Annotated in this window: 39 protein-coding genes; 28 read left to right on the forward strand and 11 right to left on the reverse strand. The window is 45.5% G+C overall.

The genetic code is table 11. The features are described 5' to 3' along the window. The 11 genes from trpD to hisIE form a co-directional block, all read left to right on the forward strand. Nucleotides 1–979, forward strand: a 979-nt coding sequence (trpD, locus tag B0E43_RS16995) for an anthranilate phosphoribosyltransferase (protein WP_139352806.1), incomplete at its 5' end; no start/stop codon positions are given. A gap of 8 nt (nt 980–987) precedes the next feature. Then, nucleotides 988–1,806 (forward strand): indole-3-glycerol phosphate synthase TrpC, encoded by an 819-nt coding sequence (trpC, locus tag B0E43_RS17000; protein WP_077351969.1) that lies wholly within the window; start codon nt 988–990, stop codon nt 1,804–1,806. After that, nucleotides 1,806–2,447, forward strand: coding sequence for a phosphoribosylanthranilate isomerase (locus tag B0E43_RS17005; RefSeq protein ID WP_077351971.1), 642 nt, complete (start codon nt 1,806–1,808; stop codon nt 2,445–2,447). Before trpC ends, B0E43_RS17005 begins: the two co-directional genes overlap by 1 nt. Nucleotides 2,448–2,468: 21 nt before the next feature. Continuing rightward, a complete protein-coding gene (gene trpB, locus B0E43_RS17010) occupies nt 2,469–3,647 on the forward strand; it encodes a tryptophan synthase subunit beta (RefSeq protein WP_077351973.1) in 1,179 nt (392 codons plus the stop codon). 172 nt (nt 3,648–3,819) lie between these two features. After that, nucleotides 3,820–4,593: a tryptophan synthase subunit alpha gene (gene trpA, locus B0E43_RS17015; protein WP_077351975.1), complete on the forward strand. Its 774-nt coding sequence runs from the start codon at nt 3,820–3,822 to the stop codon at nt 4,591–4,593. Nucleotides 4,594–4,690: 97 nt separating this feature from the next. Then, a complete protein-coding gene (locus B0E43_RS17020; protein WP_077351977.1) occupies nt 4,691–5,710 on the forward strand; it encodes a bifunctional 3-deoxy-7-phosphoheptulonate synthase/chorismate mutase in 1,020 nt (339 codons plus the stop codon). A gap of 299 nt (nt 5,711–6,009) precedes the next feature. After that, nucleotides 6,010–6,795 (forward strand): phenylalanine 4-monooxygenase, encoded by a 786-nt coding sequence (locus B0E43_RS17025; RefSeq protein ID WP_077351979.1) that lies wholly within the window; start codon nt 6,010–6,012, stop codon nt 6,793–6,795. Between the two features lie 61 nt (nt 6,796–6,856). Beyond that, nucleotides 6,857–7,453, forward strand: coding sequence for an imidazole glycerol phosphate synthase subunit HisH (hisH, locus tag B0E43_RS17030; RefSeq protein ID WP_077351981.1), 597 nt, complete (start codon nt 6,857–6,859; stop codon nt 7,451–7,453). Between the two features lie 160 nt (nt 7,454–7,613). Next, a complete protein-coding gene (hisA, locus tag B0E43_RS17035) occupies nt 7,614–8,330 on the forward strand; it encodes a 1-(5-phosphoribosyl)-5-[(5-phosphoribosylamino)methylideneamino]imidazole-4-carboxamide isomerase (RefSeq protein ID WP_077351983.1) in 717 nt (238 codons plus the stop codon). A gap of 188 nt (nt 8,331–8,518) precedes the next feature. Continuing rightward, nucleotides 8,519–9,274 (forward strand): imidazole glycerol phosphate synthase subunit HisF, encoded by a 756-nt coding sequence (gene hisF / locus B0E43_RS17040; protein WP_077351985.1) that lies wholly within the window; start codon nt 8,519–8,521, stop codon nt 9,272–9,274. Nucleotides 9,275–9,276: 2 nt separating this feature from the next. Beyond that, on the forward strand, nt 9,277–9,882 hold the full coding sequence (gene hisIE, locus B0E43_RS17045; protein WP_077351987.1) for a bifunctional phosphoribosyl-AMP cyclohydrolase/phosphoribosyl-ATP diphosphatase HisIE: 606 nt from the start codon (nt 9,277–9,279) through the stop codon (nt 9,880–9,882). Between the two features lie 32 nt (nt 9,883–9,914). On the opposite strand, the gene B0E43_RS17050 is transcribed toward hisIE, so the two are convergent. From B0E43_RS17050 to typA, 3 genes are all read right to left on the reverse strand, one after another. Continuing rightward, nucleotides 9,915–11,234 (reverse strand): S41 family peptidase, encoded by a 1,320-nt coding sequence (locus tag B0E43_RS17050; RefSeq protein ID WP_077351989.1) that lies wholly within the window; start codon nt 11,232–11,234, stop codon nt 9,915–9,917. Between the two features lie 46 nt (nt 11,235–11,280). Further along, nucleotides 11,281–11,673, reverse strand: coding sequence for a Dabb family protein (locus B0E43_RS17055; RefSeq protein ID WP_077351991.1), 393 nt, complete (start codon nt 11,671–11,673; stop codon nt 11,281–11,283). Between the two features lie 189 nt (nt 11,674–11,862). Continuing rightward, a complete protein-coding gene (gene typA / locus B0E43_RS17060; protein WP_077352037.1) occupies nt 11,863–13,668 on the reverse strand; it encodes a translational GTPase TypA in 1,806 nt (601 codons plus the stop codon). A 279-nt stretch (nt 13,669–13,947) separates the two neighbouring features. Between typA and B0E43_RS17065 the strand changes: the two genes are divergently transcribed. From B0E43_RS17065 to B0E43_RS17110, 10 genes are all read left to right on the forward strand, one after another. Beyond that, a complete protein-coding gene (locus B0E43_RS17065) occupies nt 13,948–14,502 on the forward strand; it encodes an RNA polymerase sigma factor (RefSeq protein WP_168171966.1) in 555 nt (184 codons plus the stop codon). 127 nt (nt 14,503–14,629) lie between these two features. Beyond that, nucleotides 14,630–15,646, forward strand: a complete 1,017-nt coding sequence (locus B0E43_RS17070; protein ID WP_077351995.1) for a FecR family protein — start codon at nt 14,630–14,632, stop codon at nt 15,644–15,646. Between the two features lie 35 nt (nt 15,647–15,681). Next, the gene (locus B0E43_RS17075) at nt 15,682–19,212 is read left to right on the forward strand and encodes a SusC/RagA family TonB-linked outer membrane protein (RefSeq protein WP_077351997.1); all 3,531 of its coding nucleotides are present in this window, start codon (nt 15,682–15,684) and stop codon (nt 19,210–19,212) included. Nucleotides 19,213–19,223: 11 nt separating this feature from the next. Further along, the gene (locus tag B0E43_RS17080) at nt 19,224–20,738 is read left to right on the forward strand and encodes a SusD/RagB family nutrient-binding outer membrane lipoprotein (RefSeq protein ID WP_077351999.1); all 1,515 of its coding nucleotides are present in this window, start codon (nt 19,224–19,226) and stop codon (nt 20,736–20,738) included. 56 nt (nt 20,739–20,794) lie between these two features. Further along, the gene (locus tag B0E43_RS17085; RefSeq protein WP_077352001.1) at nt 20,795–21,727 is read left to right on the forward strand and encodes an RraA family protein; all 933 of its coding nucleotides are present in this window, start codon (nt 20,795–20,797) and stop codon (nt 21,725–21,727) included. A gap of 19 nt (nt 21,728–21,746) precedes the next feature. Further along, complete coding sequence (locus tag B0E43_RS17090) at nt 21,747–23,021, forward strand: mandelate racemase/muconate lactonizing enzyme family protein (RefSeq protein WP_174567133.1); 1,275 nt, start codon at nt 21,747–21,749, stop codon at nt 23,019–23,021. A gap of 93 nt (nt 23,022–23,114) precedes the next feature. After that, nucleotides 23,115–24,065 (forward strand): RraA family protein, encoded by a 951-nt coding sequence (locus tag B0E43_RS17095; RefSeq protein WP_077352003.1) that lies wholly within the window; start codon nt 23,115–23,117, stop codon nt 24,063–24,065. Nucleotides 24,066–24,111: 46 nt separating this feature from the next. Beyond that, on the forward strand, nt 24,112–25,599 hold the full coding sequence (locus B0E43_RS17100) for a mandelate racemase/muconate lactonizing enzyme family protein (RefSeq protein ID WP_077352005.1): 1,488 nt from the start codon (nt 24,112–24,114) through the stop codon (nt 25,597–25,599). Nucleotides 25,600–25,673: 74 nt separating this feature from the next. Then, complete coding sequence (locus tag B0E43_RS17105; protein WP_077352007.1) at nt 25,674–26,750, forward strand: bile acid:sodium symporter family protein; 1,077 nt, start codon at nt 25,674–25,676, stop codon at nt 26,748–26,750. Between the two features lie 83 nt (nt 26,751–26,833). Continuing rightward, nucleotides 26,834–27,610, forward strand: coding sequence for a hypothetical protein (locus B0E43_RS17110; RefSeq protein ID WP_077352009.1), 777 nt, complete (start codon nt 26,834–26,836; stop codon nt 27,608–27,610). A gap of 116 nt (nt 27,611–27,726) precedes the next feature. On the opposite strand, the gene B0E43_RS17115 is transcribed toward B0E43_RS17110, so the two are convergent. Further along, the gene (locus tag B0E43_RS17115; RefSeq protein ID WP_077352011.1) at nt 27,727–28,383 is read right to left on the reverse strand and encodes a GDSL-type esterase/lipase family protein; all 657 of its coding nucleotides are present in this window, start codon (nt 28,381–28,383) and stop codon (nt 27,727–27,729) included. Nucleotides 28,384–28,386: 3 nt separating this feature from the next. Beyond that, a complete protein-coding gene (gene cax, locus B0E43_RS17120; RefSeq protein WP_139352807.1) occupies nt 28,387–29,496 on the reverse strand; it encodes a calcium/proton exchanger in 1,110 nt (369 codons plus the stop codon). A gap of 291 nt (nt 29,497–29,787) precedes the next feature. Here cax and B0E43_RS17125 point away from each other — a divergent pair, with 291 nt between their 5' ends. The 3 genes from B0E43_RS17125 to B0E43_RS17135 all read left to right on the forward strand — a co-directional run bounded on the left by B0E43_RS17125 (nt 29,788) and on the right by B0E43_RS17135 (nt 31,647). Beyond that, nucleotides 29,788–30,900 (forward strand): DUF4407 domain-containing protein, encoded by a 1,113-nt coding sequence (locus B0E43_RS17125; RefSeq protein WP_077352043.1) that lies wholly within the window; start codon nt 29,788–29,790, stop codon nt 30,898–30,900. A gap of 79 nt (nt 30,901–30,979) precedes the next feature. Further along, nucleotides 30,980–31,234: a DUF6364 family protein gene (locus tag B0E43_RS17130; protein ID WP_077352013.1), complete on the forward strand. Its 255-nt coding sequence runs from the start codon at nt 30,980–30,982 to the stop codon at nt 31,232–31,234. After that, a complete protein-coding gene (locus B0E43_RS17135) occupies nt 31,231–31,647 on the forward strand; it encodes a PIN domain-containing protein (protein WP_077352015.1) in 417 nt (138 codons plus the stop codon). The genes B0E43_RS17130 and B0E43_RS17135 overlap by 4 nt, the downstream gene beginning before the upstream one ends. Here B0E43_RS17135 and B0E43_RS17140 read toward each other — a convergent pair. From B0E43_RS17140 to leuS, 6 genes are all read right to left on the reverse strand, one after another. Beyond that, nucleotides 31,641–32,402, reverse strand: coding sequence for a DUF5995 family protein (locus tag B0E43_RS17140; RefSeq protein WP_077352017.1), 762 nt, complete (start codon nt 32,400–32,402; stop codon nt 31,641–31,643). The two genes, B0E43_RS17135 and B0E43_RS17140, sit on opposite strands and share 7 nt — an antisense overlap. Before the next feature lie 8 nt (nt 32,403–32,410). Further along, the gene (locus B0E43_RS17145) at nt 32,411–33,130 is read right to left on the reverse strand and encodes a VIT1/CCC1 transporter family protein (protein ID WP_077352019.1); all 720 of its coding nucleotides are present in this window, start codon (nt 33,128–33,130) and stop codon (nt 32,411–32,413) included. Nucleotides 33,131–33,133: 3 nt separating this feature from the next. Further along, nucleotides 33,134–34,297, reverse strand: a complete 1,164-nt coding sequence (locus B0E43_RS17150) for a dipeptidase (protein WP_077352021.1) — start codon at nt 34,295–34,297, stop codon at nt 33,134–33,136. 585 nt (nt 34,298–34,882) lie between these two features. Further along, the gene (locus B0E43_RS17160) at nt 34,883–35,905 is read right to left on the reverse strand and encodes a glycosyltransferase family 4 protein (protein ID WP_077352025.1); all 1,023 of its coding nucleotides are present in this window, start codon (nt 35,903–35,905) and stop codon (nt 34,883–34,885) included. A gap of 89 nt (nt 35,906–35,994) precedes the next feature. Further along, entirely contained in the window at nt 35,995–37,110 is a 1,116-nt protein-coding gene (locus B0E43_RS17165) for a sulfatase-like hydrolase/transferase (RefSeq protein WP_139352808.1), read from the reverse strand. Nucleotides 37,111–37,312: 202 nt separating this feature from the next. Continuing rightward, entirely contained in the window at nt 37,313–40,087 is a 2,775-nt protein-coding gene (gene leuS / locus B0E43_RS17170; RefSeq protein WP_077352027.1) for a leucine--tRNA ligase, read from the reverse strand. 171 nt (nt 40,088–40,258) lie between these two features. Here leuS and B0E43_RS17175 point away from each other — a divergent pair, with 171 nt between their 5' ends. The 4 genes from B0E43_RS17175 (at nt 40,259) to B0E43_RS17190 (ending at nt 45,230) form a co-directional block, all read left to right on the forward strand. Beyond that, nucleotides 40,259–41,848, forward strand: coding sequence for a peptidase dimerization domain-containing protein (locus B0E43_RS17175; RefSeq protein WP_077352029.1), 1,590 nt, complete (start codon nt 40,259–40,261; stop codon nt 41,846–41,848). Between the two features lie 140 nt (nt 41,849–41,988). Further along, on the forward strand, nt 41,989–42,438 hold the full coding sequence (locus tag B0E43_RS17180) for a GNAT family N-acetyltransferase (protein WP_077352031.1): 450 nt from the start codon (nt 41,989–41,991) through the stop codon (nt 42,436–42,438). Nucleotides 42,439–42,652: 214 nt separating this feature from the next. Further along, the gene (locus B0E43_RS17185) at nt 42,653–43,303 is read left to right on the forward strand and encodes a 7-carboxy-7-deazaguanine synthase QueE (RefSeq protein ID WP_077352047.1); all 651 of its coding nucleotides are present in this window, start codon (nt 42,653–42,655) and stop codon (nt 43,301–43,303) included. Between the two features lie 4 nt (nt 43,304–43,307). Further along, on the forward strand, nt 43,308–45,230 hold the full coding sequence (locus tag B0E43_RS17190; RefSeq protein ID WP_077352033.1) for an OmpA family protein: 1,923 nt from the start codon (nt 43,308–43,310) through the stop codon (nt 45,228–45,230). Nucleotides 45,231–45,321: the final 91 nt, after the last annotated feature.

Below are 45,321 nucleotides of genomic sequence, written 5' to 3' on the forward strand. Positions count from 1 at the left end.
TAAGACACTCTCCCAGGACCATGCCCGGGAAGTGCTCAAAAACCTGGCGACAGGATCCTACAACCAAAGTCAGATTGCATCATTTATGACCGTATATCTGATGCGCTCCATTACTGTGGAGGAGCTTCGTGGATTTAGGGAAGCAATGCTGGAACTTTGTATTCCGGTTGAGATCGATGAATACGATGCCATGGATCTTTGCGGTACGGGCGGAGATGGAAAGGACACTTTCAACATTTCCACTTTGGCTTCCTTCATTGTGGCAGGTGCTGGGCAAAATGTGGCCAAACATGGAAATACCGGTGTTTCCTCTATCTGTGGTTCTTCGAATTTGTTGTCTTATTTCGGCTATGAATTCACCAATGAACTGAGTGAAATTCGCCGCTCCTTGGACGAGGCGGGACTTTGCTTTTTGCACGCCCCACTTTTCCACCCTGCGATGAAAAATGTCGCTCCAATCCGCAAGGAACTTGGCGTAAAAACTTTCTTCAATATGCTGGGTCCGATGGTGAATCCAAGTTTTCCCAAAAAGCAGTTGGTCGGAGTATTCAGTCTGGAACTTTCGCGCTTGTATGGCTATCTCTACCAGGAAATGGAAGGCAAGTTCTCCATCCTTCACTCTATCGACGGGTATGATGAGATCTCCCTGACAGGTCCTTTCAAAATGATTTCCAATCAGGGGGAAAAGTTACTGGGACCTGAAAATCTCGGGCTTTCCAGACTTGCTCCTGAAAGTATAGCCGGTGGAAATACCGTTCAGGAATCCGCCAAAATTTTTGAAAATGTACTCAAAGGGAATGGGACCGAAAGCCAAAACGCTGTAGTGACCGCCAATGCAGCCGCAGCTTTGGTGACTGCCAGAGAAGGCTTGAGTTTCCCGGATGCAGTGGCACTCGCAGAGGAAGTCTTGCTTAGTGGTAAGGCACTCAGGGTATTTAACGGTCTGGTTAATCCCAAAACCTCAGTATCGCTAGCCTAAGTATTACCATGAATATTTTAGAAAAAATCATCGCAGATAAGTACAGGGAAGTTTCCGAAAGAAGCAGTCTTCTCCCCATTAAACTTCTGGAGCAAAGCATTTATTTCGAAGGGAAAGTAGTCTCGATGAAAAAATACGTTACTAATCCTGAGAAGTCAGGGATCATTGCCGAGTTCAAGCGGAAGTCTCCTTCCAAGGGCATGATTAATGGTTCGGCTTCTGTGGAGAAAGTCAGCATCGGGTACATGCAGGCAGGAGCTTCGGCTTTGTCGATTTTAACTGACAAAGAGTACTTCGGAGGTACCAGCGAGGATCTGAAAGCAGCCCGAAGATTCAATTTTTGTCCCATTATCCGAAAGGATTTTATCGTGGACGAATACCAGATCATCGAAGCCAAATCCATCGGAGCAGACTGCATTTTGTTGATCGCTGCCGCATTGGAGCCTGCCAAGCTGAAGTCTTTGGCGGCTTTTGCAAAAAGCTTGGGGCTCGAAGTCCTGATGGAAGTCCATGACGGAGAGGAGCTGGAGCGCAGTCTCTGCGAAAACCTGGACCTCGTCGGAGTCAACAACCGAAACCTGAAGACCTTTGAAGTCTCGGTGGATACCTCTATTGCATTGGTAGACAAGATTCCTGCTTCTTTCGTCAAAGTCTCCGAAAGTGGGATTTCCGATCCGAATACCATGGTTGAATTGAAAAAAGCAGGTTTTGATGGATTTCTGATTGGAGAGAATTTCATGAAATCCAGCCGTCCAGAGCAGGCCGCTTATAATTTTATCAAAGAATACCGAAAGCTCCTGGCAGCTTCCGAACTGACCAAAGCCTGATGGAACTCAAAGTCTGTGGCATGCGGGAACCGAAAAATATCCGGAGTCTGATTTCTGAAGTGAAACCGGACTGGATGGGTTTGATCTTTTATCCCAAGTCTCCACGCTATGTTTCGGATGACCTTGCTACAGAGTTTAAAGAACTTCAGGTGAAAAAAGTTGGTGTTTTTGTCAATGAAACCGAGGAGAAAATCCTGAGAAAAGCGTCAGATTTTGGTCTTTCAGCGATCCAGCTTCACGGAAGCGAGACGCCGGAGTTTGTGAAAAATCTGTCCGAAAAGACCAATTGCGAACTCTGGAAAGTGATTTCGGTGGTAGAGGAGATTGACTGGAAAAGCCTGGAAGGCTACTTGCCATATGTGACTAAGTTCTTGTTTGATACCTCGACTTCAGCTCATGGAGGCTCAGGAAGAAAGTTTGACTGGAAAGTTTTGGAAACCTATCCCTTCGACAAAGGCTTTTTGCTGAGTGGAGGATTGGATGAAGAGAGTGGTGATGAAGTTTTGGCTTTGCGCCAGCAAATCCCACAACTCCAAGGCGTGGATCTCAACTCTAAATTCGAGGATGCTCCCGGCCTGAAAAACATCGAAAAACTCAAGAATTTTAAACGTCGCCTGTCTCATTCAGGCACCAATAACTAATAACCTTATAACTATTGAATCATGATTAAGGTGGATGAAAAGGGCTTTTACGGCAGATTTGGCGGGGCTTATATTCCCGAAATGCTGTATCCCAACGTGGAGGAACTGAGAGAAAACTATGAAGCCATCATGGCTTCCAAAGAATTTCAGGACGAATTCAGAGGCTTGCTGAAGGATTATGTAGGCCGTCCGACTCCCCTGTATTTTGCCAATCGGATGTCTGAGAAATATGGGGTAAAAATCTACCTCAAGCGGGAAGACCTCTGCCATACCGGAGCACACAAGGTCAACAACACCATCGGCCAGATCATTTTGGCCAAAAGACTGGGCAAAAAACGCATCATCGCCGAGACCGGTGCCGGTCAGCATGGCGTGGCCACCGCTACAGTCTGTGCGCTGATGGGCATGGAATGTACGGTCTATATGGGCGAAATCGACATTGCCCGGCAGCGACCCAACGTGGAGCGGATGAAGATCCTCGGAGCTCAGGTGATTCCAGCTGTTTCGGGTTCCAAAACCCTCAAAGATGCCACCAACGAAGCCATGCGTGCCTGGATCAACAATCCGGTGGATACGCACTACATCATTGGTTCGGTTGTCGGTCCGCATCCTTATCCTGAGATGGTCGCTAGGTTTCAGTCGGTGATTTCAGAGGAAATCAAGTGGCAACTCATGGAAAAGGAAGGCCGGGAAAATCCGGATATCGTGATTGCCTGTGTAGGCGGAGGCTCCAATGCTGCAGGAGCATTTTACCATTATTACAACTCCCCAGAAGTAAGATTGGTCGCTGCGGAAGCGGGTGGCTTGGGTGTCAATTCGGGAAAGACTGCAGCTACCACGGCCAAAGGAACTCCGGGGATTCTGCACGGATCCAAGACGATCCTAATGCAGACCGAAGACGGGCAGGTCGTCGAGCCGCACTCCATTTCTGCAGGATTGGATTACCCAGGCATCGGGCCGGTTCATGCACATTTGTTTGATGTGGGAAGAGGCGAATTTGTGGCAGTGGATGACAAAGACGCTATGAAAGCTGGGATAGAACTTAGCCGCTTGGAGGGAATTATCCCGGCCATCGAGTCAGCCCATGCGCTCTATGCGCTGAACATGATCGAGTACAGCAAAGACGACGTGATTGTGATCAACCTCTCCGGTAGGGGAGACAAGGATCTGGAGACGTATATTAAGTGGGGAGGATATTGATTTCGGAATTGGGATTTCGGATATATAATTTTTGAATTTTGATTTACGATTTATGAGGTAAAAATGAACCTGAAACGACAATTTCTTTAGAATTCTCCATGGTTTGAATTTAGAAAAGTCTTCAACTCGACCCACCACCTCGTAAATCGTAAATCGTAAATCGTACTTAAAAATGAATCGCATACACTACTTATTCAATACCCAAAAAGAGCGGGTGCTCTCCATCTATTTTACCGCAGGTTTTCCTGATCTGGAAGACACGTTGCCGATTATGGAGGCGATCCAGGCCGGGGGAGCGGACATTATTGAGATTGGAGTTCCCTATTCCGATCCGGTTGCTGATGGCCCGACGATCCAAGACAGCAACAAGATCGCACTGGATAATGGCATGAGCATGAAAAAACTGTTCGAGCAATTGAAGGGTTTCCGCGCCAAAATCCATATTCCTGTTGTCTTGATGGGCTATCTTAATCCGGTCATGCAGTACGGAATGGAGGACTTTTGCAAGAAATGCAAGGAAGTCGGAATCGACGGATTGATTGTGCCGGATTTGCCGATGCAGCAATATCTGGAGGATTACAAAGGATTATTCGAACAATATGGTTTGGTGAATACCTTCCTGATTTCTCCCCAAACCTCAGAAAAACGAATCCATGAGATTGACGAAAACACGAGCGGATTTATCTACATGGTATCTTCACACTCGATCACCGGAGCAAAGTCGGGAATCACCGAGGAGCAGATTGCCTATTTTGAGCGGGTGAAAGCCATGAATTTGAAAAATCCCCGCTTGATCGGCTTTGGGATTTCGGATGCCGAGACTTTTACGACCGCATCTAATTACAGTAATGGAGCCATCATCGGATCGGCTTTTATCAAGAAAATCAAAGACGCACAAAATCTCAGTCAAGACATTCAGGAATATTTAAGAGGAGTGAAAAATTGAAAGATTAAAAAGTCTCCGTTCATAAAGGATTGGCACTTGTAAAGCTTCAACTCTAGAAAACTCCTCGTAAATCAAAAATCGTAATTCGTAAATCGAAATGATAATTCAACTTCAACCCGACATTTCCGACAGCCAAAAAGAAAAACTCATCTCCAAAGTCAATGAGATCGGCTACAAGACCACCGAGGTCAAAACCCAATTGGGAGACTACCTCATAGGGATCGGAAAGAATGAATTCGATATCCGCAAAATCGGTCAGATGGATGGAATCAAAGACATCCACATCGTATCAGACGAGTACAAGTTGGTTTCCAAAAAGTGGAAGGCCAAGCCTACCTCTGTGGATCTGGGAGACGGTGTTTTTATCAAGGATGGGGAAATGGCCATCATTACCGGACCTTGTTCGATTGAGACGGAAGAACAAATCCGAGCCGTGGTGGCGCACTGCGTGGAAAATGACATTACCATGATGCGCGGTGGCGTGTTCAAACCCCGAAGCAGTCCGTATGCCTTTCGTGGCCTAGGGTTCGAAGGTCTCAAGCTCTGGCATGACATCGCCTCAGCTGCCGGCATCAAGATCGTGACCGAGGTAATGCAAACCTCCCAAATTGAGGAAATGTATCCGTACGTGGATATCTACCAAGTCGGAGCTCGCAATTCACAAAACTTTAACCTCTTGGATGAACTCGGCAAAGTCGACAAAGCGGTGATGATCAAGCGGGGGATTTCAGGTACCATTGAGGAACTGCTTCAATCTGCGGAATACGTCTTTTCCGGAGGAAATGAAAAACTGATCCTCTGCGAGCGGGGTATTCGAACCTACGAACGCGCTTCCAGAAATACCTTGGATCTCAATGCAATTCCGATCCTGAAGGCCAAATCCCACCTACCTGTGATCGTCGATCCATCTCACGGAATTGGTATCCGGGCTTATGTGCCTCAGATGGCCTTAGCCGGAGTAATGGCCGGAGCGGACGGCATCATCTACGAATCCCACGAAGTGCCGGAAAAAGCTTACTCTGACGGACAACAGACTTTGGATTTTGCTCAGAGTGCGAGACTGGCGGCCTGGATTCGGGAGATTTTCGCCAAAAGAAAAACTTTCGATCTCTTATAAATAGTTTGCTGCAAGCGAATCATCTGTGTAAATTCACACCATGAATCCAACACCAAGAACCTATGTGCATCATTCTTATCATCTACTCTATTGAGGGAATAGGAATGAATTGGTTTTTGGGAAAAAATAAATTAGGCCTATTCCGTATCGGATTAGGCCTTTTTTGGTTTTAAACCAACCAGGAGGTTATGCTGCTTTTCCTAAAGCAGCATTTCAATTCCAGTTCGATTAAATCAGTCCAGCTTCTGGAGAAGCAGGGCAGCAGAACAGCAGAAGAGTAAAATAAACCCAAATAGAATATGAGTACTAAACCCAAAGACTGGGTCTTTACCGACCCGAGATTAAAAGAACTGAGGCAGGACTATGCGGCCTACACCGAGGAGGACTTCAATGTCTGGAAAATTCTCTTTGAGCGGCAGATGCCAAATCTTCCCAAAGCGGCTTCAAAAGCTTATTTGGAAGGTGTCAAAGCGGTGAAGTTTAACGCGGACTGCATCGCCAATTTTGAGGAACTAAACGGGGTCCTCACTAAGACCACAGGATGGGCCGTGCATGTGGTGCCGGGTTTGATTGACGACGACTTGTTTTTCGGCTTGCTGAACAACAGGCGTTTCCCTTCATCCACCTGGCTGCGAAAAATGGATCAGCTGGACTACCTCGAGGAGCCGGATATGTTTCACGATGCCTTTGCCCACATGCCGCTGTTAACTAATCAGCATTACGTGGACTTTCTGGAAAATCTTTCCGGAATCGCACTGAAGCATATCAATGATCCTTGGGCGATCCAGTTGCTGAGCCGTATTTATTGGTTTACGATTGAATTTGGCTTGATCCGGGAAGAGGGAGTACTTAGAATATATGGAGCTGGAATTTTGAGTTCGGCTGGAGAGACGAAGTTTTCCCTATCCGACCAACCCAAGCACTTCCCTTACGATGTCCGCCAAATCCTGAATACTGAGTACTGGAAAGACCACTTTCAGGATAAATATTTTGTGATCGACAGCTACGAGCAGCTTTTCAATTCACTTCCGGTGATCGAGGAGGTGCTAGAAGAGATGTTAGCTGAGAAAGAAACAAGAGGTTAGACAAAAGACTAAAGAGATGGTACATAAGAATGATAATAGTCTTGTGTCTTGATACTTAAAAATGAAAATAGCAGTAATCAAATACAATTCCGGCAACGTACAGTCTGTCCTATACGCTCTGGAGCGATTGGGGGTGGATGCCGAACTCACGGATGATCCGGAGAAAATCCGCTTTGCGGACAAGGTCATCTTTCCCGGACAGGGAGAGGCAAGTACAGCCATGAACTACCTCAAAGCCAGAAAGCTTGATCAACTCATCAAGGAATTGAAACAGCCATTTCTGGGGGTTTGTCTTGGATTGCAGTTGCTTTGCGAGCATTCCGAGGAAAATGATACGGCCTGTCTGGGGATCTTTCCGGTGAAAGTGAAGCGCTTTATTCCTGAAAATTCTCAGGAATTCAAAGTGCCTCATGTGGGTTGGAATGAACTCGAAAATCTGGCTAAAAACCCGCTACTCACAGATTTACCTGCAAATCCATTTGTGTATTACGTCCACAGCTTTTACGCTGAGCTCAGCGAGTATACCATCGCAACCACACATTACATTCACGACTTTACTGCCATTTTACATCGGGATAATTTCTGGGCGATTCAAGCCCACCCGGAGAAAAGCAGTACAGTAGGGGAGAAGTTGCTGGCTAATTTTCTAAGTATTTGAAAGAATTTACGAGTTACGATTTTTGATTTACGACCTTCTTGTGAACCACAAAACTGAATTCAAAATGTTTGACTTTCAAAAATTAGGATTGAAGTTCAAAATCACCTCGTAAATCGTAATTCGCAAATCATAAATCCATCCATAATTTTCCAATTCTACAATGTTCATAATTCCCGCTATAGACCTCATCGGAGGCAAATGCGTCCGGCTCAGTCAGGGCGACTACAGCAGCAAAAAAGAGTACCATGACGACCCGCTCGAAATGGCCAAGCGCTTTGAAGGAGCCGGGATTCGGCGTCTGCATCTCGCAGATCTCGATGGTGCCAAAGCCAAGAAAATTGTGAATGGAGATGTCCTAGAGCGGATCTGCGCCGGAACAAGTTTACAGGTTGATTTTGGTGGAGGGATTCAGGCTGATGAAGAAATAGAAAAGGCATTTGCCCTTGGAGCAAAACAAGTGACCGGAGGCAGTATTGCGGTGAAAAATCCAACACTCTTCGATACTTGGATCTCAACTTATGGTACAGAAAAAATCATCCTTGGGGCCGATGCCAAAGACAAGAAAATCGCCGTGGGAGGCTGGGAGGAGACTACTTCCGTGGATTTGATTCCATTTATCAAAAGCTATTTCGACAAAGGAATTCGCTACGTGATCTGTACTGATGTTGCCAAAGATGGATTGTTACAAGGACCTTCGGTGGACTTGTATCAGGAGATTTTGCAGGAAATTCCCGAACTAAAGCTGATTGCCAGTGGTGGAGTTTCCTCAGTAAAAGATCTGGAAGAACTTGAAAAAATCGGAGTTTATGGGACGATCGTCGGCAAGGCGTATTATGAGGGTAGAGTGACCTTGGAGGAGTTAGCCAAATTTGTATGATTTACGATTTAAGAATTACGATTTACGAGGTCCATCTGAACTTCAAATACCAAATCTGGAATCTTAAGCTTTGGTTATCAGGTTTGAGGTTGTTTTGAAGGTCGTAAATCAAAAATCATAAATCGTAAATTTTCAATATCGAATACTGAGCATCGAATGATGAATAATGAAGTTTTGAATACTATAAAATGCTGACTAAGAGAATCATCCCCTGTCTCGATATCAAAGACGGCCGCACGGTCAAGGGAGTCAACTTTGTCCAGCTGCGAGATGCCGGTGATCCGGTCGAGTTGGCAAAAATCTACTCTGACGAAGGAGCGGACGAACTCGTCTTTCTGGATATCACGGCTACTGTGGACAAGCGAAAGACCTTGGCGGAACTCGTGACCAAAGTCGCTAAGGCGATCAATATTCCTTTTACCGTAGGAGGAGGAATCTCCACCGTGGAAGACGTAAAAGTGCTTTTGTCAGCAGGAGCGGATAAGATTTCGATCAATTCTGCAGCGGTGAAAAATCCCGGAGTGATTAATGAGATGGCCAGGGAGTTTGGTTCCCAATGCATCGTAGTCGCTATCGATACCCGGAATTTGGATGGATTGGATTTTGTCCATACCCATGGAGGAAGAAAACCCACTTTGCTCAAAACCCAAACTTGGGCAAGGGAAGTAGCCGACCGAGGTGCGGGTGAGATTTTGCTTACATCCATGGATCACGACGGCACCAAGTCCGGCTTTGCCAATGAACTTACGGCTGAGATTTCTTCTGCTTTGTCCATTCCAGTGATTGCCTCAGGTGGTGCAGGGACAATGGCGCATTTCAAAGATGTGTTTACCTTTGGAAAAGCAGATGCGGCCTTGGCAGCAAGTATTTTTCACTTTAAAGAGATAGGAATTCCTGAGTTGAAGAGGTATCTCTCCAATTCTGAAATCAGTATAAGAAAATAGAAATGAGTGATAGAAGTATAGATTTCGAGAAAATGGGAGGTTTGGTGCCAACGATTGTCCAGGATGCCCTGAGCGGTAAAGTCCTGATGCAGGGCTATATGAATGCCGAGGCTTTGGCTAAAACCCAAGAAACCAGCATGGTGACCTTTTTCAGCAGGAGCAAAAACCGACTCTGGACCAAAGGAGAGACCTCCGGCAATTTTATGGAATTGGTGTCCTGGAGTGGTGATTGCGATGGGGATTCGATTCTAATAAAAGCAAATCCAAGAGGGCCGGTTTGCCATACGGGAGCGGATACCTGTTTTGATGAAATCAATTCTTCGAAAACAGGTTTTATCGATCAGTTGCGGACCATCATCAAAGACCGAAAAAACAATCCTACAGAGAAATCTTACACGGCTTCACTTTTTGCCAAAGGCATCAACAAAATAGCTCAAAAAGTGGGAGAGGAAGCAGTGGAAATCGTGATCGAAGCCAAGGATGACAACAAAGAGCTTTTCCTGGGTGAAGCGGCTGATTTACTTTTTCACTACCTGATTTTGCTGGAAGCCAAAGGCTACGAGCTGGATGAGGTGATGGAGGTACTGATTGAGAGGCATAAGAAATGAAATAAGCCCGGTCATTTGATCGGGCTTTCGTTTTAATAGGCAGGAAACTCCTGTTGAAGTCCCTTGAATGCGTCGATCATTTCCCATTTAGGTTTGAAATAGGTGTCGAGCATCCTGCCACTGACATTCCCGTTTTGCACAAATTGAAGTGCAGCGGCTAAACGTAAATCCTTTGTATCCCCCCATCCAACTTGTGGAGAATCACCCACGCTGAAATTGGCAGGAAATCCGTCAAAGTATTCTGCTTTTCCCTCAGAATTTGCTGTTGCAAACGTGATGGGAACGAGCTCCACATTGTTGGTTTCTAGCACGCGGTTATATCTTGAGAGAGGGAAAGAGCCAACTGGCTTTCCATAAGTATTGTCTCCGATCAAAACGATGTCGAAGTAAGGTTCCAGATTATTGATCACCAATTCAGAAGCGGAAGCAGAACCGCGGGAAGTGATGAAAATCAGTCTGGTTAGATTCAGATTTCCGATTTTGGAGAAATTCTTGGAAGTGTTTTGGCTGGTCTTCAGTTTATTCAACTTGTTGGTGTACATCAACTTGCCTGAATTCGAACTTTGGATCAGGTAATTTGAGATCTGTTCGGCCACGGCTACCGATCCACCTCCATTATACCTCAGGTCAATGATCAATTCCTGAATACCCTGAGTTTGGAAATACTCCATAGATGACTGAACTTCCGCACTGCGGGTTGGGCTCAGTCCTGCGGTGGCTTTAAAGCTGCTGTAAGCCCAATAGCCAATTTTTTTTCCACCCAATTCAAACACCCGCTGATCCAAAACTGAATTGGATTGATATTCTGCTTTGATGTTGGTGCGGGTGGTGGTACTTCCGTCCGGCAGTTTGAAAGTGAAAGAATTGGAAATGCCGGGATCCGGGCCGCCTAGTTTGAAATCATATCCGCCGGTGCTGGTCTTGTAGTCTGCGATCGGTTTTCCGTTTATTCCGGTGATTTCCCATCCTCTTTTCCAACCGTCTTTTCCAGCAGGAGATTCATCATAAACGAAGGAGACATATAGCTTTTCCTCAGCTGTAAATGCAAAGCCAAATCCATGACCGGCATTTTTGCCCACAAAAGCATTATTGAAATCCTCCTGGGTCGTCAGGTAAGAAAACCTGTCCAAAGGTTTGAAAATGATCCCGTCTAGAAGATCCTCATTGGAAGCAAATTTCGAATAATCTACTGTGGCTGGAAGCTCTTCATTCCAATAGTACCACTCGTTCATGCTTTCGAAAATCGCCTCTTTGACTTCCAATCCGGCTGGATCCGGTGTAGGTTTTTCTTTAGGATCACAAGCCCAAAATCCCACCAACACGATTCCAACGATCCAATTGAGCTTTTTCATGATATGATTTTTAGGAAGATACGAGGCAAGACTGATAAAAGGTTTCTCAGATTGCGATGTCGTACACCTTTACGGTTTTCCACATCTTGGAGTACTTTTCGATAAACTCCAGGTGAAGCGGTTCGGTCTGGTAAGCCAACTGATCCTCAAGGCTGTCAAAAAAGGCGGTGCAGCAGACCTGCCAAGAGTGGTCGACTACCTCTCTTTTTTCAGTTTCGGCTGGAACTCCAGCGATAAATTTCCCAACGGTGGGACATTTTCCCAACATGGGTACTGCTTGGGTCAAAAATTCTTGCGTGTCAGCGACGTCATGCAACCAGAAGTAGACCTGGTGAATCATTTTTTGCTTTGCCATAGTAGTAGCGAAGGTATTAATAGGTAGAATAGCTGTGGCACCCGCCAAGCCAAGGGTTTGAATTACTTTTCTTCTTGAAGTCATTTTTTAATCCGCATGGATTGGACATTTGGTTGTTCACTTTGAAAACCCAAAGGGCTTAAAGATAAAAATTAAAATTGCTTTTTTGAATCAGTTTAAAATTGAAGCAGCATTTGCCAAGGCAAAAAAAATCCCCCAAACTTTCGATTGGAGGATTTTGGATAAGCCTTAATGGCAAATATTTCTATTCAATTAAGAATCCTTTTTAGCCATTCTTGTTCTTTCGTTCTCATCCAAATAGATTTTTCTCATTCGGATGGATTTTGGAGTGATCTCCAGGTATTCATCTTTTTGGATGTATTCCATAGATTCTTCCAAGGAGAATTTTTTGGCAGGGATGATTCTCACGTTGTCATCAGAACCGGAAGCTCTCATGTTGGTGAGTTTTTTACCTTTTTGGATATTGACTACGATGTCGTTGTCTCTTGAGTGCTCCCCAACAACCTGACCTGCGTACAAATCATCTCCCGGATCCACGAAGAATACACCTCTGTCCTGAAGTTTGTCGATCGCATAAGCGGTACAAGGTCCGCCTTCCATGGCGATCATTGAGCCGTTGATTCTGCCTGGGATGTTGCCTTTGAAAGGCTCGTAATCAGAAAATCTATGGTTCATGATGGCTTCACCCTGAGTTGCAGTCAGGACGTTGTTTCTCAAGCCGATCAGACCTCTTGAAGGAATTCTGAACTCCAAATGCTGAAGATCGCCCTTTGGCTCCATGATGGTCAATTCACCTTTTCGCTGCGTAGCAAGTTCGATAACTTTACCGGCAGTTTCCTGAGGGACGTCCACTACGAGCAATTCGATAGGTTCGCATTTTACTCCGTCGATATCTTTGAAAATCACCTGTGGCTGACCCACCTGAAGTTCGTATCCTTCTCTTCTCATCGTCTCGATCAGGATAGACAAGTGAAGAATTCCACGTCCATAAACCAAGAATTTGTCTTCTGAATCAGTCGATTCTACTCGAAGCGCCAGGTTTTTCTCAGTTTCTTTGAAAAGTCGATCTCTCAAGTGACGGGAAGTCACGAATTTGCCTTCTTTACCGAAGAAAGGAGAGTTGTTGATCGTGAAGAGCATGTTCATCGTCGGCTCGTCGATCGAGATTCTTGGAAGTGCTTCAGGAGTATCCGGATTAGCGATTGTATCTCCGATTTCGAAGTCTTCAACACCCATCACCGCACAGATATCACCGGCAGTCACTTCGGTTACTTTCACTCTACCCAAGCCTTCAAAAACCTGTAATTCTTTAACACGCATTTTTTTGATCACACCGTCATCTTTGCAAAGTGCGATTTGCTGATTTTCGGTAATTGTTCCTCTTTTCACTCTTCCGATTGCAATTCGGCCTACGAAGTTGGAATAATCCAAAGAGGTAATCTGCATCTGAAGTGTGCCTTCTTCGATTTTTGGAGCTGGAATGTATTCCAAAATGGCATCCAAAAGTGGGAAAATGCTGTCAGTCGGGTTTTTCCAATCCGGCCCCATCCAATTCTGCTTGGCAGAACCGTAAAGCGTGTGGAAATTCAATTGCTCTTCTGTTGCGTCCAAATTGAACATCAAGTCAAATACTGACTCGTGAACTTCGTCCGGACGACAGTTTTCTTTATCTACTTTATTTACAACTACAATAGGAGTAAGGCCCAAAGCCAAAGCTTTGCCCAATACAAATCGGGTTTGAGGCATTGGTCCTTCGAAAGCATCCACCAAAAGAATAACTCCATCGGCCATCTTCAGAACGCGTTCTACTTCACCACCGAAATCGGCGTGACCAGGAGTGTCAATGATGTTGATTTTGGCGTCCTTATAGCGGACAGATACGTTTTTGGAAAGAATGGTAATACCTCTTTCACGCTCAAGATCGTTGCTGTCCAGGATAAGATCCTGAAATTGTTGGTTTTCTCTGAAGATTTGAGAGGCGTGGATGATCTTATCCACGAGGGTTGTTTTACCGTGGTCAACGTGAGCGATGATCGCGATATTCCGAATATTCTGCATGGTTTGCCTAATTGAGGCTGCAAAAGTAAGAATTTTATTTGGGAGTAAGGTTATCTGTTTGTGAAGTTTCCCCGCTGCCCCAAACGACATAATCCCGTAAGGGTCAAATGTTAGCGCCACATCCCCATCTGAAACCCTCTTTCCAATCCGATTATTGATTTTAGCAAATTTGTTTTGTTGACTCAATGGGAATGAATTGTTACCTTAAATGTGGGATTTTCAAAATATAAAATTGAGAAAGTGTTAGATGATCCAAATAAAATACTTTTCGATAAATCCTTGAACTCCTCGGTTCAGGAAGACAGAGTGCTTTGGGAGAGTGTGAAAAAGGGGAATGAGCTCGCATTTTCCTCCCTTTTTAAAAAGTTCATCAACCCTTTGTATAACTATGGGATGCATTTTTTTTCAGATTCAGACCTTGTCAAAGACTGCATTCAAGAACTGTTTACCTCAATTTGGCTCAAAAAAGAATCCCTCTCAGATGTCGTTCAGGTGAAATTTTACCTTTTCAAATCCTTTCGAAATTTATTTTTTGCCAAGATTTCTTCCAGCAAGCATGCTATCAAAAAGGATTTTTGGGATGAAGATTTTGGAGAAATGGAGGATTCGAAAGAATCAGAATGGATTCAAGAGGAGGAGTCTGTCGAAATTTCCAAATTGGTTCAGCACGCAATCCAAGGGCTTACCCGGCGCCAGCGGGAAGCTGTAATTTTGCGGTTTTATAATAACCTTGATTATAAGCAAATCTCCGAAGTGATGGGGATTTCCGTGGAGGCAGCTCATAATCTCAACTCAAAAGCCATCCAACTTTTGAGGATAGTGCTGCACAAATGATCATATAGAGATCTGGTTTCAGATGTGCTTTGATTTTTTTTTTTTTTTCAAATCAGAAAAAAAAGTTCTGGTAAAATGATGAGATATGAAATAAAATTTTCTCTTGTGTTTATAACGCAGAATAATAGTGAGCCAGTTTTTAGATTCAGGCACCTCTTCTCCTCTTGGAAAATTTCTGGAAGATCCCCATTTCCAGGATTGGGTATTACGCTCTGACCAGTCACTTGAGGATTTTTGGCAGGATTGGATTTCCAAAAATCCAGATTCCTACTCCGATATCAGGGAGGCCCGAAGGATTTTATTAGATATAAACTGGCAGGCCTATCGATTGGATGAGTCCGATATCCAAGGGATTTGGAAAAACATCCAGAATGACATTCAGCCTAAAACCCCGGCTTTAGTCAAGGATTTGATGGTCAAGCGGTTTTGGCAGAGGGGAATAGCTGTTTGCTTCCTTTTGTTGTCAAGTGTGGCCTTTTATTTATTTCTTCTGGAAAAACCCCAACAGAATACCTACCGCACAGGATTCGGAGAGACACTAACCATTGTGCTTCCGGATAGCTCCAAGGTGATATTGAATGCCAATTCTCTTTTGATCCATCATTCTGATTTTGTCTCCAGGGAAATCCGGGAGGTTTGGATAGAAGGAGAGGCATTTTTTGATGTACACCACCTAAAGACCAATCAGCCCTTCAAGGTTTACCCGGCTTCCGGCATAGAGGTAGAAGTATTGGGGACTCAATTCAATGTCTACCAAAGAAATCATCAAACCAGAGTTTTGCTCAGTGAGGGAAATGTGACCATGAGTTTCTCTGAAATCTCAGGACAATCTAAAATCTTGATGAAACCAGGTGACCTGGTAGAATATGACCAGCGAAAGATCCAGAAGAAGCGGGTAAACCCCGTTTCCTATGTGTCCTGGACCAAAAAAGTCCTTCAGTTGGAAAGCACTTCGCTATTGGAAATGGTCCGAATAGCTGAGGAAAACTATGGCATAAAGATTCAGATAGGGCCTAATGTCGATCTAAATCAAAGCGCCTCAGGATCAATGCCTCTGTCCGATGGGGATTCATTTATGAAACTCACGGCTATGATATTCCACATTCAAATCGACTACCGTGATTCAACTTATTATATCAATTAAGAAGTACCAGTCAATTAAACAACCCAATTTATCCTATGAAAAAGCTTTTACTAATTCTCTGTTTGTACGGAGCTGGCACCCAGTGGGTGCAGGCACAGTACCAGGAGGTACTTGCATCCTCAGACAAATATCTGCCTGAAGAAAGCCCAGTATCCAGTTTTACGCTAAAGGAAGGCCTGACCTCCCTGGAAAGGCAATTTGATGTGTCGATTGCCTTCAAAGACGATCTGGTGGCCCAAAAGTTCCTTAGGACTTCCAAGAAAAAATACCGGTCGGTGGAAGAGGGGCTCGATGAGATCTTGAAGAATTCAGGACTGACTTACGAAAAGGCAGGCAATGGATTCTTTGTAATCTATCCGAAGAAAGGGGACAAACCAAAGTCAGAGGGAATCAAAAATCCATTTCTGGCTACCTCCTTGACAAGTCACACAACTGCACCCACATCCACGGGAATTCAGGTTTCCAATCGGACAGATCAAGCCAGCCAATTTGATGTGACAGTCACAGGCAAGGTTCTGGACGAAACCGACAATGGATTCCCTGGTGTCAATATCCTGGTGAAGGGTACTAGCACTGGGGCTGTGAGTAATGCATCCGGAGACTTTACCATCATCGCTCCAGACGGGAATGCCATCTTGGTATTTTCTTTTGTAGGCTATGAATCGCAGGAAGTGACAATCCAGAACAGGTCTGTGGTCAATGTCACCATGAAGGTGGATGAGAGTAATCTTGAAGAGGTAGTGGTCACAGCTTTGGGTATAGAAAAGTCAGCAAAAAGTCTCGGTTTTGCGACATCGAACGTGAAGTCAGATGAATTGACTATCAATCGAACCCCGAACCTGATGAATGCATTGCAAGGAAAAGTAGCAGGTGTAAATATTTCCTCACTCGGTACTGGTCCAGGTGGTACGTCCAAAATCAGAATTCGGGGTCAATCGTCCATTTCGGGCCAAAACAACCCATTGATAGTGATCAACGGAGTGCCGATAGACAATACCAACTTCGGAACCAACCCGGGAAACAGCGCTTCTGACAACTCGATTGGGGTCCGTGGCGGAGGGAATACCTCTGACGGCGGCGACGGTCTATCCAGTATCAACCCGGATGACGTCCAGTCGATGACTATCCTCAAAGGTGCCGCTGCAGCCGCCCTTTATGGATCCAGAGCCAAAGATGGGGTCATCATGATTACCACCAAAACCAAAGGTGACAGCAAAGGAATTGGTGTAGCCTATAATCTCAACTACACCAACGAAACACCCCTGGACTTTACGGATTATCAATATGAATACGGACAGGGAGAGCAGGGTGTACGTCCGAAGACTCCAAATCCTACTTCGGGACAGTGGTCTTTTGGAGAGAAATTTCAACCGGGAATGACCCATATTCTTTACAATGGATTGGAAGTGCCCTATGTCCCTCAACAAGGAATTATCAATGAATTTTTCCGAAATGGACAAAACGTCACCAATTCTGTAACCCTCACCTCCACTGGTGACAAAGGCGGACTCAGTCTCTCAGTTGCCAACCTTGACAGTAAGGGAATTGTGCCAAACAATACCTACAACAGAAATACCGTTAATCTAGGTTTTAGCTATGAGCTTTCTCCCAAATTCAGTTTTGGAGGTAACATCAACTACTCGCAGGAAGAAAACAAAAACGCACCAAATATTGGCAACCAAGACAATACCATTCCGGTAGCGCTCTATAATATGGCCAATTCGATGCCATTGGAAATCCTTAAGGAAAATGCTTACAACGAAATTGGAAATGAAATAATTTATTCTCGATTCATGAATCGAACCAATCCCTATTTCACACTTGATAAGCAATTTCAGAATGTCCGAAGGGATAGGATTTTTGGAAATCTTCACGCAAAATATCAGCTCCTTTCCTGGCTTTCCATCCAAGGTCGCGTCGGTCAGGATTACTGGTCCAGAGATCAGGATTACAACAACTTTCCCCATGGCCAGGCCTCCAGAGCTCCCGCTCCAGCAGGTTTTGTCAATGGGCTTTTCACACAGGAGTCAAGAAGATTCAGGGAGATCAATGCCGATTTCCTGATTTCTGCCAACAACACTTTTGGGGATTTTAAGACCAATATCTCGTTGGGAGGGAACCACATGCAGCGGAGATCGGATCTCAATAGTGTTCAAGTCACTGATTTTGTCATTAGAGATCTTTACACTGTTCAAAACGGCCGTGCCAAAGACCCAATCTATGATCTGAATGAAAGAGGTGTCAATTCGTTATACGGATCGGCGGAAGTTTCATTCCGGGACCGACTTTTTCTCAATGGAACTGTGAGAAACGATTGGTTTTCCACCTTGTCCAAGGAAAACCGAAGCATTGTTTACCCCTCTATTTCTGCTAGCTGGGTATTTTCAGAGTCTGTTTCCTCAGGTTTGATAAACTTCGGAAAGCTCCGCGCGGCCTATGCTGAAGTGGGAAGTGACTCCGACGTAGGCGCCTATTCCAACGTGCTCTTTTACAACGTAAATGCTAACCTGCTCAACGGTCAGCCTGTTGGTGGCCCTTTGGGAGGCACGCTTCCCAATCCCAATCTCCGGCCGATGCGAATTGCCGAGACTGAAATTGGATTCGAACTCAGCATGCTAAGCAGCAGAATTAGCCTCGATATGGCAGCCTATCGAAAAATCACAACCGATCAGATCGTAAGTGCCCAGATATCGGACGCATCCGGATTCCTAAATACATCCATCAACAGCGGCCAAAGCAGTAACAAAGGGATTGAAGCTTTGTTGACCTTGGTTCCTATCGAAACGGAGAATTTTACTTGGGAATCTACCTTCAATGCCGCCTATAACATCACCGAGGTTTTGAGTCTACTTACAGAAACTCCCGGAGAACGAATCACGGTGGGAACACACGTTTTCAATGGTGAACTTCGGCAAATCGTAGGAATGGAAATGGCTCAGATCGCCGGTTTCGGATTCAAACGCGATGAGCAGGGCCGAAAGATCTTTGCGGCAAACGGACTTCCGGTTCGTACACCCGACTTGGTCAACTTTGGCAGTGCCCTCCCCAAATGGATCGGAGGTTGGAACAACTCTTTTAACTACAGGGGAATCTCCTTTTCCTTCTTGATTGACTTTAAACTGGGTGGAAAAATGCTCTCGGGAACAAACTTCAACGCTACCCGACATGGTCTTCATAAGATGACGCTTGAAGGCAGAGAGGGAGGTGTGGTAGGTGATGGTGTCAATGAAAAAGGAGAAGTGAACACGGCAGTAGCTCCGGTACAATCCTATTGGGAAGTGGTGCGCTCTCAAGCCCTCGTAGAACCGGTCATTTATGATGCGGGATATTGGAAGCTTCGACAAATAACCCTGAGCTATGATTTTACCAAACATCTGAATGAGAATCAGCCATTCAGATCCATCAAGCTATCCCTAGTTGCCAATAACGTACTCATGATCAAAAAGTGGGTGGACAACATCGATCCGGAATCATTTGGCTATTCCTCAGACAATCTTGTCGGTATGGAATCCACGGGCTTACCTACTACCCGAGGTCTTGGATTCAACCTGAACGTTAAATTCTAAAGCTATTCATCATGAAAAAGACATGTAACTATCTGGCTATTTTGATGCTTTTCATTGTATCCAGCTCCTGCGAAGAAGGTTTTGACGAGCTTAATACCAACAAAGTTCGGGCAACAACCCTCGATCCAATTATACAGTTAAATGCTGCTTCTCTTGGCCTTGCATATCCTACAGCCACTGTGATTTATGAAGTGGGCATAGTTCAGCAAATAATCTCTCCAAACTCAGGAGTACTTACAGGTGCCAATTACAACCAAGACAACCGCGCCTCAACTCAGGTAAATTGGCAAAACTACTACCAGAATGTCGTAAAGAACACCGGAGATATCATCAACCGTACCAAGGAAGATCCTACCTTCTCCAATGTGTATAACATGGCTCGGATCGTACAGGCTCACGCGTTTATGATCCTGACGGACTCCTACGGAAGTGTGCCATTTGCAGAAGCAGGAAGGGGCTATTCAGATCAGATCTTTTTTCCAACCTATGACAAGCAAGAAAGCATCTATCCTGCCATCATTAAGGAATTGGAAGAAGCCGGTGCAGCATTGAGCCTTACAGGCAAAATCGAAACTGCTGACATCCTTTACAAAGGAAATATTCCACAATGGAAAGCCTATGCAAACTCACTTTTGCTTCGGGCAGGGATGCGGTTGAGCCAAGTGGATCCCGCTACAGCTCAGCAGGTCGTAGCCAAAGCTGCTCCAGGAGTGATCCTGACGAATGCAGAAAACTCCTTCATTGCCCATGACGCCAATTATAACAATCCGATTGGCAACATGCTCAACTCGACTGAGGCTGCCAATTTCTACCTTGCCGCTCCGTTTGTCAACTACCTAAAGAGCACCGGCGACCCGCGCTTGCGCGCCATTGCGGTCACCTATGTCGGAGCTAAATCAGGGCCTGAGCAAACCACTACCAATGCAAGTTTTGATCCTGCCATCCAGGTCGGAATGCCCATGGGCAATGACAATGCAGGCGCAGTTAAGGCCGCCGCTGCTGCGGGATTGGCAAGCTTTTATGAATTTAGCCAGGTGGACCGAAGACGAATCACCAAGCTCACAGCTCCTAATTTCCTGGTAACTGCTTCCCAAAACCTCTTGCTTTTGGCTGAGGCCCGTACGAGGGGATGGATCACAACCGGGACTGCGGAGGAGTATTACAAAAGTGCGGTTGCGGCTCACATGAATCAGATCAGCTCCATAGATCCGGGTTCAACAATTCCACAGGCTGCAATTGACCAATATCTGGTTGCAAATCCCTTTGATCCGGCAAAAGCCATGGAACAGATCAATACTCAATATTGGATTTCTTCCTTTTTGAATGGACCGGAAGCATTTGCCAATTTCAGGAGAACCGGTTTTCCAGTTCTTCAGGAAAATCCCTTTCCAGGACGGGAGGTGCCTTTTATCAATAGGCTGACTTATCCCAACTCAGAGATATCTGTGAATGGCAGTAATGTAGGCACAGCAATCTCCGGACAAGGACCGGACAATCTCGCTACCAAGGTTTGGTGGCATAAATAAACTCCAGCAGCCCGGATTTTCCGGGCTGCTTTTTCCTTTCTTATACAAATCTATTTATGAAGAGAATTTTTCTTTTAAGCCTATTCTGGCTGACCTGTTGTCTATTATCCTATTCGCAGCAAATCTCCAAAGAAGAACTACTCTACCTCACCCGGGAGTGGAAAGGAGAGCGATTTGAAGACGGTCGTCCCAAAGTCTCAGATGACCTTATCCGCCGTATGCGCTTAGTCACCCATGATGAGGCCTGGGCGGTAATGAAAAATGCCGGATACCTTTATCAATATGCTGATGGCTGGCAGGAAATCAATCCCGACAGTATCCTGATCGGTCGAGCGGTGACTGCAACCTTCCTTCCGGGAAGACCGGACATCCACAATGCCATCGATGAGCGGGGAAAAGCCGCTGGCAAGCGCGGCCAAAACTCCTGGCCGGTGGATCTTCTGGTCAAAGGGGATGTCTATGTAGCTGATCAATTTGGGATTCAGATCGATGGACCTACGATCGGGGACAATGTCGGCAATGCCATTTATGCCAAAACAGGAAATGGAATCGTCTATGACGGTGCGATCCGGGACATTGCCGGGCTCAGAGAAATCGGTGGATTTACCTCTTATTTCACCAGCTATCATCCTTCCCATCACAATCAACAGGGCAACCTAAATACCATGCTCGTGGGAATCAATCAACCGACTAAAATCAGGCAAGCGACCGTGATGGCCGGAGATGTGGTCCTTGGTCGAGATGGCGGGGTGTCCTTTATTCCGGCTCACCTAGCGGAAAAGGTGGTGATCACTTCCGAGATTGTTCGGCTCAGGGATATGTTTGGTCATGAGCGATTGAGAGAAGGGAAATACACTGCAGGTCAGATCGATACGCGATGGTCGGAGGAGATTGAGCGGGATTTTTCCCAATGGCTCAATGATCACATCGATGAACTGCCCGTATCCCGCGAGCAAATTCAGGAATACTTAAAAAACCGAACCTGGTAACCCATAAACCAAAATTGCAATGAACCCAAAAATTGAAGATAGACGAGCATTTTTCCATAAAAGTATTGGTCTGACCGGCGCTGCTTTTTTGAGCACCTTCGGGAGTGGTTTGGAGGCCGCTGTCGAGAAGTCTCCAAAAGCTTCCTCACCATCGGATCTGAAGATCACCGAAGTGAAATGCGGGTATGTCCGCGGAGCACTCTATGTGAAAATATACACGAACCAGGATGTCTGGGGCTGCGGAGAAGCAGTAGATGCAATCCAGGGCACCTATTATTTAGTCAAAAGACTAGGCGATCAGATCAAAGGACAAAGTCCCCTGAATCCCAATCGCCTGGCAGAGCAGCTACGCAAAGGAGCCTTTTTTGGCGGAGCCCAATCAGGAGTCTATGTGGCTGTTTTGACAGCAATCGAGACAGCGTTGTGGGATCTGACTGGGAAGGTTTTTGGAGTCCCGGTTTACCAGCTTTTGGGTGGAAAATTCCGGGATAAGATCAGGGTCTATTGCGATACAGCCCTGTATTCCTCAACCAATCCCACTCCCGATGACTATGCCGCTGCAGCAAAAAATGCAGTGGGTAGAGGATACAACGCCGTGAAATTTGATGTGGACAACGGCCGGGATCCCAACAAATATGACCGCTTCAATTGGACGGCAAATCCCATGGAAATCGACCGGATGTACAGCGCCATGGCGGCGGTTCGCGAAGCGGTAGGTCCCAATATCGATATCTGTGTGGACATGCATGGACGGTACGATGCGGTCACCGGCCTCAAAATGGCCAAAATGTACGAGCCGCTGAATCTCATGTGGCTGGAGGAGCCTGTTCCTGCCGACAATGTAGACGTTTACAAAAAAATAGCCCAGGAGACTTCAACTCCTATTTGTACTGGCGAAAACATCTATCTGGCCTATGGATTCACAAGGTTACTTGCAGACAATGCGGTGGATATCATCATGCCGGACTTGCAGAAGGCGGGTGGACTGGGTGAAGGCCAGCGGATCGCAAATCTCGCCAATTTGTACTATGTGCCATTTTCACCCCACATGGTGGCATCATTTCTCGGTGCAATGGCTTCCTGCCACGTTTGTGCCTCCGTTCCAAATTTCCAGATCTTGGAATGGCAGATCTATATGGACACCGATCCTCTTTGGCAGGACATCGTGACCTATGATGGACCCAGGGTTGAAAACAGTTTTATCACCCTTTCGGAAAAGCCTGGAATCGGTGTCGAGATCAATGAAGAAGGAATGAAGAAACATGCTGTCCCGGGAATTCCTTTTTTCGAATAGAGCAAATCAGGGAGCAGTTTGCAGTCCCCAGTAGGCGGTTTACCCAGTTTACGGCTTAACCCTTAACAATTAACCCTTAACCAATCAATAACCATGAGACACACCAAACTTACCCGCTTGTTCACACTTTTCCTGCTTTTTGGAGGACTGGCCACGCAGGCACTTTCACAGGAAGTGGGAGCAAGCCCCGATTTTATTAAGGCACTCACCGCGGAATGGAAAGGGGAACGATTCCCTGACGGTCGACCCAAGGTCTCCGATTCGATCCTGGAGCGTCTGAAAAATATCTCCATAGAGGAGGCTTGGGGTGTGCTTCGCAACAAGGGTTACAACAATCAATACGAAGGAGACTGGCAGCTAATTTGGCCGGATTCAGCCATGACCGGAAGGGTGGTAACCGCGCAGTACATGCCGCTGCGGCCTGACTACCAAGAACAGATCAAAGTACAGGGAGTCGACAAAGAGGGCAGATCTCCCAAGGGAGGAACCAATTCCTGGCCGATCGATATCCTGACCAACGGAGATGTGTATGTAGCCGATGGCTATGGGAAGATGGCCGACGGCACGCTCATCGGCGACAATCTCGGCAACTCAATCTACGCCAAATCCCAGCGGGGAGTGATCTTTTACGGATCGGTCCGTGATCAAGAAGGGCTGTCCGAGATCAAAGGCTTCAATGCCTGGATGAAAGGTCAGGATCCCTCTTTTATCAGGGAAATGATGCTCACCTCTATAAATGCCCCCATTCGGATTGGAAGGGCCACTGTGCTCCCTGGAGATGTGGTTTTGGCTAAAAAATATGGAGTCATTTTCATTCCAGCCCACTTGGTGGAGGACTTGGTGATTACCTCGGAGGTCACCGGATTGAGGGATGAGTTTGGTCATCAGCGCTTGCGCGAAAAGAAATACCTCGCCGGACAGATCGATTCCGAATGGACCGATGAGATCAAAGCGGACTTCCTGAACTGGCTGGAAAATTACCCAGGACAGCTCCCGATGACCAAGGCCGAATTGGACAACTACTTCAAAGAAAGGAACTGGTAAAAAGGCTGATTCCTCTACAAAACAACAACCCAAAACTATCCTAGATATGAAAAACAGACTTCAAGAAATCATTGCCCAGCAAAGGGCTGAAGAAAAGCACTATACCGCACAGCGAAAAGCTGAAATTGAGAGTCCCCTTACCGGAGCCAACCGACGGGATTTTTTAAAGAAAACTGCCCTGGGAGGGTTTAGTCTCGCCGCCCTGACTGGACTGACTTTCGAAGACACCATGGCAGAGACCACCCGTAAAGTGAGCCGGGCTTCTGCACCCTCAGATCTACAAATCACTGACCTTCGCTACTGCGTCACCGCAGTGATGGGGCGCACAGCGATCATTCGAATCGACACAAACCAGGGCATTTATGGACTAGGAGAGGTGCGGGATGGGGCAGATCCACGATATGCTCTGATGCTGAAAAGCAGAATCATGGGAGAAAACCCCTGTAACGTGGAGAGGGTTTTCAAAATCATCCGACAATTTGGGGGACCGGCCAGGCAAGCAGGAGGAGTGTGCGCAGTGGAAATGGCGCTTTGGGATCTCTGTGGAAAAGCTTACAATGTTCCGGCTTGGCAGCTGCTGGGAGGTCGCTATCGGGACCAGATCCGCCTTTATGCAGATACGCCTGAGGGACAAAGTCCGGAAGATCAAAAGGAAAAAATACGGTTTCGGACCGAAGATCAAGGTTATACCTGGCTGAAAATGGACGTATCGATCAATGAGATCAAGGACATCCCCGGCTGTCTGGTAAATCCTGAAATATTTAAACAAGGGGGATCCAGTCAATGGCAGGGTGGATACATGTCGTACGCCAATACTGCGCATCCTTTTACCGGAATCCAGATCACTGAAAAAGGACTCGATGAATTGGAAAAAATCGTGCATAATGTCCGAGAGATGGTGGGTTATGAAATTCCCATTTCAACTGATCACTATGGCCACATTGACATCAACAACTGTCTCCGATTGGGCAAAGCATTGGACAAATATCGCCTGGCTTGGTTTGAGGACATGGTGCCATGGCAGATGTGGCAGCAGCACAAAATCATCACCGATACACTCGATACCCCAAATCTCACAGGGGAGGATATTTTCCTGCTCAATGGCTTCAGAGAATTAATTCACAATCGGGCGGTGGACATCATCCATCCAGATTTGGCTTCAAGTGGAGGTTTGTTGGAGACCAAGCGAATCGGAGATTACGCGGAGGAGTTTGGGATTGCTATGGCTATGCACCAGGCAGGTACTCCAGTTTCTTTTATGGCCAATGTGCATTGCGCAGCGGCTACACAGAATTTCCTGTCTCTTGAGCATCACTCAGTGGATGTCCCTTGGTGGGAAAGTTTGGTGACCATGACCGGAGGCGGAAAGATGATTGACAAAGGTTATGCGCCGGTTCCCCTTTCTGCCCCAGGCCTGGGAATTGAACTCAACGAGGAAGTTGTCAAAGAACATCTTCACGCGACCGACAAAACCTACTTTGCCCCTACAGACGAGTGGACAGAGAAGCGTTCGCACGATCGTACCTACAGTTAAATTCAAATTAAACTCCGTCGGGTGCTTTTCGACGGAGTTTTTTTATCTTTCTTTCCACCCAAAATGCCTCAGTTTTGAAATCAAAAGTCTATTCCTATTTTCTTTACAGTTCTTTTTTTGTTTTACTTCTCGCAGGAGCAGCTTGGATCAGTTCTCTTTCTGAATGGACTGGACCCCTTCTGATTCTGTTTTTTGTTTTGCTGGGGGTCGGAAGTCGAGGCTATGATTCTTTGAAAGTCCTGACCTACTCTTTGATGATCCTTGCTGCGGTGACTATGGCGATGTTTTACCCGGTTTTTTTTCAGGAATACCAAGGTTATAAACTTACCAATCTGATTACCCCTTTGATCCAAGTGATAATGTTTGGGATGGGGACTTCGATGAGTATCCGTGACTTCGCCGGTGTAGTTAGGACTCCTCAGGCTGTGCTGATCGGGGTTGGGGCACAGTTTCTGATCATGCCTTCACTCGGACTGATTCTGGCCTGGGTTAGTGGCCTTCCTCCTGAGATTGCTGCCGGGTTGATCCTAATCGGGAGCTCCCCGAGCGGCTTGGCGAGCAATGTGATGACTTATTTGGCCAAAGCCAATCTGGCCCTTTCGATTACGCTGACTTCCGTGACTACTATGCTTGCGCCATTGATGACGCCATTTTTGATGAAACTTCTGGCTGGAGAGTTTATCGAAATCGACTTGGTCAAGATGATGTGGGACATCTTCAAGATGATCATCATTCCGATCGGGGCAGGCCTGATTTTCAACAAGATTTTCAGAGGGAAATCTGCCTGGCTAGACAAGTCCATGCCGATTGTATCAATGATCGGGATCGGGCTGATCATCGTCGTGATCACTGCAGCCGGACGGGATGCGCTTTTGGATATTGGACTTCTTCTGATCGGGCTGGTGATGATCCACAATTTCGCCGGCTATGGGATCGGCTATTGGTTTGCAAGACTGTTTAGAATGAATGAAAAAGATTGCCGGACAGTTGCTATTGAGGTGGGAATGCAAAATGCCGGTTTGGCATCTGGGATTGCCAAGGAAATGGGCAAGATCGCAACGGTTGGTTTAGCAGCGGCAGTATTCGGTCCGGTGATGAATATTTCGGGCTCGATCCTAGCTTCATATTGGCATAAGAAGGAAGTGAAATAGCGGTAAATATTTTTGCTAACGATAACAATAAAAGAAGTCTTGTATTAGTTTAAGGTGTAGTTTTTTTAACCCCACTTCATTCCATGACCAAGTCGTTCTTCTTTTTTGTTTTCTTCGTTACCACTTCGACCGCTTTTTCCCAAGTCCAAACCAGCGCCCTCAAAAGAGCCTCGCGACTTAACAAAAAGGAAATCTATCGGCAGCTTAGCGATGATAACGGCTTTTTTTTTCTGCCTCAATTTGGCATGCGGTATGGCCAAAATCCAGATCCACTTTTTTCGGGGATAGAGGATTTGAGCCTGTATTATGGAATTGGCATAGGGTATAGGAAGGAGAATCTTTCCATGGAGTCTGGGATTTCCCTGTATCACCATACTTCCAGTGCGGTTTACTTTCCGATCTGGGAGCGTGAAGAATATGTGATGAATTCGGATTTAGCGTCGTTGGTTCTGCCTTTTACCTTTCGATACGACATTCCTACCGGAGATCAAGAGAACATTCGTTTCGGTGCTTTTTTCACAGGCAACTGGTCAGTGATCTCTCTGAAAGAACATGATGACTCACGAACTGGAACTATTCAAGGGGAAGATGCGGAAGTCGATTATACGCTTACTTCAGAAAGGAAAAGCCCTTTCTTCTTCAAAACCGGCCTGCATTCCAAAATCCGCCTGCTGAATTCTTCTTTTTTGAATCTTGAATTGGGTCATTTTTTCTCCTTCGGAACTAATAGACTTTACACAATAACTTTGGGAGATGCCGCACCTGTGCAAATTTCAAGAAGATGGGAAGGCTTGACTTGGTCTGTAGGAGTAGTTCTGCCAGTGGGAGTCATGGAGGAGAAATTTCGGAAGAAGGATTAAGAATTTGTTCAGTAGTTGGAACCAAAAATCATCCTGCTTATAGGTTGTTAGCTTCAGTTCGAAGGGCTAAACAAGCACTTCCTATCTGAGCAAGAAAACACCTTCTAAGATTAAAACTAAAAATAGGGTTTGAAAATCTCCGTCCAGACCAAATACCCTTTTTCATTCAGATGGAGTTGATCCTCGATATACAATTCAGGTCTGGGATTTCCGGTAGGGTCGGTCAGTGCTTTCCAGGTGTCCACGAATTCTACTCCTTCTTTTGACAGGCCATACTCTTTTAGCTTTTGGTTGAAAATCTCGTAGTTCTGTTTTTTCTCCCATCGGGAGGGGCTCGGTTTTGCTCCAATCAGGAAGATCTCAGTTTTGGGATTGATCAACTGAAGACGGGTTACAATGTTGTCCATGCTGGTCAAAATATCAGCCACTGGAACATCTGCCCAAATATCGTTGTCGCCTTCATAAATGAAAACCCGACTGGGTTCTAATCGGATTACTAGAGGAAACAAGTGCGTTTCCAGATCCGAGGCCTTTGAACCTCCAAAGCCAGTGTTCAGAATAACCTCATTTGGAAAAGAAGTTTCCAGACTTTTCCACATTCGAATCGTGGAGCTTCCGGTGAAAAGCGTGCTGCCTCTTTCCCAGCCCAAGCTGTCCAGCCTTGCAGAAATTTGTCTGACTTCCTGTTCGAATGGGACATTCTGAGCATTGATTTCCCCCCAAATAAGAATCGAAATGAGTATTAATAATCTGGTAATTCGGGTAGTTTTCATGATTTATTGGGCTGATTCCGGGATAAAGTAAAACATCAATCCCAATATTAAATACACCAAAATCAATTGAACTCCCTTATACCAGTTTGAGCGGCCATCACCGGCGATCATCGAGGCGAGGATGACTCCCAAAAACAGTGACCAGATCAAGGCTCGGTTAAAGGAGAGATTCAATTGCTCCGGCCCAATAAACAGACTTACCAAAACCAGCAAAGGCGCAATAAACAGGGCTATTTGGATTGAACTGCCCAATGCAATTCCGATACTTAAATCCACTTTGTTTTTTGAAGCCATCACAATCGCCGAGATGCCTTCTGCAGCTCCACCAATTACTGCCAGAAAGACCACACCGATGAAAATGCTGGACATTCCCATGATTTCCCCGGTTTCCTCTGCGGCGCCTACCAGAATCTCACTCATAAATGCAGCAAGTACTGAAGCAAAAACCAAAATGCTTATTGATTTGATCAAAGACCAGGGTCTTTCATGTGATTCATTCTCATGGGAGTTTTCACTTTTGAAAAAATCAGGATGGGTTTTTAGCATAAAAACCAGGTATAATCCGTAGGCTGCAAGCAAGGCTATACTGAGTAAAATATTCAGACTGTTTTCTGCCTCTGCAAATTCTGCAGTACCATAAAACCGGTTGAATGCACTTGGAACTATCAAGCTGAGGACAGCAATCATCATCATGGAACTATACATCCGGATGCTGGTGGAGTTGTATTCCTGATAATGAAATTTGAGACCTCCGATTAGAAATGAAACGCCCAAAGCAAGAAGCAAATTGGCCAAAATGGCACCTGCAATCGATGCGAGAACCATCTCATGGAGGCCAGCCCGTAAGGCAATCAAGGCGATGATCAGTTCTGGCAAATTGCCAAATGTGGCATTCAACAGTCCTCCGACAGCATCACCGGTGTAGGTGGCGAGATTTTCTGTGGAAGTACTGATGAGCCGGGCAATAGGGATGATTGAAATCGCCGCAGAAAAGAAAATCAAAGGTGCGGAGGCGTGGGAAAACTCAAGGAAAACCGTGATAGGAATAAATACAAATAACCAGTGAATTCCCGGAGTCAAAATTTTGATTGATAAAGATTTTGGTTTAGACATAAATCAGGATTTTCTGGAAGCTAAAAGTTTACTTTTTGAAAAATTATGATCAAACTCAGGAATTGAAATTCATGGTCTAAGAGCGTTCAATTTTTGCACGCATATGTACACTTCGGACAAAATGAAAGTTTGACCTTTAAGGTTTTGAAAAATATTCAAACCTGATTCTACCCCAGAAAAGCGGGTTTTTGTCACATTTTAGCCTTTGATCTGGCTTTTCAAAAATACAGTCATCTTTTTGGAACTGTTTTCGCGTTCTCTATGCGGATCCAAATCGCAACCTTCTCAATCATGCAGCAAATCACCCGTTTCTTTTGGTTTTGCAGCGGAGCAAATTTTGCCCTGCTCAAGCGTGCCCCAACCGAATCCAATAAGTATTTGGGAATCGGGGCCACGGTTTTTTTTACAGGAGTTTTGGCTGCTCTGGCTGCTGGGTATGCTTTGTTTACTGTCTTCCAAAGCCTGATTCCTGCCATCTTCTTTGGGCTGCTTTGGGGCTTGATGATTTTCAATTTGGATCGATTTATCGTATCCAGCATGCGGAAAAAGGAAAACGCCTGGGCTGAATGGAAGCTGGCAATCCCCCGCTTGGTTTTGGCTGTATTGCTTGCATTGGTGATTTCAAAACCGCTTGAGCTGAAGATGTTTGAACGCGAGATCAATCGAAAATTGGATGAGAAAAAGACAGAATTTATCGCTCAATCTAAAGCCAATCTCGCCAAAGGGTTTCCTGAAATCCAGGAGCTGGAAGCTAAAATAGACACTTTGAAATCGGAAGTTTCTGAGGCGGAAGCATTCCGCGATCAAGTCCAAAAGGAATACGATGCTGAGCGATTTGGTGAGAAAACTTCAGGCACCAGCGGAATCGTAGGCCTTGGAACCAACGCCAAAAAGAAAGAACAACAACTGGATGCCTCACAGCTTGCGCTGGATGATTTGCGGAAGAGAAATCAAATCCGGATTGATACAATTGAAGCCCAAATCAGGGAATTTGTTGCGCTTCGGCAGGCAGAGTTTGAAAAGCAGCAGCCTGGAATTGAGGGGTTTGACGGGTTGGCGGCAAGGATGGATGCACTTTCGGTTTTGACTACGGAAAGCGCCGCAATGGCTATGGCCAATGTGTTCATCATGTTGCTTTTTATCGCGATTGAGACTGCTCCGATTTTTGTCAAACTGATTTCAGCACGTGGGCCATATGATGAGCTGTTGGAACTCCATGAGGACAAAGTCAAACTCTTCAAAGGAGAAAAGTGGACTTTTGCCAAAGGAGAATCGGAGGCAAGAGTGGGATATTTTCAAGAAACCCATTTCTATGCCACTGACTTGAACAAGGAAAAAACCAACCGAAAAAACAAGGCACAAGCCAATCGGGAAATGGCTCAATGGGATGATGATTTGAGGTAGAATAGGCTGAAATTCAAAGAGATATTTGATTTTACGTATAGATTTTATTTTCTTTACGTAATACAAAAATCAAGTAGCCATGGATACTAAAATCACCTTGTCATTTAACAAAGACGTCATAGAGCGAGCCAAGGAATTTGCCGATCAAAATAATATCAGTTTGTCCAGACTGACCGAATACCTGTATTCCCAGATCATTTCAAAAAACTACAAGTCTCTGGAAGAATTGCCGGTGTCGGATTGGATCGAGGCCGTGGCTGAGGGTCCGATCGAATACAAAAGGACATCCAGTCGCAAGGCTATGAAAGATGAGTTTTTTGAGGGCAAGAAATGAGGGTTTTCCTGGACGCAAATGTCTTGGTGTCCGTACTGAACAAAGAATATCCGCTGTTTCCCTATTCCGCCAGATTGCTGAGTCTGGCAGATCAGTCCCGGTTTCAGTTATTTACCTCTCCAATTTGCCTGGCGATTGCATTTTATTTCGCTGAGAAAAAGGCGGGCTCGGCAATGGCTAAGCAAAAGATCGCTATTCTTCACTCCAAATTGAATATTTCCATTGTTGATCAGGAAGTGGTTTATCAAGCTTTGAAAAATCCACAGGTTATTGATTTTGAGGATGGATTGGAGTATTTCTCTGCCATAAACTCTTCCTGTGAAGTAATCGTGACCGAAGATCAAAGCGGATTTTTCTTTTCAGACATTCCTGTTTATGACTGCAGGAAATTTTTGGAGAAAGAAGTTTACTGAGAGATGCTTTTTTTGGCAACTATGTCCAATTGATCCATCGTCCGGCCTACGGATTTCCATTCAGCGAAACCCACGATTTTCACCAAAAAAGCCAGAAACTTCCCCGGATTGATCAGCTTATTGGCAAGCTTGGAGATGTTAGCGTCACGATCTTTCACCTGAAATTCCTTGTTGAGATCGGAGTGATATTCTCCGGCATATTTCCAGGCACCGTCTCTAGCTATCTGGATGGAAAAGTTGAGGAGCATTTCATCACGACCTTTTGCCAGTGGAATCAGCCAGCCAAAAATCGGTGAAACAGTGCTGATGTTAATTTTTACCCCATCCACCAGTTCAGCCAAGACAGCATTGATTTTGTTGAAATCTCCTTGAATTCCAATCAATTCTTTTTCTGCCATAGTTTCGGAGGCGGCGATTCCCAGATCCAGGTTGATGTGCGCATTGATCCCAAGAAAAAGGTGCTGAAGGACCAAATGACCAGAATTTTTACTCGCATCAAAAGCCAGTCTCCAGCTTTCAGTGGGCTTTTTTCCGAGTTTCGAGAGGTCATAGGCATCGATAAACCGCTTTGCGAAAAGCACATCCAAAACCTCCATCCGGGGATTATCTTCAAATTCCCCTGCTAAAATTCCGTCCCTGACTCTCCGAGTCACTTGCCGATACAAAATCGCAAAATATCCAATTCTGGACTGCTGAGTTTTACATTCAGCAACTATTTGATCCATTCGGACCAGGACTTCATTGATTGTTTTCATTTATGATTTTATATAAAAAAACTCTCTAAAATATCTCCAACATAGTAAGCAACCACCGCGGCCAAAAGTCCCAATGCAACGGTTTCAGAAATGCTGCGAAGTGCTGAGGTTTGGTTTACAATTCCCTTGAGCCAACCCACAATTAGGAATGCAAGTCCGGTTAGAATACTGGTCCAAAGAAAAATATTGAGGTCTGTCGGGAAGAAAAAATCCCACAGATAGACCATCAAAGGAATGAATCCGACCAGGATAAAAGAAATTAAGGTCGCTAGTCCGATTTTGAAAGGGCTTTTGCTGTCACGCATCATTTCCAATTCGTCTTTCATCATTTCAGAAACCCAGAGATCTTTGTCTGAGCAAATATGGTCGACGATTTTAGTCAGGAGTTCTCCTTTGAAGCCTTTTCCCCGATAGATCTCCGCGATTTCTTCACGCTCAACCTCAGGCAGGTTTTCTACTTCCCAGTATTCGATTTTTTCGTGTTTGTTGAAATTGTCCCGTTCGCTTTTGGCTGAGAGATAAGCTCCAACAGACATCGAAAAGCCGTCAGCCAGCAAATTTGCAAAACCCAAAATAATCAGGATTCCTGGATCAAGATTGGCTCCAAAGCCACCTGCAACGACGGCAAAAGTCGTCACTGCACCATCAATTCCCCCATAGACAAACTCCCGGAGGTATTCCTGAAGCTTTCCGAATCGGGTTTTTACTAAATGGATATTACCTTCCATGGCTTATTTCAAGTTCTTGAGAAAAAATTGCTTCACATTTTCCCCCATCACAGCTCTTATTTCCTCTTCAGAGAAACCGGTATTCATCAAGCCATCTACAATCAATGGAAGTCCGGTGATATCAAAAGGTACAGCAACCGAACCGTCGTAATCTGAGCCCAAAGCCACATACTGAACTCCCACCAGGTCTCGGACATGCTTGATGCTAGCAATGATATTGGGCAATTCAGGTGTGCCGACTGCCATGTCAAAAAAGGCAATCCCAATGATACCCCCATTTGCGGCTATTTTTTGAATCTGCGCATCGCTGAGGTTACGTTGAGAGTCCAAGACAGCCCGGACTCCTGTATGAGAAATGATCACTGGCTCGGAGGTGATGGCTAAGACATCGTCCACGATAGCGGGAGAGGAGTGAGCCAAATCGACGAAAATTCCGAGTTCGTTCATTCGTTTCACTGCGGTCTTACCGAATTCAGTTAGACCTGCTAAGTTTTCTCCATGGGCAGATCCTCCGAATTCATTGTCGAAAAAATGGGTCGGGCCGATCATCCGTACTCCTGCGGAGTAGACTACGTCGAGGTTTTCGATGTTCCCTTCCAAAGCATGCCCTCCTTCTATTCCCAACATTGCCCCAATTACCTCCTGATCTGATTTTCTTGCCTCAATCAGGTTTTCCAAATCAGCTTTTGATTTTATAAAAATTGCTTTTTCACCTTCATTTTCAACAAATTCTGCCAAGGCTTCCGACTGGGAAAGTGTCCGGTTGACCAAGCTAAACCAATTCCAGGGACCTTCCCCTTTTGCAATCGTAAGCGGTGTGATATTGTCAAAGGCATCTTCACTGTTGCTTTGCATATTTTGTCCAGCCGGAGATTTGGATACGATGGTGAACATTTCGAGCGCAACATTCGCCTCTCTCATTCTTGGGAAGTCCACATGGCCTTGCTCACCTCGTTTATTGAGATTTCTTCCCCAAAGTAAGGCGTCGCAGTGAAGGTCTGCGATAAAATCCAATCTATCATAAAGAGCCTGTGCTTCCTGAGAAACCTGATACGGTCCAAGAGCTTTGACCGGATTTCGTTCGGATTCGATGTATCGTGGGACAGTGTTGATCCCGATTAGATAGATTACAAAGAGGATTCCAAGAAACAGGAGAAACTTTTTCATCAGTTGGGGTTTTGTTACAAGTTAAAAGGAAAACAGGAATCAGGAATAGGTAATTCAGGATAGGGAGATTGGTAATTGAAAAAAAATCCAAAAATTTTTTATTGAGATTTTGATTCTTTGTTTGATTTTGATAGGTTTAAGAAACTTTTGCAAACAGAAATATCGATTAACCTAGCACTTTGCCAAAGTTTATATGGTTTTAATCCATTGACAATAAACCCTGACCGGGAGCCTAGATTCTAAAAGGCTCCCTTTTTTTATGTGGATTTTTAGCTATGTTTTGAGAAAAGTCAAAAAATCGGTTTAAAAATCGGTAAGTTTTGATTTGATTTTTGTCAAAAATCGAAAAATAGGTTCTTGGAATTTGGGTAAAAGCTTTTTTGGCTGATTTTGTTTTAGGACTCAGATTTGGAAAAAGCATTAGGAAAATTTTGTCTACCTGCCTTTTTTCAAAGGATTATTTAGGTAGATTCAATCTTCATATACAACCGAAGAAAAGGTGAAGCTATTTGAGATGTCGGTGTTTATTGGTGGGTATTTGCAATTCAGCACTGGAAAAGTGCCACAAGCATAGTTGTTGAACTATCAGAAATCCAAGAAAAGAGCCTGCAAAAGTTTTTTTCTTCGTCTTTCGAAACTGAAATGCTTCGAAACCTGCTGGGATGATCTTTCTCTTAAAGTTGGGAGGTCTAGAGTGGAAATGAGAGTTTCGAGTAGATCAAGATCCTTAATTCGTAGGATCAGCTGGGAATTTCCAATAATCTCCGGAATCGCCCCCACTGCCGAACCGATTGGTACGCAACCACAGGCCATTGCTTCACCCAGGGCATTGGGGAAGCCCTCAGATGTGGAGAGTTGGAGGTAAAATTGGTGGGAATTGTATACTTCCCGAAGTTCTGTCGGATTCATTTTTCCCAAAACCCGAATGTTTGGATTAGGGGAACTATATGCAGCGTCACCCACCAGGGTAAAGTTCCAGTTAGGGTGTTTTTTAGCTAATTTTCCGATTAAATCGTAGCCTTTGACGATGGCCCGAGATGGGTTGGAAGTGCCGGTGGCAACTGAAATAAAGCTGAATGGATTTCGCGCTTTTCCCATATCCTTCCAAAAATCAGTATCAAAACCGTTTGGAATAACTTGAATCGGTGTTTTCAAATCGGGAATCAGGTTCAAAAGTCCTTGCTTAGGATTGATTTTGGGGTCATAGGTATAATTCTGCTTGACCAAGGCCTCGGCGACTGGAAGAATCAAACTGCAGTTTTTGAAGGAGTACACTGTGGCCATTCGAAGCCATTTTTTACGAAAATTACCATAGCCGATCTCCGGCATATTGATGCAATCCGTTCCTCCGGCCTGGATGGTGCATTTTTTTCCGAATACTTTTCCAAACCAAACCGGCAGGACACTATGGTAACCTCCGAAAAAGCAGAGGTATTGGCTGGTACGGGGCAGGAACCAAAGGAGTTGAAAAAACTGGAGGATGAAGAAGAAAGGAAGCTGGACCGGACTTTGGGTAAATTCCAAAGGCTTGACTTCTGACCTTGGTTGGATCATTTCCAGATCTCTGTCGATAAAAGCCGTCCGGACTGGAAACGTGTAGATGATCATGAGCTAAAAATAGCAAACGACAGAAGGATTTCTCAATGGAGGCACAAAATTGAGTGTGACATATGTAGTCATTTCAGCATCCAGGTGGTTTACCTGATCATTTCCTGAATGACCGGCCCGGCAGTTGCATCCGGATATTCTATTTCCAATAAGCTGAAAATAGTGCGTGCTAACATAGATGAATACCATTGACCCTTGGCCTTCATTTCGCCACTCGCAGGAGTATCAGGACCGATAGCCATCATCCAAACTTGACCAGCGTCGGCATATTCGTCCCCGTGATCCTTCCAGGTCACTTTACCAGTGCCTCTTCCGTGATCAGTGGTGATGATCAGGGTTGTTTTGTCTTTGTATTGGGGATCGGACTGGAGTGTTTCCCAGATTTCCCGGATGAATTTGTCGGTTTGCCTGGCGGAAAAAAGGTATTCGTCATAGTTTCCGCTGTGGGCCCAACTGTCAGTTTCTCCATAGGAAATGTAAAGTACTTTCGGTTTGTGCTTCTTCAATGCCTCCATCGCAAAGTGATGAGTGAAAGCGTCGAATCGCCCGGAATTGGATTTTCCGCGGATTTCGCCAAGCAGCTGATTGAGCAAAATCTCCCCCTCAGTCAGGTCAGCTCCGGTAACTTTCTCCCGACCGGCATTGACAGGAACTTTGCTTCGCTCCTCGTTAATGATAAATGGGAACGCGTCCCAGCCGGCAAATGCCATCACTTTTCCCTGATAATCAGGCGTCTGATTCAGATATTCCAAAAAGGTGACGTTTGGATTGTTGACCTTCCTATTGTGGTTAATCCGCTCATCATCTGCTTTACCGGTCAGGATTTCATTGTATCCAGGGTAAGAAAACCACATGGTATTGCTGTTGTTTACCAAATTCCCATAGGCTCTGTTGCCGTAGAGTTGACCTTGTGAGGCCAAGGTACTCCAGACAAAAGGTAACAGCATTTTCCTCCGCTCCAGTTGACTGGGGTGCCAAAAGTCCGCAAGAAGTGAACCCGGTTCTTTGACCATACCCGTGTCATCGACCAGGAGGGAATCTGCCCCTTTGAAAACTTCCTGCCAGCGCATCCCATCCAACGTGATCAGTACAATGTTCTCGGTTTTATGAGTTTGGGAAAAGCTATTTGGAATTCCAAATGCGAAAAGAAAGCAAATGGAAAACAAGGACAGGATGGTCTTGGGCTCAGGGAATTTCAGGGGCATTTTTCGGCGATTTATCAAGTCTACTACTGGATTGGCATTTTAAAAGGACTAGTGAAAACTTGGATTTTAGAACGAAGCCAAGAAATTTGCTGGAAGAATTAACCGCAGAAAAGGAAAACAGAAGTGCTCTCCTCAGTGACGGAATAAAAAAAGGATCAAAAGATGAGCTCCTTTGATCCTTTGCGATTAAAGTGGGATGGTTTTACACCACCAAATTCACAATCTTACCCGGTACGATAATCACTTTTTTAGGGGCCTTGCCTTCCAGCCATTTTTGAACATGGGAGTCTTCCAAAGCTGCTTTTTCGATTTCCGCAACGCTGAGTGAAAGTGGAAGGTCCAACTTTGCCCGCATCTTGCCATTGATCATGACAGGATATTCAAAGTTGCTTTCGACTAGGTATTCTTCTTTGAATTCAGGAAATGCAACAGTTGTGATTGAATTGGTATGCCCCAAAAGTGCCCAGAGTTCCTCGGCGATATGCGGTGCGTAAGGAGAGACCAAAATCGCCAAGGATTCCAAAACCTCTTTCTTGTTACATTTCAAAGCGGTCAGCTCATTCACACAGATCATAAAGCTGGACACTGAAGTGTTGAAGGAATGATTGGCCATGTCTTCTTCCATCTTTTTGATGGCCTTGTGTAGGGCTTTCATTTCTTCTTTACTCGCTTTCTCATCCGAAACTGCAAATTCTCCCGCAGGTGTATGATAGAGATTCCAAAGCTTTCTCAGGAACTTAAATACCCCGTCAATCCCGTTGGTATTCCAAGGCTTGAACTGCTCCAAAGGACCGAGGAACATTTCGTATAGTCTCAGTGTGTCCGCTCCGTAGCGGTGGATGATGTCGTCTGGGTTGACCACGTTGTACTTGGACTTGGACATCTTTTCCACTTCAGAGCCGCAGTGGTATTTGCCGTCTTCCAGGATAAATTCCGCATTAGCCAGATCTGGTCTCCAAGCTTTGAACTTGTCGAGATTCAACTGATCGTTATGGACAATATTTACATCCACGTGCATCGCGGAGGTGTCGTATTGATCTTTCAGACCATAGGAAACAAAGGTATTGGTGCCTTTTTGACGATACACAAAATTTGACCTTCCTTGAATCATTCCTTGGTTGATCATTTTTTGGAAAGGCTCGTCGATGTGCACAGCTCCGATATCGTGCAAGAATTTGGTCCAGAATCGGGAATACAACAGGTGTCCAGTCGCATGCTCTGAACCCCCTATATATAAGTCCACAGCACCCCAATAATCGGTTTTGGCTTTGTCTGCGAAAACCGAATCATTTTTCGGATCCATATATCGGAAAAAATACCAGCTCGATCCTGCCCAGCCCGGCATGGTGGACATCTCCAATGGAAATTCCCCCTCAGCGGTTTTGTAAGTCCAGTTTTTTGCGCGGCCAAGCGGAGGTTCCCCATCCTCAGTTGGCAAGTATTTATCGACTTCTGGCAATACGAGCGGAAGGTCTTTTTCTTCTATAAGATAGGGAAGTCCGTCCTTGAAATATACGGGAAGAGGTTCGCCCCAATAGCGCTGACGCGTGAAGATTGCATCCCGCATCCGATACTGGATCTTGCCCTTTCCGATGCCTTTTTCTTCCAAGAAAGCAACACACTTTTCCATGGCCTCTTTCATGTAAAGTCCGGAAATCATGCCTGAATTGATGATCAAGCCACCTTTTCCGGGGAAAGAACCATTTTCCATCGAACCGTCGATGACTTGTCGGATTTCCAAACCGAAGTGTTTTGCAAAATTGTAATCCCGCTCGTCGTGCGCAGGTACAGCCATGACAGCGCCCGTTCCATACCCTGCCAAGACGTAGTCGGCGACCCAAACCTGGATTTCTTCTCCGTTGAATGGATTGATCGCATAGGAACCGGTGAAAGCTCCGGAGATCGTTTTGACATCGCTCATGCGTTCGCGCTCAGAGCGATTTTTGGCAACCTCGATATAAGCCTCGGCGGTTTCTCTCTGATCATCGGTGATTAATGCTGCAGCTAGCTCGCTTTCCGGAGCCAAAGCCAAATAAGTCACTCCGTAGATAGTGTCCACACGAGTGGTGAAGACTTTAATCTTTTGGTCAGAATCTTTTACTTGAAAAACTACATCGGCACCTATCGATTTACCGATCCAGTTGCGCTGCATTTCTTTGATCGGCTCAGACCAGTCCACTTTTTCCAATCCTTGAAGCAATCTATCTGCATAGGCTGTGATCCGCATGGACCACTGCATCATTTTCTTACGCTCTACCGGATGTCCGCCTCGCTCAGAGAAGCCGTCTTTTACTTCGTCATTAGATAGCACAGTTCCCAACGCAGCACACCAGTTGACGGTAGTTTCTGCAAGAAAGGTCAGTCGGTACTTTAGTAGCATTTCTTGTTTTTCCTTCTCTGAAAAAGCCAACCATTCTTCAGCAGTGAAAACTGGCGTGTCTTCGTCGCAGACTGCCTTCACTTGCTTATTTCCAACGGTCTCAAAGCGTGATATCAAAGAGTCAATGGGAAGGGCTTTGTTTGCATCCAGATCGTAGTAGCTGTTGAAAAGCTGCATAAAGATCCACTGTGTCCACTTATAGTAAGCTGGATCTGAAGTGCGGACTTCGCGGTCCCAGTCGAATGCAAAGCCGATGTTTTTGAGCTGCTCGGTATAGCGAGTAATGTTCTGCTCGGTTGTGATGGCAGGATGCTGTCCTGTCTGGATTGCGTACTGCTCTGCGGGCAAACCAAAAGAATCGTAACCCATAGGATGAAGGACATTGAAGCCTGTGAGCATCTTGAACCGAGAGACTATGTCCGAGGCGATATACCCCAGCGGATGACCCACATGGAGACCTGCGCCGGAGGGATAAGGAAACATGTCCAGGGAATAAAACTTGGGACGATTGGGATCCACCTCCGCTTTGAAAGTCCCCTTTTCCTTCCAGTAGCCTTGCCACTTTTGCTCGATTTCCCTGAAGTTGTACTCCGCCATAATTGAAATAGTATTGATTTTTAAGCTAAACGCCTGCAAAAATAGAAAAATCAGGCAGGTTTGGTAACCAATTTTGCAATTCCTCCCAAATCCCGCTTTTTGCCACTGATCAATTTTGTGTCAGACACTTGCGGCTTTTTTGTATTTTCCAAAACCTAACCAACCGACCTTATGAGAAAGAAAATCCTAGTAACTCTTGCTTTGGCTGGAGGAATCTGCCTTTCGGCTTTTCCCCAGAAAAAATACTCACCCAAACAAATCGAAGCGCTCAAAGCCGAGGCTGCCCAAATCGTCCAGGCCAATCACAAACAAAGCCAGGTGATGGTGGACAAGATCTTCAGTTTCGCGGAACTGGGCTTTCAGGAAGTCGAATCATCCAAATACCTGACCGGAATTCTGGAGAAAAATGGCTTTACAATCGAACACGGGATATCAGGGATTCCCACCGCCTGGTTTGCCACATGGAAAAATGGAGAAGGACCGGTGATCGCCTTGGGTTCTGATGTGGACAATATTCCGAAAGCTTCCCAATATCCGGGCGTGGCCTACCACAAGCCGATCGTCGAGGGAGCGCCGGGTCACGGAGAAGGTCATAATTCGGGAATTCCGCTGAATATCACGGCGGCTTTGGCGGTGAAGCAAATTATGGAACGGGAAAATATCGGCGGAACTTTAGTTTTATGGCCTGGAATTGCGGAGGAATTGGTGGCTGCGAAGGCATGGTTTACCCGAGACGGGAAGTTTGAAGGAGTGGATATTTGCATCTTCACCCACGTGGCCAACAATCTCGGCGTAAGCTACGGCGAAGCTTCAGGAACAGGCTTGATTTCAGTTGAATATACGTTTTCAGGTGATGCAGCGCACTCCGCAGGTGCGCCCTGGAGAGGGAAAAGTGCCGCAGATGCAACCGAACTGATGAATATCGGTTGGAATTACAAGCGGGAGCATTTGCATCCGCTGAAACGTTCACACTCGGTCATCACCGATGGGGGAGATCAGCCGAACGTGGTTCCTTCCAAGGCCTCGATCTGGTATTATTTCCGGGATGTGAAATACGATGGGATCATGGAAATGTATGCCCAGGCCAATGACATTGCGAAAGGCGCGGCCTTGATGACCGGCACAACCATGACCTCGAAAGTGGTGGGAACGGCGTGGCCAAGACATTTTAACAAAGTTATAGCCGAAACCATGTATCAGAATATCCTGCAAGTGGGTCTTCCCGAATGGGATGAAAATGACCAGACTTTGGCAAAGGCAGTGCAAAAGGAGCTGGGCTCAAAAGAGGAGGGTCTTCCGACCAAGTTGGATACCCTGGGATTGCCTATCAAAGAGCCGGTTTCTGGAGGGTCAGATGACATCGGAGACGTGTCTTGGGTGGTGCCGACGGTAACTTTGAGATTTCCTTCCAATATTCCAGGACTTCCAGGACATCACTGGAGCAACGCCATCGCAATGGCCACTCCGATTGCGCACAAAGGCGTGACCGCTGGCGCAAAAGCTGAAGCGATGACGATCCTGGACTTTTTGCTACAACCGGAACTCGTCGATCAGGCTTGGGATTATTTCAAAAACGTGCAGACAAAGGAGGAAACCTACAAGCCGATGATCACCAAAGAGGATGCTCCTCCGATCTACCTCAATGAGGGAATCATGAAGCAATTCCGTCCTCAGCTGGAGAAGTTCTATTACGACGAAACCAAATATGATACGTATTTGGAGCAGCTGGGTGTGACGTATCCGACCGTTCGAAAGGATTAATGGGTATTTACGAATTACGATTTTTGATTTACGACGTCAATTTGAACTCCAAACCCATATTCCAAGGGGGTACCCTTGTTGAATTTGCGATTGAGGATCCAACAAGCGTCGTAAATCGTATTTTGTAAATCAAAAATCCAATGAAAGATTCGTTCACTTTCGAAATCCGTGAAGCCTCTCCCGCCGAACTTCTCTGGGTGCATGAGCGCATCCCTGAGTTTCCGGGAAAGGCTTCTTTGGATTTTTATACCGATAGGTTAAAAAACCGGCTGTTTTTGGCATTGGTAGGAGAAAAAGACGGGGAGTTGCTGGGTTTCAAAGTTGGCTACCAAAGTGAAACACCAGACACGTTTTATTCCTGGATGGGAGGGGTTCGGCCCGAGTTTCGAAAGCATGGAATTGCCGATGCTTTGGCAGAGTTTCAGGAAAATTGGGCCAGAGAAAGGGGATTCAAGACTGTTTATTTCAAAACCCGAAACCGCTTTCCGGCTATGATTGCCTTTGGGCTCAAAAGAGGTTTCAAAATCATAGATGTCCTTCCTAAAGGAGGGGTGGAGGATTACCGAGTGGTGATGAGGAAGGAGCTTTGAAGTACGATTTACGATTTTTGATTTACGAGGCCTGCCAGAATCACAAATCGAAATTCTAAGAGGATACTTATGGATTTTGAGATTGAGGTTCATCGCTGTGTCGTAAATTGTACCTCGTAAATCGTACTTTTTAATTACACTTTGCAACCCTCCCACTTTAGAATTACCTTTGCCAATCATCCAGCGGTGGAATCTCCCGCTTTACCAAAAATTCATGAACACACAAGACCTTATCGCGTCAACTACTCAAGAACTCGTGGCCTCCGGGCTACAGCTTCCACTCATGGAAGCGTTCTACACCATCCAGGGAGAAGGCAGATTTACCGGGCATCCCGCCTATTTTATCCGGCTGGGAGGCTGTGATGTCGGCTGCGTCTGGTGCGATGTGAAGGAAAGTTGGGAAGCTGGCAAATGGCCTGTTTTATCCATCGAGCAGATCGTGAAGGATGCTTTGGCTCATCCGGGAAGGTTGGCCGTGATCACGGGCGGGGAGCCTTTGATGTACGAACTGGGGCCGTTGACCGCACTTTTGAAAGAAAAAGGATTTACCACCAATATCGAAACCTCCGGCGCGCATCCTTTTTCGGGTGACTTCGACTGGGTTTGTTTTTCTCCCAAGAAATTCAAAAAACCACATCAGAGCATTTACAAAGTCGCAGATGAATTGAAAGTGGTGGTTTTCAACAAGGCAGATTTTGCTTTCGCAGAAGAGCATGCAGCCCAGGTGACTCCGCTATGCGACCTACGCCTCCAGCCGGAATGGAGCAAGGCAGTGAGATTCACTCCTGAAATCGTCGAATACGTTAAAAATCACCCAAATTGGAAAATATCTCTCCAAACTCATAAATTTATGGACATCCCCTGAGTCCATGCGCCCTGTTCTACTAGTTTGTTTTGCGTTTTTCCTTATCCTACATGCATATGGCCAAACGTATTCTATTGTAGACGGAAGAGCAATCAAACTTTACCAGGAAGGGGAGGAACTGACACTCGCCAGACAATATGATGCCGCAATTGCCAAATATCAGGCTGCGATTGCAAGGGAAGCATCTTTTTTGGAAGCCTATGTAAAGGCTTCCCAGCTGCTGATCACCCAAGGGCGCTTGTCAGATGCGGAGAAGTTGGCGTTTGCGGGAAAATCCCGATTGGCAGGGAAAAATGCTACGCCAAAGCATACTGCCGAATTTGGTTGGCTTTTTTCAAACCTTTACCTCAAGCAAGGGAAATTTACAGAGGCTTACCGACAGTTTCAGGAAGTAGACCCGATTTTTGATGAAGCTTTTAAAAAATCCATTTATTACACCCAAATGAAAGGGCAGATGGATTTTTTGGGGTCTCAGCTCGGGAGTATTCTCTCCATTGAAAAAGAGATGCTGGAATCACCGCTGAATCAATATAATCTCCAATATTTCCCGGTATTGACGGCGGATGGTGAGCAGATTTTGTTTACAAAAAGGGATGGAACGGGAAATTTTGACAAAGAAGACATATATACATCATTTTTGGATCCGGCAGGCAGCTGGACTTTGCCCCAGAGCCTTGCCCAGTCCATCAATTCACCCTTTAATGAGGGCACTTGTTCTGTCACCGCAGACGGAAATATTCTGATCTATACCTCCTGTGATGCACCGGATTCCCAGGGGAGTTGCGACCTGTATGTTGCCTACAAAGTGAAGGGGACTTGGGAAAGGCCTACGAATATGGGGACAAAGGTGAATTCCAGATCCTGGGATTCCCAGCCCTCGCTTTCGGCAGATGGCAGGATATTGTTCTTTTCTTCCAATCGTCGCGGGGGATTTGGGGGAAATGATATCTGGTACAGCGTTCGTCAAAATGACGGAACCTGGTCAGATGCCAAAAACCTCGGAGATGTGGTTAATACTCAAAAGGATGAGATCTCCCCTTTTATGTTTTTCAATAATGAGATCCTGTTTTTTGCTTCCGATGGGCACCAAGGGTTTGGGGGAATGGATATTTTCCTTTCCAGAGTAAAAGACGGGACATTTCAAAAACCTGAAAGCCTGGGTCTACCGATCAATGACCAATTGGATCAGGTGGCTTTGTTTATCACTGCCAAAAAGGATTATGCCTACTTTACTGAACTTACCACTTCGGAAGATCAAAATGACCGGTCCCTGCTCTATAGGTTTAAGTTTCCGGAAGAAATCTACTTAGGAGAAAACCTTACAGTGACAGAGGGAAAGGTGTTTAATGCCAAAACAGGGCAACCGATAGATGCAACGCTTTCTTTGGTATCCTTAACCAATGACAGTACGCTATACCAATTTCAATCTGACGGAAAAACAGGCGCATTTATGATGCTGTATCCTGAAAATGCCGTTTCGGGACTTTATGTGGAAAAGAAGGGGTTTTTGCCTAAAATCTATAATGTGGAGCGGGATAAAATCCAAAATGTTAAAGACCTCAAAGTCGAACTTACCCCTGTCGGTCCGGGTGAGGAGTTTGTGTTTGAAAATGTGTTTTTTGAATTCGATAAATTTGATCTTAAGCCTGAATCGATGACCTCTCTGAAGCGGCTTTTGAAATTTCTGCTGGAAAATCCCAATGTCAATATCCTGATCTCAGGTCATACAGACAATATAGGAAGTGCCGGATACAATCAGAATTTGAGCCTTCTCCGGGCAACAAGTGTCCAAACTTTTTTAGTGAATTCGGGACTCCATCCTGGGCGTGTGTTGGTAGAAGGAAAAGGAGATAAGGAGCCTATGGTGCCAAATTCCACTTCTGAAAACCAGGCGCTGAATAGAAGGATTACCATCAAAGTGCTCTAAGTTTTCAGAATAATATTTTGTTTATTATTTGAATAATAACTTATATGCTCTAATTATTGAAAAAAAATATCAATATATATTGTGTATACAC

This window comes from Algoriphagus sp. A40, from assembly GCF_002002735.1.
GTDB lineage: Bacteria > Bacteroidota > Bacteroidia > Cytophagales > Cyclobacteriaceae > Algoriphagus.

What these genes read in the sequence shown, in the direction of transcription:
- B0E43_RS17050 (WP_077351989.1), bottom strand. Translation starts at nt 11,234, where the DNA reads ATGAAAAAGCTCAATTGGATCGTTGGAATCGTGTTGGTGGGATTTTGG.
- B0E43_RS17145 (WP_077352019.1), bottom strand. Translation starts at nt 33,130, where the DNA reads ATGGAAGGTAATATCCATTTAGTAAAAACCCGATTCGGAAAGCTTCAG.
- B0E43_RS17025 (WP_077351979.1), top strand. Translation starts at nt 6,010, where the DNA reads ATGAGTACTAAACCCAAAGACTGGGTCTTTACCGACCCGAGATTAAAA.
- B0E43_RS17075 (WP_077351997.1), top strand. Translation starts at nt 15,682, where the DNA reads ATGAAAAAGCTTTTACTAATTCTCTGTTTGTACGGAGCTGGCACCCAG.
- B0E43_RS17080 (WP_077351999.1), top strand. Translation starts at nt 19,224, where the DNA reads ATGAAAAAGACATGTAACTATCTGGCTATTTTGATGCTTTTCATTGTA.
- trpB (WP_077351973.1), top strand. Translation starts at nt 2,469, where the DNA reads ATGATTAAGGTGGATGAAAAGGGCTTTTACGGCAGATTTGGCGGGGCT.
- B0E43_RS17090 (WP_174567133.1), top strand. Translation starts at nt 21,747, where the DNA reads ATGAACCCAAAAATTGAAGATAGACGAGCATTTTTCCATAAAAGTATT.
- B0E43_RS17160 (WP_077352025.1), bottom strand. Translation starts at nt 35,905, where the DNA reads ATGATCATCTACACGTTTCCAGTCCGGACGGCTTTTATCGACAGAGAT.
- trpA (WP_077351975.1), top strand. Translation starts at nt 3,820, where the DNA reads ATGAATCGCATACACTACTTATTCAATACCCAAAAAGAGCGGGTGCTC.
- B0E43_RS17165 (WP_139352808.1), bottom strand. Translation starts at nt 37,110, where the DNA reads ATGCCCCTGAAATTCCCTGAGCCCAAGACCATCCTGTCCTTGTTTTCC.
- B0E43_RS17175 (WP_077352029.1), top strand. Translation starts at nt 40,259, where the DNA reads ATGAGAAAGAAAATCCTAGTAACTCTTGCTTTGGCTGGAGGAATCTGC.
- hisIE (WP_077351987.1), top strand. Translation starts at nt 9,277, where the DNA reads ATGAGTGATAGAAGTATAGATTTCGAGAAAATGGGAGGTTTGGTGCCA.
- B0E43_RS17085 (WP_077352001.1), top strand. Translation starts at nt 20,795, where the DNA reads ATGAAGAGAATTTTTCTTTTAAGCCTATTCTGGCTGACCTGTTGTCTA.
- B0E43_RS17140 (WP_077352017.1), bottom strand. Translation starts at nt 32,402, where the DNA reads ATGAAAACAATCAATGAAGTCCTGGTCCGAATGGATCAAATAGTTGCT.
- cax (WP_139352807.1), bottom strand. Translation starts at nt 29,496, where the DNA reads ATGTCTAAACCAAAATCTTTATCAATCAAAATTTTGACTCCGGGAATT.
- B0E43_RS17095 (WP_077352003.1), top strand. Translation starts at nt 23,115, where the DNA reads ATGAGACACACCAAACTTACCCGCTTGTTCACACTTTTCCTGCTTTTT.
- typA (WP_077352037.1), bottom strand. Translation starts at nt 13,668, where the DNA reads ATGCAGAATATTCGGAATATCGCGATCATCGCTCACGTTGACCACGGT.
- B0E43_RS17180 (WP_077352031.1), top strand. Translation starts at nt 41,989, where the DNA reads ATGAAAGATTCGTTCACTTTCGAAATCCGTGAAGCCTCTCCCGCCGAA.
- hisH (WP_077351981.1), top strand. Translation starts at nt 6,857, where the DNA reads ATGAAAATAGCAGTAATCAAATACAATTCCGGCAACGTACAGTCTGTC.
- B0E43_RS17100 (WP_077352005.1), top strand. Translation starts at nt 24,112, where the DNA reads ATGAAAAACAGACTTCAAGAAATCATTGCCCAGCAAAGGGCTGAAGAA.
- B0E43_RS17110 (WP_077352009.1), top strand. Translation starts at nt 26,834, where the DNA reads ATGACCAAGTCGTTCTTCTTTTTTGTTTTCTTCGTTACCACTTCGACC.
- B0E43_RS17020 (WP_077351977.1), top strand. Translation starts at nt 4,691, where the DNA reads ATGATAATTCAACTTCAACCCGACATTTCCGACAGCCAAAAAGAAAAA.
- B0E43_RS17190 (WP_077352033.1), top strand. Translation starts at nt 43,308, where the DNA reads ATGCGCCCTGTTCTACTAGTTTGTTTTGCGTTTTTCCTTATCCTACAT.
- B0E43_RS17005 (WP_077351971.1), top strand. Translation starts at nt 1,806, where the DNA reads ATGGAACTCAAAGTCTGTGGCATGCGGGAACCGAAAAATATCCGGAGT.
- B0E43_RS17115 (WP_077352011.1), bottom strand. Translation starts at nt 28,383, where the DNA reads ATGAAAACTACCCGAATTACCAGATTATTAATACTCATTTCGATTCTT.
- B0E43_RS17130 (WP_077352013.1), top strand. Translation starts at nt 30,980, where the DNA reads ATGGATACTAAAATCACCTTGTCATTTAACAAAGACGTCATAGAGCGA.
- hisA (WP_077351983.1), top strand. Translation starts at nt 7,614, where the DNA reads ATGTTCATAATTCCCGCTATAGACCTCATCGGAGGCAAATGCGTCCGG.
- leuS (WP_077352027.1), bottom strand. Translation starts at nt 40,087, where the DNA reads ATGGCGGAGTACAACTTCAGGGAAATCGAGCAAAAGTGGCAAGGCTAC.
- trpC (WP_077351969.1), top strand. Translation starts at nt 988, where the DNA reads ATGAATATTTTAGAAAAAATCATCGCAGATAAGTACAGGGAAGTTTCC.
- B0E43_RS17185 (WP_077352047.1), top strand. Translation starts at nt 42,653, where the DNA reads ATGAACACACAAGACCTTATCGCGTCAACTACTCAAGAACTCGTGGCC.
- hisF (WP_077351985.1), top strand. Translation starts at nt 8,519, where the DNA reads ATGCTGACTAAGAGAATCATCCCCTGTCTCGATATCAAAGACGGCCGC.
- B0E43_RS17055 (WP_077351991.1), bottom strand. Translation starts at nt 11,673, where the DNA reads ATGACTTCAAGAAGAAAAGTAATTCAAACCCTTGGCTTGGCGGGTGCC.
- B0E43_RS17135 (WP_077352015.1), top strand. Translation starts at nt 31,231, where the DNA reads ATGAGGGTTTTCCTGGACGCAAATGTCTTGGTGTCCGTACTGAACAAA.
- B0E43_RS17125 (WP_077352043.1), top strand. Translation starts at nt 29,788, where the DNA reads ATGCAGCAAATCACCCGTTTCTTTTGGTTTTGCAGCGGAGCAAATTTT.
- B0E43_RS17150 (WP_077352021.1), bottom strand. Translation starts at nt 34,297, where the DNA reads ATGAAAAAGTTTCTCCTGTTTCTTGGAATCCTCTTTGTAATCTATCTA.